This is a genomic window from Mesorhizobium monacense, assembly GCF_056781675.1.
Window position 1 is genome coordinate 339436 of sequence record NZ_CM165567.1, and the last position, 57671, is coordinate 397106.

Here is a 57671-nt window from a genome sequence, read left to right on the forward strand (position 1 = left end):
CCGACCGCGTCTATTTCACGCTGGAACGCCACGCGCGCTCGCGCGGCCTTGCCTGCGCGATGATCGAAATCCGCAACGACGAGATTTCCGGCGAGACCGGGCAGCGGAAATGGGCGGATATGCTCACCGGTATTTTTCTGGATCTGGAGCCCGAGGAGGCCAAGGGCTCCCGACAACGTGCAGTGGGAAAGTCAGTTCAATCGGCCAGCTAAGAACTCAAAAGGGGACAAAAATGTCAGCGCAAGACTATTCGGACGTCGACAAGACGGAGGACCTGAAGGTTCTCCACGGAATGGGCTATGCCCAGGAACTGTCGCGAAGCATGAGCCGCTTCTCGAATTTCGCCATCTCGTTTTCGATCATCTGCATCCTGTCGGGTGGCATCAACTCCTTCGCGCAGGCTACGTCGTCGATCGGCGGCGCGGGCGCCGGCATCGGCTGGATCGTCGGCTGCTGCGTCTCGGGATTTTTTGCCCTCGCCATGGCGCAGATCGCCTCGGCATTCCCGACTGCCGGCGGCCTCTATCACTGGGCATCGATCCTCGGCAACCGCTTCACCGGCTGGCTCACCGCCTGGCTCAACCTGCTTGGGCTGATCACGGTGCTTGGCGCGATCAACATCGGCACTGCCTTCTTCTTCGTCGGCACTTTCGGCGGAGCGTTCGGCATTACCGGCACGCCGGGCGAAATCGTCGGGTTCGTTGCCTTCATCACCGTGCTGCAGGCGCTGTTCAACCATTTCGGCATCAAGCTGACCGCCATGCTGACGGACGCATCCGGCTTCCTGATTCTCGGAGCCACGGCAGTCCTGATCGTGGCTTGCCTGGTGTTTGCGCCGGCGATCGACATCACGCGGCTGTGGACGTTCACCAACTATTCGGGTGACGCGGGTGGCGGTGTCTTCCCGCAAACCGACTCCATGACCTACCTCTTCCTGCTCTGCCTGCTGCTGCCGGTCTACACCATCACCGGCTATGACGCGTCGGCGCACACTTCGGAAGAAACGCTTAAGGCGGCGCATTCCGTGCCACGGGCGATCGTTTCGTCCGTGCTCTGGTCTTCGCTGATCGGCTGGGCAATGCTGTGCGCCATCGTTCTGGCGATCCCGGACCTGGCTGCCGGCGCCAAGCAGGGCTGGAGCGTGTTCTTCTCGACGATGGATGCAATCCTGCCGGGCTGGCTGAAGCAACTGCTCTACCTGGCAATCCTGATCTCGCAGTTCCTGTGCGGTCTGGCCACGGTGACTTCGGCCTCGCGTATGTTGTTTGCCTTTTCGCGCGACGGCGGCATGCCGGTCGGCTCGGCCGGGCTCGCCAAGGTCAGCCCGACCTGGCGCACGCCCGTCAACGCCATCTGGACTGCCGCGATCCTCGAGATCATCTATGTCTTTCTTGCCCAGTTCATCTCGGTCGGCGGCACCAACATCTACACCATCGTGGTCAATTCGACGCTGGTGTTCCTGTTCCTGTCGTTCACCATTCCGATCGTGCTTGGCATGCTGGCTTTCGGGACGGCGAAATGGCCGACTCCCGGGCCATGGAACCTCGGCGCCGGGCTGTTCAAGCTGTTTTGCATCCTGTCGGTTATCGGCATGGCGATCATCTTCTACATCGCCATCCAGCCGCCGAACGACAAGGTGCTCTACATCACGCTTGCCTTCATCTTGCTGACCGCCGTGCTTTGGTTCGGCTTCGAGAACCGCCGCTTCCAGGGCCCGCCGATCGGCGACCAGATTGCCAAGCGCCAGGCCGCGATCAAGGCAGCGGAACAGGCTGTCGGCGAGACCGGCCACTAACGTCGTCACCTCAACCATGGCCGGCATCGTGCCGGCCATGGTTTCGTTTATCCGTTTCAATCGACAAGCGCTGGAGTGCCACAAGAATGGCCGGAAATTTCTCGTTCGATCAGTTGAAGAAGGCGGTCTCCAGCGGCGAGATCGACACGGTGCTTGCCTGCATCGTCGATCTGCAGGGCCGGCTCGCGGGGAAACGTTTCCTGGCGCAATATTTCGTCGATTCCGCCCATGACGAGACGCATGGCTGCAACTATCTGCTGGCCGCCGACATCGATATGGAGCCGGTGCCCGGCTACAAGGCGGCAAGCTGGTCGAAGGGCTATGGCGATTTCGTCATGAAGCCCGACCTTGCGACGCTGCGGCGCATTCCGTGGCTGGAAAAGACCGCGCTGGTGATCTGCGACGTGCTCGACCACCACACCCATGACGACCTGCCGCATTCGCCACGCGCCATCCTGAGGAAGCAGGTCAAGCGGCTGAAGGAACGCGGCTATATCGGCTATTTCGCCTCCGAGCTCGAATTCTATCTGTTCAACGAGACCTACGATTCCGCCCGCAAGAAGCACTGGCAGGGCCTCGACACCGCATCGCCCTATATCGGCGATTACCAGATCGGCATCACCACCAAGGAAGAAGGCGTCATGCGCCGGCTCCGCAACGAGATGGATGCGGCTGGCATCCCGATCGAGAACTCCAAGGGCGAGTGGGGACCGGGTCAGGAAGAGATCAATGTGCGCTACGCCGAGGCGCTCGAGATGGCCGACCGCCACGTCATCCTGAAGAACGGCGCCAAGGAGATCGCCGAGTCCGAAGGCAAGGCGATTTCCTTCATGTCCAAGTACAATTACGGGCTCGCCGGCAATTCCAGCCACATCCACAATTCGCTGTGGAGCGCCGACGGCAAAACGCCGCTGTTCTTCGACAAGAAGGCCGATTGGACGCTGTCGACGCTCGGCCAGCAATGGGCGGCGGGCCAGCTCAAATACGCCAAGGAATTCACCTGGTTCCTAGCGCCCTACATCAATTCCTACAAGCGCTTCCAGGCCGGCACATTCGCGCCGACCAAGATCATGTGGAGCGAGGACAACCGCACTGCTGGCTTCCGCCTGTGCGGCGAGGGCACCAAGGGCATCCGCATGGAATGCCGCATCGGCGGCGCCGACCTCAACCCCTATCTCGCCTTCGCGGCACTTATCGCGGCCGGCCTTGCCGGCATCGACGAAAAGCTGGAGTTGCAGAAGCCGTTCGTCGGCGACGCCTATCAGGCGTCGCGCCTGCCGGAGATCCCCAAGACGCTGCGCGACGCGACCGAGACGCTGGCCAAGTCGAAGATGCTGAAGCAGGCGCTCGGCGAGGACGTGCTCGAACACTATGTCCATACCGCGAAGTGGGAGCAGTTCGAATACGACCGCCGGATTACGGATTGGGAACTGCACAGGGGGTTCGAGCGGTACTAAGGTAGCCGGGATCGCCGGCGCCGCTCCCCACCCTTACCCCCGTGAACAACGGGCGGACGCGTCAGCGCCGGAGCTTCTTCCTTCTCCCTGTCACTACGGGAGAAGGTGCCGGCAGGCGAATGAGGGGCACACCAAGCCATATGATTTCGATTGTTAGAACGTGCGAGGACTTAGAAAATGACCGAAACGGTCAAACTCAAATCACCCGTCGATGGCTCGATCTATGCCGAGCGTCCGATCGCCACGGACCAGGCCATCAACGCCGCGGTTGAACGCGCCAAGGCGGCGCAGGAAAAATGGGCTGAGACGCCGATCGTCGAGCGCGGCAAGTACATGCTTGCCATGCTGGAAGCGCTGGTCGCGATGAGCGACGAGATCGTGCCGGAGATCGCCTGGCAGATGGGACGCCCGGTTCGCTACGGCGGCGAGTTCGGCGGCGTCAAGGACCGCACCAACTACATGGTCGAGATCGCCGAAGCGGCGCTGAGGCCGGTTCTGGCTTCGAACCCGAAGGATGGGTTTCGCCGCTATGTGAAGAAGGTGCCGCTCGGCGTCGTCATGGTGATCGCGCCGTGGAACTATCCCTATCTTACCGCCGTCAACACCATCGTGCCGGCGCTGATGGCGGGCAGCGCGGTGATCCTCAAGCATGCGGCGCAGACGCTGCTGGTCGGCGAACGCTTCCAGCAGGCCTTCGACAGGGCCGGCCTGCCCAAGGGCCTGTTCCAGAACGTCGTGCTGAACCATGCCCAGACCGAGAAGCTGCTCGGCTCCGGCAAGATCGATCATGTCAACTTCACCGGCTCGGTCGGTGGCGGCCGCGCCATCGAGAAGGCCGCGGCCGGCACCTTCATGACGCTCGGCCTCGAGCTCGGCGGCAAGGACCCGGCCTATGTGCTGCCGGATGCCAGGATGGACCATGCGGTGGCCAACCTGGTCGACGGCGCCTTCTACAATTCCGGCCAGTGCTGCTGCGGTATCGAGCGCGTCTACGTGCACGAGAAGGTCTATGACGAATTCGTCGAAGGCTTCATCGCCGAGACGAAGAACTATGTCGTCGGCAATCCGCTCGAACAGGCGACGACGATGGGGCCGATGGCGCAGGCGCGTTTCGCCGACCTGATCCGCGAACAGAAGGCCGAGGCGCTGCGCAAGGGCGCCACCGCGCACATCAACATGAAGGTCGCCGACGACAGAGCCGGCTCGCCCTATCTGGCGCCGGAAGTGCTGACCGGGGTCGACCACCAGATGAGCGTCATGCGCGAGGAAAGTTTTGGTCCGATCGTCGGCATCATGAAGGTGCGCAACGACGAGGAGGCGATCGCGCTGATGAACGACAGCCCCTACGGGCTGACCGCATCGATCTGGACCGGTGACATCGAGCACGCGGTGGCGATCGGCGACCGCGTCGAGACCGGCACCGTGTTCATGAACCGCTGCGACTATCTCGATCCGGCGCTGGTCTGGACCGGCGTCAAGGACACCGGCAAGGGCGCAGCGCTGTCGGCCATCGGCTACGACAATCTGACGAGGCCGAAGTCCTATCACCTGCGCGAAGCCATCTGATTTTTCGAAAGACAAAAATGTCCAAGCTCATCTCCAAATGGAACTACCCCACCACCGTCCGCTTCGGCGCCGGGCGCATCAAGGAACTGCCAGATGTGCTCTCGGCCACCGGCATCAAGCGGCCGCTCTTCGTCACCGATCCGGGGCTGGCCAAGCTGCCGGTCGTCGCCTCGACGCTGAAGATCCTCGACAACGCCAAAGTGCCCTATGGCGTTTTTTCCGAGGTGAAGCCGAACCCGGTGGATTCGAACCTGACCGCCGGCATCGCCGTGTTCAAGAAGGGCAAGCATGACGGCGTCATCGCCTTCGGCGGCGGCTCGGCGCTCGATCTCGGCAAGCTGATCGCCTTCCAGGCCGGCCAGACGCGCCCGGTCTGGGATTTCGAGGATGTTGGCGACTGGTGGACCAGAGCCAATTCGGATGCGATCGCGCCGATCATCGCCGTGCCGACCACTGCCGGTACGGGTTCCGAAGTCGGCCGCGCCGGCGTCATCACCAATGAGGCGACGCACACCAAGAAGGTCATCTTCCATCCGAAACTTTTGCCGGCGATCGTCATTGCCGACCCGGAACTGTCGGTCGGCATGCCGGGCTTCATCACCGCCGGCACCGGCATGGATGCGCTGGCCCACTGCCTCGAGGCCTATTGCGCGCCGGGTTATCACCCGATGGCCGACGGCATCGCGGTGGAAGGCATAAGGCTGGTCTTCGAGAACCTGCCGAAGGCCTTTGCCAACGGCAAGGATCTCGTCGCCCGCGCCAACATGATGAGCGCCGCCGCGATGGGTGCGGCCGCCTTCCAGAAGGGGTTAGGGGCCATCCACTCGCTGTCGCATCCGATCGGCGCGCTTTATGACACTCATCACGGCATGACCAACGCCGTGTTCATGCCCTATGTGCTCGCCTTCAACCGTGACGCCATCGATGAGCGCATCGGCCGGCTCGCAGCCTATTGCGGCATCAAGGGCGGCTTCGATGGTTTCGCCAAGGCCATCATCAAGCTGCGCAAGGAGCTCAAGGTGCCGCATGCGCTGCCGGGCCTGATCAAGGGGCTCGACATGGACAAGAAGCGCAAGGGGCTGATCGCCGATATGGCGGTGGTCGATCCGACCGCCGGCGGCAACCCGGTCAAGCTGACCAAGAAGGCGGCGCTGGCGCTGCTCGAAAACGCCATCGCCGGCACGGTATGACGCGGATTTTCGTGCCGGAAGTGATCTGGAAAACGAGGGGAAAGGAAAGGGGAAAGGGCTGCAGGCAGGGCAGAAACTAGTTAGCCGGAAAAATAATCGCGGAGCGATTGCTACAGCCGGTCAAAAAGAGTTTACTTTTTCGCACTGCGGGGTGCCGGTTTCACAAAGCTTTCATCTAGCTGTCACACGAAAACGATACCGCATCGCAGGCGTCCAACGGCGTCAGTTCAACGGAGAGAACACATGTTCAAATTCACGGGGAAAGTGCTTTCCCTTTCGGCCGCGGCGCTTTTCGCGTCGACGGTGATTTCGTCCGCGGATTCGATGGACGATCTCGTCAAGGCCGCCAAGGCCGAGGGCCAGCTCACGACCATCGCGCTGCCGCATGACTGGTGCGGCTATGGCGCCGTCATCGACGGCTTCAAGGCGAAATATCCCGAAATCAAGATCAACGAACTCAACCCCGATGCCGGTTCCGGCGACGAGATCGAGGCGATCAAGGCGAACAAGGACAACAAGGGCCCGCAGGCGCCCGACGTGATCGACGTCGGCCTGTCCTTCGGCCCTTCGGCCAAGGCCGATGGCCTGATCCAGCCCTACAAGGTGTCGACCTGGGACTCGATCCCGGACAGCGCCAAGGATGCCGAAGGCTATTGGACCGGCGACTATTACGGCGTGCTCGCCTTCGAAGTGAACAAGGACCTGGTCAAGGAAGCTCCGGCCGACTGGGCCGATCTGCTGAAGCCGGAATTTGCCAACTCGGTGGCCCTCGCCGGTGATCCGCGCGCTTCGAACCAGGCCATCCAGGGCGTCTATGCCGCCGGCCTGTCGACGGGCGCCGCCGCTGGCGAAGCCGCCGGCACCGCCGGTCTCGACTTCTTCAAGAAGCTCAATGCCGCCGGCAATTTCGTGCCAGTTATCGGCAAGGCCGCAACGCTCGCCCAGGGCCAGACGCCGATCCTGATCACCTGGGACTACAACGCGCTTTCCGGCCGTGACACGCTGAAGGGCAACCCGCCGGTCGACGTCGTCGTGCCGAAGACCGGCGTCGTCGCCGGTGTCTACGTGCAGGCAATCAGCGCCTATGCGCCGCATCCGAATGCAGCCAAGCTCTGGATGGAATATCTCTATTCCGACGAAGGCCAGATCGGCTGGCTGAAGGGCTATTGCCACCCGATCCGCTTCAATGACCTTGCCAAGAACGGCAAGCTCCCGGCGGACGTGATGGCGAAGATGCCGCCGGCCGAGTCCTATGCGGCCGCAGTGTTCCCGACGCTCGATGAGCAGGGTAAGGCCAAGGAAGCCATCACCAAGAACTGGGATGCCGTGGTCGGCGCCAGCGTCAAGTAGGACTTGAAATCCACCGGGCGGTCGCGAGGCCGCCCGGCCTTTACTCGAAGACGGTAGCCGGCGCATGACCGATCTCTCGCTTTCCAATCAGACCATTGCGGGGAAGGCTGCGCCTCCCGCCGAAGCACGCAGCCTCAGGCTGCCGACGCAATGGCTCGGCGTGGCGCCGTTCTTCATCTTCGCCATCATGTTCCTGATCCTGCCCACGCTCTATCTGATGCTGGGCGCATTCCAGAACGATGCCGGCGAATTCACCTTCGAGAACATCGTGGCATTGGCGCAACCGTCCATCGTTGCCGCCTACTGGATCTCGATCAAGGTCAGCCTTGCCTCGGCGCTGATCGGTGCCTTCGCCGGTCTGGCGATCGCCATTGCCATCGTGCGCGGCGGCCTGCCGAACTGGATACGTTCGGCGACACTGACCTTTTCCGGCGTAGCGTCCAATTTCGCGGGCGTGCCGCTGGCCTTCGCCTTCCTCGCCACGCTCGGCCGCCTCGGCCTTGCGACAGTGATCCTGAATACCGTGTTCGGTCTCAACATCTACGCGCATGGCTTCAACATCCTGTCGTTCTGGGGCCTGACGCTGACCTATGTCTATTTCCAGATCCCGCTGATGGTGGTCATCATCACGCCGGCGATCGATGGGCTGAAGAAGGAATGGGGCGAGGCCGCCGCCACGCTCGGCGCGACCACCGCGCAATACTGGCGCATGGTGGTCATACCGGTGATCTGGCCGAGTTTTCTCGGCACCGTCATCCTGCTGTTCGCCAACGCCTTCGGCGCTATCGCCACCGCCTATGCACTGACCGGCTCGTCGCTCAACATCGTGCCGATACTGCTCTATGCGCAGATCCGCGGCGATGTGCTGCACAACGCCCATCTCGGCTATGCGATCGCCTTCGGCATGATCGTCATCACTGGCCTCGCCAACGTCTTCTACATCTGGTTCCGGACCCGTTCCGAGAGGTGGCTCAAATGAAGGGTGGCAGATTCTGGGCCTGGGTCGTCTTCATCCTCGGCGCGGCTTATTTCTTCATTCCGCTGATTGCGACCGTGGAATTCTCCATGCGCATGCGGCGCGGCGTTTATTCCTTCGATGCCTACCAGATCGTGCTGGGCGACGAGCGCTTCCAGGCGACCTTCATGTATTCGGTGATCGCCGCCATCTTCACCATCATTCTCGGCGTGCTGATCGTGGTGCCCGCCGCCTACTGGATCCGGCTGCGCCTGCCGCAGCTGAGACCAATCGTCGAGTTCATCACGCTGTTGCCGCTGGTCATTCCGGCCATTGTCATCGTCTTCGGCTACATCAGAATGTACGGCTCGAATTCGCCGCTGCCGTTCCTGGCCACCGATACCGGCACAAATGCCTTGCTGGTCATCGGCTATGCGACGCTGGCGCTGCCCTACATGTACCGTGCCGTCGACACCGGCCTTCGCACAATCGATGTGCGAACGCTGACCGAAGCGGCGCAGATCCTGGGCGCCGGCTGGGGGACGATCATCACCCGCGTCATCCTGCCCAATGTGCTGATCGCGGTGCTGTCCGGCGCTTTCCTGACCTTCGCCATCGTCATCGGCGAATTCACCATGGCCAGCCTGCTCAACCGTCCGGCCTTTGGCCCTTATCTGCAGAACATCGGCGCCAACCGTGCCTATGAGCCGGCGGCGCTCGCCATCATCGCTTTCGTCATCACCTGGGGCTGCATGTCCCTGATCCAGATCCTGTCGCGCTTCGCGCCGCGATCGGCGAACCGCCCGAACTGAAAGTCAAAGCCATGGCCGAGCCGTTCCTCTCCATCCAGCATGTACGAAAATCCTTCGGCGCCACCACCGTGGTGCAGGATTTCAATCTCGACGTGGAGCCTGGCGAGTTCGTCTCCTTCCTCGGCCCGTCGGGCTGCGGCAAGACGACGGTGCTGCGCATGGTCGCCGGCTTCGAGGAGCCTTCGGCCGGCAAGATCGTCGTCGCCGGCAAGGACATCACAAGGCTGAAGCCCAACCAGCGCAATGTCGGCATGGTGTTTCAGGCCTATGCGCTGTTCCCCAACCTGACGGTAGCGCAGAACATCGCCTTCGGGCTGAAGGTCGCCGGCATGCCGAAGGCCGACGCCGACAGGCGCGTCGCCGAGATGCTCGACATCATCAAGCTGCCGCAGATGGGCGATCGCTATCCTTACCAGCTCTCGGGCGGCCAGCAGCAGCGTATCGCCTTGGCGCGCGCGATTGCGCCGAAGCCGAAGCTGCTTCTGCTCGACGAGCCGCTGTCGGCGCTGGACGCCAAAGTGCGCGTGTCGCTGCGCGAGGAAATCCGCTCGATCCAGAAGAAGCTCGGCATCACCACCATCTTCGTCACCCACGACCAGGAAGAGGCGCTGTCGATCTCCGATCGCATCGCCGTCATGTATGGCGGCAAGGCCGAGCAGGTCGGCACGCCGTTCGAGATCTACAACAGGCCGGCAACCAAATTCGTGGCCAATTTCGTCGGCACGCTGAATGTGCTCGAAGGCACGGTCACCGACGCCGCTTCAGGTACGGTGCGTGTCAATTCGCAAGAGGTCGCCCTCAAGGGCAAGCTCAACGGTTCGAAGTCCGGCGATACGCTATCACTGGCGCTGCGGCCCGAGGCGATTTCGCTTGGACGTCAGCCCGGTCGCGACGCCAGCCTTTCGGGCGAGATCGCCGAGGTGCACTTCCTCGGTTCGGTCATCCGGGTTCGCGTCGGCATCGGCGGCAATACGGTCTCGCTGGACACATTCAACAGCCCGGCGACACCGCCGCCCGCGGTTGGCGAAAAGGCGGAGATTTCCTTCTCGTCGAGCGATATGCTGGTGCTGCACTGATCGCTGCGGCCCTCAGGCCGGCGGGATGAAAGGCTGCGAGATCGCCTGGAAGACGGGTAGGGCCTCCATCCGCGCGGCATGAGCCTGCAGTGCCGGAAAGTCGGCCAGCGGAACCAGGTCCGGATGGGCTTCGCCGAGAAAACGCAGCACGACGGCAACGGCGACATCGGCATGGCCGATACGGTCTGAGAACCAGTAGGCCCCGGGCCTCGCGGCGCGGTCCGCTTCCAATGCGGCAAGGACGCTCTCAATCTGCGTCCGGCAGCGGCCGACCCAAAGGTCGGAGACCTTCTCGTGCAAGCGTTTTTCGTAAAACAGGCTGACGCTCTTGTCGCCGAGCCCGGTGGCCAGGGCAGCGACCCTGAGCGCCTGATGGCGGGCGGGCTCGCTTGTCGGGAACATCCTTCGCTCGACCGCGACCAGGCTGTCGAGATAATCGAGCATCAAATGGCTTTCCGTCAGCACCTCGCCATCGTCCAGCACCAGCGTCGGCACACGCGTCAGTGGGTTGTAGGGCCGGATCTTGTCGACGTCGCCGAAGGCCGACCATGGCCGATGCTCGAAGGGCAGGCCATAGAGCGTCAGCGCGATGCCGACGCGGCGAACGAAAGGCGAGTCATACTGGCCGATGAGGATCATGGCCGTATCCATACCCCGGCGACCCGTCCGGCGCATAGGCCAGGCCGGCCAGGCCGGCTGGACAATCAACAGCATCTAGTCATCTTGTTACTGCCGACAAACTCTGGTTCGTGGCTACGGTAGGATATGGCGCTTTTCGAACTGACCCTGGTCCTGCTCCTGATCGCCGTCGCGCTGACTGCGGTGTCGCGGCGTCTGGAGATACCCTATCCATCCCTGCTGGCTCTGGCAGGCGCCGGGATTGCCTTCGTGCCCGGCGCGCCAACGATCGAGATCGACCCGGAACTGGCACTTGCCCTGTTCATCGCGCCGGTGCTGCTCGACGCGGCCTATGACACGTCGCTGCGCGATCTCAACCGCTACCGGCTGCCGCTCGTGGCTCTGGCGCTCGGCGCCGTCATCTTCACAACCGCAATCGTTGCTTTCGTCGGCTGGAAAATGGCAGGGCTGCCGATAGCCGCGGCGATAGCGCTCGGCGCCATCGTCGCACCGCCGGACGCGGTGGCGGCGAGCGCCGTGCTCGGGCAATTCAAGGTGCCGCACCGCATCACGGCCATCCTGCAGGGCGAGAGCCTGCTCAACGATGCCACCGCGCTGCTGATCTATCGGCTGGCGGTATCGGCGGCGCTCGGCTCGATCATGCTGAGCAACGCCATTCCGACGATCCTGCTGTCAACGATCGGCAGCCTTGTCGCGGGTTATCTGCTCGGCCGCTTCTCGCTGCTGACGCTCACCCGCATCGAGGATGCGGCGAGCAGCACGGTGGTGCAATTCGCCGGAACGTTCGGGGTCTGGATCCTGGCCGACAGGCTGGGCCTTTCGGCCATCATCACCATCGTCGTCTACGCCATGACCATCGCGCGCACCGCGCCGCGCCTGATGTCGGCGAGGAGGCGCGTCAGTACCTATTCGGTCTGGGAGTCGGCGGTCTTCGTGCTCAACGTGCTGGCCTTCGTGCTGATGGGCCTGCAGGCCCGGTCGATCGTCAGCCGGTTGGCCGGGGAAGGGCAGGGCCAAGCATTCGTCTTCGCCGCAGCGGTGCTGGCCGTCGTCATCGTGTCGCGCCTCGTCTGGGTAATGAGCTACGGTGTGATCATTAGATGGCTTGCCCGCTTCGGCAGTGCCGAGCGGCGAAGGGAAGCGCCAACTGTTCGCGGCGGCCTCCTCATCGGCTGGTGCGGCATGCGCGGGCTGGTGACGCTGGTGGCGGCGTTCGCCTTGCCGGCCGACTTTCCAGGCCGCGATCCAATCGTGCTCGCCGCCTTCGCGGTCGTTCTCGGCACGCTTGTGCTGCAAGGCATGACCCTGAAGCCGCTGCTGCGCCTGCTCAGCCTCGATCCGGACAGCACGGTCGATCGCGAGGTGGCGCAGGCGCGCGTCGCCATCATGCAGGCCGCATTGGACATATTGAGCGGCAAGACATCGAGCGCCGCGGCCGCGGTGCGAGAGCAATATGCCGCCCAGCGCGCTATCGCTGAAAATCCGGAGGATGCGCAGGCGGCGACCGAGTATGACCGGTTGCGCCTCTATGCCATCAAGAGCCAGCGCGACGCGCTGGAGGAACTGCGCCGCGACGGCACGATCGGCGACGAGGCCTATCACCGGCTGGAGGAGGAGATCGACTGGTCGGAACTGGCGGCGTCGCCGGCAGGGCGGTTCCAGCCGCTGACAACGTAGGTGGGGCAAGCAGAGCGCTGCACACATCTGGCCTAGCCCCGGCGTCGGTGCGGTCCATTGCAAGGCTTTCGCCGAACCGCTACTGCCATCACGAAACTGAGCCGGATAAGCAATGAAGCTCGTCAGCTACAACATCCAATACGGCTTCGGCGGCGACGGCCGCTATGATCTCGCACGTTGTGCCAAGGTGGTGGCAGGCGCCGACATCATCGCGTTGCAGGAGGTGGAGCGGCACTGGCTGCGGAGCAACGAGGACGACCAGCCGGAAATCCTGTCCCGGCTGCTGCCCGGCTATCATTGGGTCTATGGCCCGGCCTTCGACATGGATGCCAGCCAGGAACGCGACGGCCGCGTCGTCAGCCGCCGCCGGCAGTTCGGCACCATGGTGCTGTCGAAGCTGCCGATCGTCTGGTCACGCCTGCATGCGCTGCCGATGCGCCGCACGCTGCGGCCGCTCAACACCCGCAATGCGGCGCTCGAATGCATGATCCGCACCCCCGCCGGTCCGGTGCGGGTTCTGTCGCTGCATCTTGCCCACATCGCTGCCGAGGAGCGTCTGGAGCAGATCGACTATCTGCTGGCCGAACATCGCCGGGCGCCGTCCGATGGCGGCCCGTGGAGCGGCGCCGACGATGAGCCTGATCGCAACTGGAGCAATGGCGAGCGCGAGCCGGAAAACCCGCTGGCGGCGATCTGGCTGGGCGATTTCAACATGGAGCCCGGGAGCGCCGAATACCGGCGCATCGTCGGCAGCACGCCCTACCATCGCGGGGCAGCCTATCTCGACGGCTTCGTCGATGCCGCCGCTGTTGCCGCCGAGCCGGTGTCGGATTTCCATACCCATGTGAAGACGATCGACGGCAAGGTGGCAAAGCGCCGGCTGGACCATTGCTTCGTCGGCGGCATGTTTGCGGATCGCGTGCGCTCGGTCAGCGCTGATATCGGCGAGCTCGCCTCCGACCATTTTCCGCTGCGGGTCGACATCGACCTCGAGGCGCCACTCGCCACTGCTGTGGCCGGAGGCGGATGAGGCAGCGATGACCTTGTTCGTCTTCTTCGCGGTGCTTGCCGCCGCCGCCCTGCACGCGATCTGGAACGCGCTGGTCAAGGTGCATCTCGACCGCTTCCTGTCGATCACGCTGATGACGCTCGGCATGGGCGCGGCGGCATTGGTGGTGCTGCCTTTCGTCGAGGTGCCCAGGGCCGAAGTGTGGCCCTACATCATCGCCTCGGTGATCTTCCACATGGGCTACCGGACCTTCCTCATCGGCGCCTACAGGGCCGGCGATTTTGCCCAGACCTATCCGCTGGCACGCGGCGCCGCGCCGCTACTCGCCGCACTCGGCGGCATGGTGGTGGTCAAGGAGGTGCCGGCGCCGCTTGCCATCCTCGGCATCGTGCTGCTGTCGGCCGGCACGCTGGTGATGTCGTTTCGCGGCGGTGCGCATCTGGAGCGGCTCAATCTGCGCGCGGTGGGTTTTGCGCTCGGCACATCGATCTTCATCGCCAGCTACACGCTGTCGGACGGCAGTGGCGCACGGCTGGCCGCCACCGCACAGAGCTATGCCGCCTGGCTGTTCATCTGCGACGCTTTTGGAGCGTTGGTGCTGTGCCTCATCTTTCGTGGCCGCCGGGCGTTGCCGGTGCTGGCGCGCGACTGGAAGGCAGGACTTTTCACCGGCGTGCTCAGCGGTGCCGCCTACTGGATCGTCATGTGGGCGATGACCAAGGCGCCGATCGCCTCGGTGGCCTCGCTGCGCGAGACCTCGATCCTGTTTGCGATGCTGATCTCGGTCTTCGCGCTGGGCGAGAAGATGACGGGCTGGCGCGGCGCCGCCGCGCTCAGCATCGTCGCCGGTGTCGTCGCGCTCAGGCTTGGTTAGCCAAGCACCGTCATCACCTGCCCACGCCGCTCCGGGCTGAAGCGGATGACGACGATGATGCAGACCGCGACCGCGCCCGCGAAAAGCGCCAGCGCATAGCCGTAGCTGCCGCCGGGACCTTCCGCTAGCCCTGCCTGATAAGGGCCGCCATAGGACGCCGCGAGATTGCCGGCCTGGTAGATGAAGCCGGGCAAGGTCGCCCGCACGGCGCCGGGCGAAAGCTCGTTGAGGTGCACCGGGATGACGCCCCAGGCGCCCTGCACCGCGACCTGCATGACGAAGGCGCCGATGGCCAGCATGAAGGGCGTGGTGCTGTAGGCACACAGCGGAATCGACGGCAAGGCGATCAGGCATGCCAGGGTGATCGCGTTGACGCGGCCGATCTTCTCGGACAGCGCGCCGAACGCCAGGCCGCCGACGATGGCGCCGATATTGGCGACGATGGTGATCCAGCTCACCGTGTGCGGGTCGAAGCCGTGCTGCTTCTTCAGGAAGGTCGGGTAGAGATCCTGCGTGCCGTGGCTGAAGAAGTTGAAGAACATCATCAGCACCACCGCATAGAGGGCGACGCCCCAGTGCTTCTGCAGCGTTTCGAGAAGCCCCGGCCTGGCCTGCTGCCGAGCCTCGACGAAGGCCGGCGATTCCGGCACATGCGAGCGGATGAACAGGACGATCAGCGCCGGCACGAAGCTGAGCAGGAACATGGCCCGCCAGCCGATCGTATAGCCACCGACCGTCTGCTGATAGAGCAAGCCATAGACCACCGCTGCCAGCAGGTAGCCGGCCGGATAGCCGCACTGCAAAATCCCCGAGACCATGCCGCGCGCGCTGGGCGGAATGGACTCCATGGCGAGCGAACTGCCCAGCCCCCATTCACCGCCCATGGCGATGCCGAACAAGGCGCGCAACGCCAGGAATATGCCGAGATTGGGCGAGAAGGCGGCCAGTGCGCCGATCACCGAATAGCTGACGATGTTGAGCATAAGGATGGGCTTGCGGCCATATTTGTCGGCAAGCATGCCGAAGAAGAATGCGCCGATGAAGCGCGTCGCCAGTGTCAGGAACAGCGCCTTGGAAACCGCCGGCACGTCAGCGTGGAATTCAGTTGCAATATCCGTGAGCAGGAATGTCAGAAGGAAGAAATCAAAGGCGTCGAGCGTCCAGCCCAGAAATGACGCCAGCACGGTTTTCTTCTGCTGCGAATTAAGGGGCAAATTGTTCCTCCTTCCATCTTCACGGATGCGAGGAACTATCGGCCAGTTTGCGTAAGGCCGGTGGTCACTTTTTCGCGCGGCTCATGTGATCGAACGCCGCCTGGAATGACAGGAAGGCGCGACGAGACCCGCATTGGTGACCGGTGTCAGCCGTCGGCCGGTTTGGCACGCGGCCTGAGAATTGGTTCTAGATTTCCAGATCGAAGACCATCAGGCCATCCGTGCCGCGTTCGAGCGCCGCGACCAGCCGGGCGCCGGCGCGCTGATGCGACTCGTGCACCAGATAGGCGTCGCGGCAGGCGGCGTCACGGAAGTCGATGGTAAAGCCGTGCGAGAAGCCGCGTGCAAAAGGTTCGGGGCTGACATTGGCGCTGAATTTTACCACGTCCATGCCATCGATCGCCCAGCGCAGCGCTTCGAGATCGGCGTGGATCGCCGCGCGCTCGGCGTCGGCGACATCGCTGCGGAATTTGACGAAGACGCAGTGCCTGATCATTCTTTTATCCCTTCGACTACGCCGCGCGGTTTCCTGAGAAAACAGCCGGTGCCAGCGGCTCGCGGCCGAGGATCAGGTCGGCGCCTTTTTCGCCAACCATGATGGTCGGCGCATTGGTGTTGGAGGAGGGCACGCGTGGCATCACCGAGGCGTCGCAGACGCGCAAGCCGTCGATGCCGCGCAGCCTGAGGTCGGGTGTCACCACGGCCATGTCGTCATGGCCCATGCGGCAGGTGCCGACCGGATGATGATCGGTCTTGGACATGCGGCAGGCATAGTCGAACAGGTCGTCGTCGCTTTGCAGGGTAGGGCCGGGCAGCACCTCGCGCAGCACGTAAGGTTGAAGCGCCTTCTGGCGCATGATCTCGCGTGCCAGCCTCAGGCCTTTGATCGACATGTCGCGATCGTAGGGATCGGACCAGTAGTTCGGGTCGATCAGCGGGTGGTCGGCCGAATCGGCGCTCTTCAGCCGCACCGTGCCGCGCGAGCGCGGGCGCAGGAAGGCCGAGTTCAGCGTCACGCCGGGGTTCCTGAGCTTCTCGACGCCGGCCTCGATGCCGGAGCCGAGGCCGAGGTGGAACTGGATGTCGGGCGAGGCGGCGGTCGGGTCGGCGTACCAGAAGCCGCCGGTCTCGAACAGGCTGGAGGCCACCGGGCCTTTCTTCAGCAGCAAATATTGCAGGCCGGCCCACGCCGTGCGGTGCAGCTTGGCGTAGTTGTCGTAGGTGTGGTCGCCGGTGCATTCGGCGATGACGAACAGGTCGAGGTGGTCCTGCATGTTGGAGCCGACGCCAGGCAAATCATGCACCGGCGTCACGCCCACCGACTTCAGGTGATCGGCCGGGCCGATGCCCGACTGCATCAGAAGCTTGGGCGAGCCGATGGCACCGGAGGAGACGATCACCTCGCGGCCGGCGCGCAGGATTGTCTTTTCGCCGCCGGGCCTGTCGACGATCTCGACGCCGATGGCACGGCCCTTCTCGACGACGATGCGCGTCACCAGCACATCGGTCCTGACCGTCAGGTTCTTGCGGGCGCGGATCGGCTTCAGATAGGCGACCGAGGCGGATGAGCGCCGCGCATCCTTCTGGGTCAGCTGGTAGTAGCCGACGCCTTCCTGGCTGATGCCGTTGAAATCCGGATTGAAGGGGATGCCCATCTCCTGGCCGGCGCGGAAATAGGCCTCGCAGATCGGCAGCGGCGAAATCGGGTTGGACACGCCGAGCGGGCCCTGGTCGCCATGAAAGTCGTTGGCATAGCGCTGGTTGTTCTCGGCCCGCTTGAAATAGGGCAGCACATCGCGATAGCCCCAACCGGCAAGGCCTTCTTCCTTCTCCCAGGCGTCATAGTCGCGGGCGTTGCCGCGCGTGTAAATCTGGGCGTTGATGGAGGAGCCGCCGCCGACCACCTTGGCCTGCGTGTACCAGAAGACGCGGTCCTTCATGTTTCTCTGCGGCACGGTCGACCAGCCCCAGGAGGCGATGCCCTTGGTCATCTTGGCGAAGCCCGCCGGCATGTGGATCAGCGGATGCCAGTCCTTGCCACCTGCTTCCAGCAGCAGAACCGAATTCGCCGGATCCTCGCTCAGCCGGTTGGCCAGAACGCAACCGGCCGGGCCGGCGCCAACGATGATGTAGTCGGTCATGGTCTCATCCGTTCAGAGCCTCGGCACCGACAGCGCGCCGTCGACATTGATGATCGAGCCGGTGGAAAAGCTGAGCCTACCGCCGGCAAGTGCGGCCACCACGGCGCCGATGTCACCTGCCTCGCCCCAGCGTTTTGCCGGCACCAGCCCGCCGTCGATTAGCTTGTCGTATTTGGCGGCGACGCCTGCTGTCATGTCGGTACGGATGATGCCGGGCCGCAGCTCGAACACGCCGATGTTTTCGGCAGCGAGCCGCAGCGCCAGATTCTTCACCCACATCGAAAGCCCAGCTTTGGAGATGCAGTAGTCGGAACGTTCCGGCGAGGCCATCTCGGCGCTGACCGAGGTGATGGTGATGATCGATTTCGGATGGCCGCCAGGTGACGCCAGCATCGCCTTGGCAATGGCCTGGCTGAGGAAGACGGTGCCGCGCAGATTGATGCCGAGCGCGCGGTCGAAATTCTCCGACTTCAGCTCCAGCAGGTCGCCGCGTACCACGGCGCCGATACCGGCATTGTTGACCAGGCAGTCGATGCGGCCGAAGGCGCGCTTCGCAACATCGACGACCGTGGCGTGAGCAGAAAGGTCGGCGATGTCGCAGCGGACATAGGCGAACTTCGCGCCACGCGCGGCGATGTTGGCGGTAAGCCCTTCGTCGGCCTCTTCGGCGAGGTCGGCAACGAGGATGTCGAATCCGGCATCGGCAAGCGCTTCGGCGCAGGCCAGCCCAATGCCGCGCGCGCCGCCGGTGACGATGGCCGCCGGGCGGGTCATGCGGCGAGATCCGTCTTGCGGATATGGTCGGCGACGCGCAGTGCCTGGGCGGCGATCGACAGCGCGGGGTTAACCGCTGCCGAGTTGGGCAGGAAGCCGGCGTCGACGACGAACAGATTCCGGTGGTCGAAGGCGCGGCAGAACGGATCGAGCGGCGATGTCGTGGGGTCGTCCCCCATCTTCACGGTGCCGCATTGATGCGACGGGGTGCGCTTGTCGAAGGGACGAGACAGGATGATCGGATAGCCGCAGGCGCGGAAGTTTTCGCGCATCACCTTGGTCAGGCCTTCCAGCGACTGCATGTTGGAGCGCCGCCATTGCATGACGATGTCCTTGCCGTCGACCATGATGCGGCTTTCGGGATCGGGCAGATCCTCGCACATCAGGTACCAGTCGACGGCGTGGCCGGCCATGAAGTCCAGCGCGAATTTCGGCGCCAGTTTCACGTTCGCCCTGAGCATGTTGCCGTCGATCTTGCCGAGAAGCTGGACGTTGCCGAGCGGCTTGCCGCCCTTGCCGTCGGACAGATAGTAGTCGTTCAGCATCAGCGTCTTTTGGTAGACGGATGTATTCCGGCGGCGCGGATCGATCGCCAGCATCGCGCTCGAATTGTGGTTCATGAAGTTGCGGCCGACCTGGTCGGAAGAGTTCGCGAGACCCTTGCCGCCTCCCTTGCCATTGGGCGAGCGCAGCAGGATGACGGCGGAATTGACCGCGCCGGCCGACAGGATGACCAGCTTCGGCGAAACTTTCTTCAGCGTCCCGTTCTGGCGGAAGTGGACAGCGGCGATGGTTTTGCCATCAGCCGAGGCTTCAAGATATTCGACGTAAGCGCCGGTCTCGAGCCGGACGGTGGTGTCCGTCAGTGCCGCCGTCAGCGGGCCTGATTGCGCGTCGATCTTGCCCTGGCCGGTGTTGGGGAAAGCGTCCCAGCCCGTCTTGCCGTCCTTCAGCCAGGCGTCAATGTCGACACCGAGCGGCAGCGAGGCGGGATGCAGGCCGAGGTTCTTGAGTTCGGCGCGGGCGCGGGCGATCGGCGCCTCGTCGGGCACCGGCTTGAAGGCGTAAGGGATCGAGTGGAAGGGCTCGGTCGGATCCTCGCCCAGCGTGCCGCGCACGCGAAACAGCTGTTCGGCTTTCGAATACCAGGGCTCGAATTCCTCGTAGGAAAATGGCCAGGCGGGCGAGACGCCGCCGAAATGCTCCATGGCGGAAAAATCTTCCTTGCGGTAGCGGATCAGCACCGCGCCATAGAATTTCGAATTGCCGCCGACATAGTAGTAGTTGCCCGGATTGAAGGCAGCACCGCCGGCTTCGCGCCACATCTCCTTCGGCCGGTAGTGGCCGTCGACGAAGATGGCGCGGGTGTCGCGCGTCTCGGGCGTCGCCGGGAGCTTCTCGCCGCGCTCCAGCATCAGGATCGAAGCGCCGCTGCCGGCAAGGCCGGAGGCGATCGTGGCGCCGCCAATGCCGGAGCCGATGATGACGATATCCGGGTTTGCCATGGCCGTCAGAGAATGCGCTTCTCGGTCGCCGGATCGAAGAACACTGCCTTGGTCAGGTTGAAGGCGAGGGGCGTCACCGTGCCTGGCTGGATGTTGGCATCGGCGCGCAGCCGCGCCACCACGGCCTTGCCACCCAGATTGGTGACGGCGAAGGTATCGGAGCCGGCCGGCTCGATCACCTCGATATGGCAATCGGCGGTGGCGATGTTCGAGGCATTGCGCTCGGCGCCTTCCGGATCGGTCAGCGCTTCCGGGCGAACGCCGAAGATGATCGGCTTGTCCCGGAAAGCCGAGAGGCCCGCCGGCGCATTGGCCATCGATAGCGAGATCGGCTCGCGCCCGTCGCGTTGCAAGACCACTGACAAACCAGAGCCATTGCCGCCGATCGTCGCCGGGACCAGGTTCATGGCCGGCGAACCCATGAAGTCGGCGACGAAGATGTTGGTCGGGTTGTTGTAGATCTCGGCCGGGGTGCCGAACTGCTGCACCTCGCCGTCGCGCATCACGGCGATCTTGGTGGCCAGCGTCATCGCCTCGATCTGGTCGTGGGTGACGTAGACGATCGTCGTGCCGGTGGTGGCGTGCAGGCGCTTGATCTCGATGCGCATGTCGACGCGCAGCTTGGCGTCGAGGTTGGAGAGCGGCTCGTCGAACAGGAACAGTTTCGGGTCGCGCACCAGCGCCCGGCCCATGGCGACGCGCTGGCGCTGGCCGCCGGAAAGCTGGCTCGGCTTGCGCTGCAGGAGATGGCCGATCTGCAAGACCTTGCCCACCTTGTCGATCGCCTTCTGGCGTTCATCGGCCGGCACGCCGCGCATCTCCATGCCGAAGGAGATGTTCCCGGCCACCGTCATGTTCGGATAGAGCGCATAGCTCTGGAACACCATGGCGATGTCGCGCTTGGACGGGTGGAGATCGTTGATCGCCCGGCCGTCGACGCGGATCTCGCCCTCGGTAATGTTTTCCAGCCCGGCGATGGTGTTGAGCAGCGTGGACTTGCCGCAACCCGACGGTCCGACCAGCACCAGGAAGCCGCCCTTTTCGAGCTCGACATTGATGCCCTTCAGGATCTCGACCGTCCCGAAACGCTTCCTCAGCCCATCAATTTCCAGAAAAGCCATCAGATTATCCTTTGACCGCGCCGGCCATCAGCCCGCGCACGAAATAGCGGCCGGCGACGACGTAGACGAGAAGGGTGGGAAGGGCGGCGATCATCGCCGCCGCCATGTTGACATTGTATTCGACGACGCCGGTCGAGGTGTTGACGACGTTGTTCAGCGCCACCGTCATCGGCATGGCGTCACCGGTGCCGGCGTAAGCCGAGGCGAACAGGAAGTCGTTCCAGATGTTGGTGAACTGGTAGATGACGGTGACGACGAAGATCGGCATCGAGTTCGGCAGCATGATGCGCCGGAAGATCTGGAAGAAGGAGGCGCCGTCGACCTGCGCCGCCTTGATCAGTTCGGTCGGGAAGGCCTCGTAATAGTTGCGGAAGAACAGCGTGGTGAAACCGAGACCGTAGACGACGTGGACGAAGACGAGATTGACCGTCGGGTTGCCGAGCCCAAACGAGAACCCGGTCGAATTCTGCAACGTCACGCCGAAACGGCCGAGGCTGCCGAGGATCGTCGCCATCGGCAGCAGCACCGACTGGAACGGGATAAAGCAGGCAAACAGCATCAGCCCGAAGACCAGCGTGTGGCCGCGGAAGCGCCACTTGGTCAGCACGTAGCCGTTGAGGGCGCCGAGCAGAGTCGAGATCAGCACCGCCGGAACCACCATCTTGATGGAGTTCCAGAAGTAACCCTTGATGCCGGCACAGGTCAGGCCGACGCAGGTCTCGCCCCAGGCCTTGAACCACGGCTCAAGAGTTGGCGACTGCGGCAGCGCCAGCATGTTGCCGTTCTGGATCTCGTCCATGGTCTTGAACGAGGTCACCAGCATGACGAAAAGCGGCATCAGGTAGAACAGCGCGAACAGCGCCAGCAGCCCGTAGATGACGATGCGGTTGACGGTCCTGGCGCTGATGCCGGTGCTGGCCTCGCGGGCAGGTGAGGTGACGGCGCTCATCGCGGTCTCTCCCTGAGCTCGGAATAGAGATAGGGCACGATGATCGCGGTGATGGTCATCAGCATGATCACGGCGCTGGCCGAGCCGACCGCCATCTCGTTGCGCTTGAAGGTGAACTCATACATGAAATTCGACGGCAGCCAGGCCGAACCACCCGGCCCGCCGCTGGTCAGCGCCACCACCAGATCGTAGGACTTGATGGCGAGGTGCGCGAGCACGATGAAGGCCGACAGGAACACCGGCCGCAGAAGCGGAATGACGATGCGGCGATAGAGCTGGAAGGTGGTGGCGCCGTCGATCTGCGCCGCCTTCATGATCTCGCCGTCGATGCCGCGCAGGCCGGCCAGGAACATCGCCATGATGAAGCCGGAAGCCTGCCAGACGCCGGCGATGACCACCGTGTAGATGACGAAATCCTTGTTCTTGATCCAGTCGAAATGGAAGCTCGTCCAGCCCCACTGGTGCAGCGTCTGCTCGAGGCCGAGGCCGGGATCGAGGAACCATTTCCAGGCGACGCCGGTGACGATGAAGGACAGCGCCATTGGGTAAAGATAGATCGGCCGCAAGACGCCTTCGCCGCGTATCTTCTGGTCGAGCAGGATGGCCAGGAACAAGCCGAGCGCCAGGCAGATGAAGATGTAGAGAAAACCGAAAATGCCCATATTGGTGATCGAGGTGTACCAGCTCGATGGCGGGTCGCTCTCGAAGGTCCAGCGCCACAGCCGCTGATAGGCGCGCGGCCCGGTGATGGCGTAGGACGGGAAGGTCTTGGAGTTGGTGAAGGACAGATAGATAGTCCACAGGATGAAGCCGTAGACGAAGATGACAGTGGCGGCAAAGCTCGGCGCGAGCACGATCTTCGGCAGCGCGTCCTGCAGCCGCGAGCGGACGGAAGCGCTGGGGCGCGCATTGTGCTCCGGCGTCAGCTTGATCTTGGTTTCGGCAACCGTGCTCATTGGATCATCCAGTACCGGTTCGTGCGGAGGCTTGCCGGCGCCCGAATGCGCCGATCAAAGCAGCCTCAAACCCTGCGTCGGGGGATCTTCCCCGCTTGCGCGGGGAAGATCCTTTCAAGTGGCAAATGCCTTACTTGGCGTCGTCGATCGCCTTGACCAGCTCGGTCACGGCCTCGTCCGAGGTCTTGATCTGACCGTGGACAAACTTCGAAACGACGTCCTTGTAGGCATTGGCGACAGCCGGCGGTGCGCCATAGCCCTGGGCCAGCGAGCCGAACAGCGTGCCGCCGTCATTGGCAGCCTTCAGGTCGGCCATGCCCTTCTTGCCGCAAGCGTCGAAGTCGGTGTCAGGCACGTCGGTACGGGCCGGGACCGAACCCTTGACGACGTTGAAGGCCGACTGGAAGCTCTTCGACAGCGTGGCGGTGGCCAGCGCGACCTGGGCGGCCTTGCGGTCGTCCGGAACGTTGAACATGCCGAACATGTCGGAGTTGTAGATCACGCTGCCGTCGGTGCCCGGGAAGCGATAGCAGAGGAAGTCGGTGCCCGGAGTCTTTTTGGCAGCGTTGAACTCGCCCTTGGCCCAGTCGCCCATGACCTGAACCAGCGCATCGCCCTTTATGACCATGGCGGTGGCGAGGTTCCAGTCACGGCCCGAGAAGTTCGGGTCGACAAAGGTGACCAGCTTGGCGAGGTTGTCGAACGACTTCTTCATCGTGTCGGACTTCAGCGATTCTTCGTCGAGATCGTTGAAGGCCTTCTTGTAGAACTCAGGTCCGCCGGTCGACAGCACGACCGAGTCGAACATGGTGGCTTCCTGCCAGTTCTGGCCGCCGAGCGCGAGCGGGATGACGCCCGCCGCCTTGGCCTTGTCGAGCAATGCCACGAAGTCGTCGAAGGTCTTCGGCTCGGTGCCGCCGATCTTGTCCATCACCGCCTTGTTGATCCACAGCCAGTTGACCGAATGGACGTTGACCGGAGCCGCGACCCACTTGCCATCATAGACCGAGAATTTCTGCAGGGCGGCCGGAACCGACTTGTCCCAACCTTCCTTCTTCGCGGTCTCGGTGAGGTCGCCCATGACGCCGGCGGCAGCATAGTCGAGCACGGTGTAGCCGAGCATCTGCGAGGCGGTCGGGTAATTGCCGGCCGCGACCATCGCCTTCAGCGCGGTCATGGCAGCGTCGCCGCCACCACCGGCCACCGGCACGTCCTTCCAAGCAAAGCCTTCCTTGGACAGATCCTCCTTGAGGACGTTCAGAGCAGCCGCTTCGCCGCCCGACGTCCACCAATGCAGCATCTGCACTTCCTTGACGTCCTCGGCATGCGCCGAGAACACAAAGCTCGACGCAAGAGCCGTTCCGATAAGCAGTTTGCGCAACATGTACTTCCTCCCTTGTTGCATACACATAACCGGCGGATGTCCGCCGGGGTCTCCCAACTCAGCCGACCCACCATCCGGTGCGCTGGCCGCGATGAAACTGGATTGTCTTTTCCTCGGTATAGTCCTCGACGGCGCGTTTGCCGAGTTCGCGTCCGAGACCGGACTGCTTGTAGCCGCCGAAAGGCAGTTCGGGATAACCTTCCATGAACGTGTTCACCCAAACGGTCCCCGAACGCACATTCCGCGCCACCGACATGCAGGTGTCGATGCTGGCACTCCACACGCCTGCCGACAAACCATAGGGCGTGTTGTTGGCGATGTGCAACGCCTTTTCAATCGATTCAAAAGTCAGCACGGAAAGCACCGGGCCGAACACTTCTTCGCGCGCGATCGCCATGTCTTCGGTGACGCCGCGAATGATGGTCGGGTCGAGGTATTGGCCGGCATTGGACGCCAGCTGCTTGCCTCCGCTGTAGACGCTGCTGCCTTCGCCTGCTGCCGCCGTTACATAGCCGGCTACCTTGGTGAGATGGTCGGACGAGATCATCGCACCAACCTTGGTGCGGTCATCAAGCGGATCGCCGACGGTCACCTTGGCGGTGAGCGCTTTGACCGCCAAGAGGAAGTCATCGGCGATCGCCTCATGCACGATCAGCCGGCTGCCGGCGTTGCAGCATTCGCCGGCGTTGAAGAAGCCGCCGAACACCGCTGCGTCGGCGGCCGCCTCGAGGTCGGCATCCGGGAAGACGATCTGGCCGTTCTTGCCGCCAAGCTCCATCGACACTTTCTTCAGCGAGTTGGCCGCCGAGGCCATGGTCATCTTGCCGACGCGGGTGGAGCCGGTGAACGACACCATCTCGACCAGCGGATGGCTGACCATCGGCGCGCCGACATCGGCGCCGAGGCCGGCAAGGATGTTGACGACGCCATTTGGCAGGCCGGCCTGCATCAGGATATCGCCGAGCACGAAAGTCGAGGCCGAGGTCATCTCGCTCGGCTTGACCACCGCCGTGCAGCCGGCAGCGAGCGCGAAAGGCAGCTTCTGGCTGACGATGAGGAAGGGGAAATTCCACGGCGTGATGATCGAGACCACGCCGATTGGCTCACGCAGCACCACGCCCAGCATGGCATCGCCGAGATTGGCGTAGCTCTCGCCATGCAGCGTGCGGGCGAGCGAGGCGGCATAGCGCCAGATGTCGACGGCGCCACCGATCTCGCCGCGCGCCTGGGCGATCGGCTTGCCGGATTCCAGCGCGTCGAGCCGGGCGATGTTTTCCAGTTGGGCTTCGATCAGGTCGGCGGCCTTGAGCAGGATCGCGGCGCGCTCGGAAGCCTTCATACGCGGCCATGGGCCGGTCTCGAAAGCCTTGTGCGCGGCGATCACCGCCGCCTCGACCTCGGCCTCGCCGGCCTGCGCATAGTGCGAAACGGTGAAGCCATGGCCGGGGCTCTTGCGCTCAAGCGTGCGGCCGTCGCGAGCGTCGACATGCTTGCCGTCGATCAGCAGCCGATAGGCCTTCGGTGCTGCGGATGCCTCGGCGGGCATGGCGATGTTGAGGGGCGCGTTCATAGGATTCCACTCTTGTCTAGGATCGCGAAAAGGCTGGCTTCTGCTTGGTCTTGAAGGCGCCGACGCCGGCCTTGAGGTCGCCGGTCAGGGCGATGAAGCCGCTGGCCAGAGCCTCCGTTGCGGCAGCGCTTTCCTCGCCCTCGGCAACCGCGATCATCAGCTTGGCGGCTTCAGTCGCCAGCGGCCCGCGCTCGGCGATTTTTTGCGCCCAGGCCGTCGCTTCGGCGAACGCCTTGCCGGTCTCGACCACCCGGTCAACGATGCAGAGAGCCAGCGCCTCCGAGGCGACAAAAACCTCGCCGCCGAGCGCCATGCGGCGCACCGTCTGCGCACCGAAGCGGCGCACAGCGCGTTGCGTGCCGGACCAGCCGGGAACGACGCCGATCGAGGTTTCCGGAAAGCCCAATTTCACCTGTGTTTCGGCGACGCGGAAGTCGCAGGCCGCGGCCAGTTCCAAGCCGCCGCCCAGCGCGTGACCGGACAGCACGGCGATGGTCGGCTGCCTGAGCCGCGCCAGCCGGTCAAAGACGCGGTGACCATAGCGCACCCATTGCACCTGGAAATCGGCGGCGCTCATGGCAGCCCAAGCCTCGACATCGCCGCCGGCACAAAAGCCCTTGCCTTCGCCGCGCAACAGTACGACGCGGACGCCGTCGTCCATCTCCGCCTCGTCGAGCGCTGTTTCCAGAGCCCGCAGCATCGGGATGTCGAGCGCGTTGAATTTCTCAGGCCGGCGCAGCGTGACGATGCCAATCGCGCCGTCGGTTTCGAATGTAACGAGACGCTCAGCCATGCGCGCCTCCGAGCGAGGCACCGCCATTCAGCGACAGGCCGATCGGCCGATCCTGATAGAGCGCCTCCGGTGTCACCTTGAGGTCGTTGGCGACGCCGAGCGGGATCTCGGCCTGCGCCAGCACATCGCGTTCCAGATCGATGCCGGGCGCGAGCTCCGTCACCATCAACCCGTCCGGTGTCAGCTTCATCACGCAGCGCTCGGTGACATAGGTGATGTCCTGTCCCTGCGCGACCGCGCGCTTTCCCGAGAACGAGATGTGCTCGACCTCGCCGACCACCTTCTTGACCTTGCCCTCCTGGTCGATGCGGATGCCGCCATCGGCCAGCGAGAGTTTGGCCCCGGCATTGAAGAAGCCGGAGAAGACGATTTTTTTCGCGCGCGCGGTGATGTCCACAAAACCGCCGGCGCCGGCGGTGACATGCGGCCTTGCCGAGAGCTTCGACACGTTGACCGAGCCGTGGCGGTCGATCTGCAGGAAGGACAGCAGCGAGGCATCGAAGCCGCCCGCCTGGAAATAGATGAACTGGTGCGGTGAGGGCATGATCGCCTCGGCGTTGGAGGCGCAGCCGAACTTGAAGTCGAGCAGCGGCACACCGCCGACCGCGCCCTGTTCGATCACCCAGGTGACCTTGCCGTGCTGGCCTTCCTCGAGAAGGATGCGCGGCACATTGGCCGAGATGCCGAAGCCGATGTTGACGGCCATGCCGTCGCGCAACTCCATGGCGACGCGGCGCGCAATCACCTTCTGCACGTTCATCTCGGCATTGCGGAAGGTCGACAGCGGCCGGAAGATCTCGCCGGAGATCGCCGGGTCGTAAGGCGTCAGCGTCGTCTGCAACTGATCGGGCGCGACGACGATGTGGTCGACCAGCACACCGGGCACGCGCACGTCATGCGGCTTCAGCGTGCCGTTCTCGACGACGCGCTTGACCTGCGCGATGACGATGCCGCCATTGTTGCGGGCGGCCAGCGCCTGTTCGAGGCCGCCGAGATAGGCGCCCTCATGCTCGTAGGTGAGGTTGCCGCGTTCGTCGGCCGTGGTGGCGCGGATGATCGAGACCTGCGGGACGATCGAGCGGAAATAGAGCCATTCCTCGCCGTCGAACTGCTGCACCGAAACGATCGGCTCGCTGGCGGCGGCGTTCATGGCGCAGCCCTGGTGGCGCGGGTCGGCGAAGGTGTCGAGGCCGACCTTGGTCAGCACGCCCGGACGCTTGGCGGCGGCCTCGCGGTGCATGTCGAACAATATGCCTGACGGCACATTGTAGGCGGCGACTGAATTGTCGCCGATCATCTTCCAGATCTGCGGCGGCTCGGACGACGACGGTCCTGATGGATAGGAGCCGCAGAGCGTGCGCTTCAGCAGGCCGGGCTTGGCCAGATGGTCGATGCCCTTGATGCCGTACATGTCGCCGGCGGCGATCGGGTGCAGCGTGGTGATGTTCCTCGGATGCCCCTCTGCGTCGAAGCGCTCGCCAATGGCGGCAAGCACCGCGTCTGGGCAGCCGAGGCCGCTCGACGACGAGACGGAAACGACCATGCCGTCCTCGATCAGGCTGGCGGCCTGCGCGGCGGAAACGACCTTGCTCACGCGGCGCTCCCAAGTTTCGGGTCGATTGCGACCGCCTTGGCTGATTTCGCGGACTGAAGTGCTGCCTCGGCCGACGTCAGCGACCAGACGCCGTCTTCACCCGTCGCGGATGGCTGGCCCTCGCCACGGATGGCGGCATGGAACTGGCGCAGCGACCTCGTGTAGAGATCCTCGCGGTCGAAGCTCAATTCTTCCTCGCCCTTTGCGGTGCGCAGCAGCACCGACCCAACCGGCTTCTGCGTCATCACGTTGCTGGCGAAGAGCGAGCCTTCCGAACCATGCACCTCAAAGCCGGTGCCGGCGAATTTGGTCGTGAAGCCCTCATGCGATTGGGCAATGACGCCCGATTTGAAGCGCCAGATGCACATCGCGCCGTCCTCCAGCCCGCCACCGGCCATGCCAGCGCTCTGGGTGAAGGCCGAAATCTCGACCGGATCGTCGCTCAGCACGAAGCGAAGCGTGTCGGCGTCGTGCACGGTGATGTCGAGCACCACGCCGCCGCCCGCCTCGGGCTTGCTGATGCGCCAGCCCTGCAGGTTCTCGGGCAGGTAGACCGAGTGAAAAACGCGCGCGGCGACCGGCTTGCCGATGCGGCCGGCGGCGATCGCCTCGCGCATGGCGCGATGCGCGCCGGCATTGCGCAGATGGTGGTTGGTGCCGAGCACGACGCCGGCAGCCTTGGCGGCGGCGACCATCTTGCGCGCAGCGGCGCTGGTCAGCGCCAGCGGCTTCTCGCACAGCACATGCTTGCCCGCCTTGATGGCGGCCAGTGCCTGTTCGAGATGCAATTCGTTGGTGGTCGAGATGTAGACGGCATCGACACCGGAACCGAGCAGCGCATCCAGTGTCGAGACGGCGTGCGGAATGTTGTTTTCCCGGGCGTAAGAAGCGCCGCGCTCCTGGTTGGAGCTCATCACGGCAGCGATCTCGCCATCGGTCTGCGCGCGGATGGCGCCGATCATGAATTGCTTCGCGATCGTGCTGGCGCCGATCAGACCCCATCTGACGCTCATGCCGCGTCTCCCAGTCCTGTGCGGCGATCGGGACCGCAGCTGTCCCTGACCACCAGATTGACCGCGCCGATATGGTCCTCGGCGCGCGTGGTGCGCGACTGGATCATCTTCAGCATGACATGGGCGGCACGCTCGCCGAGGCCCGCCGAGTCCACTGCGACGCTGGTCAGCGCCGGCATGTAATGCTCGGCCTCGGCCACGTCGTCGAAGCCGACGACGGCAAAATCCGCGCCCGGCTCAAGCCCGCGCTTGCGCAGCGCCAGCATGGCGCCGAAGGCGACCGCGTCGTTGAAGCAGAGCGCCGCCGTCGGCGGCTCGGCCATCGCAAGGGCTGTCTCCATACAGGCGATGCCGCCCTTGCGGCTGGTCTCGCCTTCGAAGATCAGCCTGTCGCTCGTCGCAATGCCGAGCGTCTCGCAGGCCTCACGGAAACCGCCCAATCGTTCGTGATAGACCACCAGGTCGGAGGAGCCGCCGAAGAAGGCCAGCCGGCGATGGCCCTTGCCGATCAGATGGGCGGTGGCGAGCCAAGCGCCGCGATGATTGTCGGGCGCGATCACAGGGATGCGGCTTTCAGGCAAGCGGCGCATGGCGAAGACGACCGGCAGGCCTGCCGTCTCCAGGCGGCGGAAGGCGCCCGGCGTCGTGCCGCGGGCCGGCGACACGATCAGCCCGGCGACGCCCTGTTCCATCAGCGATTTCAGCACTTCCTCCTGGCGCACCGGGTTCTCCGCCGTGTTGGCGATGAAGGGCACGATGCCGGCCGACTGGAAGACACGCTCCATGCCGACCGCCAGTTCGGCGAAAAACGGATTGGTGAGATCGTTGATGACCATGCCGATGACATTGGAGTGGGCCTTGCGCAGATTGGCGGCGCCGCGGTTGTAGACATAGCCGACATCCTCGATCGCCTTGCGCACTTTGACCGCGGTTTCAGGCCGGATCAGCCCACTGCCCTGGAGCACGAGCGACACCGTCGATTTGGACACGCCCGCCTCGCGGGCAATGTCGAGTATCGTCGCCTTGGCCCGGCTGGCCATCCAGATGCGTCCTCCCGGTGTTTTTGGTTGAATTTATTGGAACGTTCTAATCACTGCCGAGAATGGGAGTCAATCTGGATTTTTCTCGAATGCAAAAAATTGATCGACCGCGCTGAAAAATCTTTCCTCACAAGGGTTCCTGTGTTGCGATGCAGCATCCGGTCGCTCTGGGTATGAGAATCATAAAGGTTCTTGATTTATTGGAACGTTCCATTTATAGGCGCGACAAAGGGAGAGTTTCATGGACATCACCTTGCCCGAAGAGGGCGGTCGCCACTCTGGCTATCGGCTGGTCGGCCAGCCGGTGCAGCCGGTGGCCGGCGCGCGGTTTTCGCGCATCGCCTATGCCGCCGCCCATGTCGTGGCAGATCCTCTGGCCATGACCGATCCGTGGTCGCGACCCGTTGTCGATTGGGACAAGACGATGGCGTTTCGTCATCATCTGTGGGTGCTCGGCTTCCGCATCGCCGAGGCGATGGACACCTCGCAGCGCGGCATGGGCTTCGACTGGGCAAGCGCGAAGGAATTGATCCGCCGTTCGATCGCCGAGGCGTGCACCGTCGAGGGCGCCGACCTCGCTTCCGGCGCCGGTACCGACCATCTGGCGCCATCCGCCGCCAGGAGCCTCGATGATGTCATCGCGGCCTATGAGGAACAGTTCGGTTTCATCGAAGGTGAGGGCGGCAAGGCGATCATGATGGCCAGCCGGGCGCTGGCGGCTGTCGCCAAGGGGCCCGACGACTATGCCCAGGTCTACGACCGCATTCTTGGCCAGGCCTCCGGCAAGGTCATCCTGCACTGGCTGGGCGACATGTTCGACCCGGCGCTCAAGGGGTATTGGGGCAGCAATGATTTCGAGATGGCGCTCGACACGGTCGTCGCCATTATCGAACGCCATGCAAACAAGGTCGAAGGGATAAAAATCTCTCTGCTCGATGCCGACAAGGAGGTGGCGCTCCGGAACCGGCTGCCCGAGGGCGTTGTCATGCTCACCGGCGACGATTTCAACTATCCCGAACTGATCGCCGGCGACGGCCAGAGACATTCGCACGCGCTGCTCGGCATTTTCGACGCTATCGCACCGGTCGCCAACGCGGCGCTGGCCAAACTGGCCGACGGCGATCGGGCTAGCTACGACGCGCTGATGGCGCCGACCGTGCCGCTGTCGCGAAAAATTTTCGAGGCGCCGACCGAATACTACAAGGCCGGCATCGTCTTCATGGCCTGGCTCAATGGCCACCAGGACCATTTCTCGATGATCGGCGGCATGCAGTCGGCGCGCGGCATCCTTCACTATGCCGGTGTCTTCCGGCTCGCCGATCAGGCCGGATTGCTGGCCGATCCGGAGCTTGCCGTCGCCAGGATGAAGCACCTCTGCGCCGTCGTCGGCGTCTGAGCGCGCCGGCTTCGTCTCTGCCTCGGGCCGATGTTCGGATTTGCCTTGCTTGGGCAAATCTGTATTCGGTATGGCCCATGGGAGGGACAGCAGGGCATGGCCGACAAAGTAGCTTTGATCACCGGCGTGACCGGCCAGGACGGCGCCTATCTGGCACAGTTGCTGCTGCAGAAGGGCTATGTTGTGCATGGCGTCAAACGCCGTTCTTCTTCCTTCAATACCGACCGCGTCGATGACATCTATGTCGATCCGCATGAGCGCGGCGCCCGTTTCTTTCTGCACTATGGCGATCTCACCGACTCGACCAACCTGATCCGCCTGGTGCAGGAGACGAAGCCGAGCGAAATCTACAACCTTGGCGCCCAGAGCCATGTCCAGGTGAGTTTCGAGACGCCGGAATATACCGGCAATGCCGATGCGCTCGGCACGCTCAGGCTGCTGGAGGCTATCCGCATCCTTGGCCTCGAAAAGTCGGTGCGTTTCTATCAGGCGTCGACATCGGAGCTATACGGCAAGGCTGCCGAGACCCCGCAAAGCGAGACCACGCCCTTCTATCCGCGCTCGCCCTATGCGGCGGCCAAGCTCTACGCCTACTGGATCACGGTCAACTACCGCGAGGCCTACGGCATGTTTGCCGCCAACGGCATCCTGTTCAACCATGAGAGTCCGACACGCGGAGAAACCTTCGTCACCCGCAAGATCACGCGCGCCGTCGCCGCGATCCATCGCGGGCTGCAGGACACGCTCTATCTCGGCAATATCGACGCCAGACGCGATTGGGGCCATGCGCGCGACTATGTCGAAGGCATGTGGCGCATCCTGCAGCATAGCGAGGCCGACGACTTCGTGCTGGCGACCGGCGAAACGCACTCCGTGCGAGAGTTCGCCGAACTGGCCTTCGCCGAGACCGGACGGACCATTCGCTGGCAAGGCCAAGGTGTCGATGAAGTCGGAGCGGATGCCGGTTCGGGCGCCGTTCTGGTGCGCATCGACCCGCGCTATTTCAGGCCGACGGAGGTCGAGACACTTGTCGGCGACGCATCCAAGGCGAGAGCCAAGCTTGGCTGGTCGCACACAATTGGCTTCAATGCGCTGGTTGCCGAAATGGTGCAGGCCGACCTGGTGCGTTCGGTCGACGACATCCGGCGCAACAGCCACCAGACATAGGATACAGCGATGACTTTCGAGCTTCGGGGAAAGCGGGTTTTTGTCGCCGGGCATCGCGGCATGGTCGGCTCGGCAATCGTGCGCCGGCTGGCAAGCGAGGATTGCGAAGTTTTGATCGTGCCGCGTGAGCAGCTCGATCTTCTCGACCAGGCCGGCGTGCGGCGCTGGATGGCCGATCACAGGCCGGACGCGGTGGTGATGGCCGCGGCCAAGGTCGGCGGCATCCTGGCCAATGACAGGTTTCCGGTCGATTTCCTGTACGAAAATCTCGTCGTGCAGACCAATGTCATTGAGGCTGCCTATCAGAACGGAGTGGAGAAGCTCCTGTTTCTCGGCTCGTCCTGCATCTATCCGAAGCACGCGCCGCAGCCGATCCCGGAAGAGGCATTGCTGACCGGCCCGCTCGAGCCGACCAATGAATGGTATGCAGTCGCCAAGATCGCCGGGCTGAAACTGTGCCAGGCCTACCGTCGCCAGTATGGTGTCAATTACATTTCGGCGATGCCGACCAATCTTTACGGTCCGGGCGATAATTTCGACCTCTCCAGCAGCCACGTCGTGCCGGCGTTGATGCGCAAGGCCTATGAAGCCAAGCGCAACGGCGGCAAGACCTTGGAGATCTGGGGATCAGGCACGCCGATGCGTGAGTTCCTGCATGTCGATGACGCCGCCAACGCCCTGGTCTGGCTGCTGAAGAATTATGCCGGAGACAGCCATGTCAATGTCGGTTCGGGAGAGGACATCAGCATTGCGGATCTGGCCCGCACCGTCGTATCCGTCGTCGGCGCAGAGGCGGCGATTGCATTCGACCCGACGAAGCCGGACGGCACGCCGCGCAAGCTGATGGATGTGTCGCGCCTGTTTGCCACGGGCTGGCGTCCGGCCTACTCGCTTCGCACTGGATTGGAACAGACCTATGCGTGGTTTCTCCAGCATGTTGAGAAAGGTGATGTCCGCCTCGGCGCGACCTGAACCTCGATCGACGCTGATTGCCGCGACGAGAGATGACGGTCTGGGTGGCCGTCTCCTGGCCATGGTCAATGCAAAGTCGCTGGCCGATGCGCTTGGCTACCGCTTCGGTTTCACCTGGAACGACAAGGCTATCGTGGACAAGACGTTCCACATTGTCGATGTGGTCGAGGCGATATTCTCTCGCGAGTTCATCGAGAGACATTGGCTGGGCAGAAAAATCAAGGCAGCCGATTTTGGCGTTCTCGACAACCGGGCATTCACGCGCTCCAGCCTGGATATCTCCACACGGCGGGGAAATTACCAGGGCTGGATCTGCAACGAGTTCAACGTCTGGAAATCCTTCCACGGCGAGGGGGCCGATCGTGTCCGGAGATCCGAAACGCTGCGGGCATTCGGGTTCTCCCAAAGCGTAAAACAGGCGATCGGCGCGGCCGACAAGAGCCCTTTTCCCGGTCCTGTGGTCGCTTTGCATCTTCGCAGCGGCGACATCGTCCGCGGCAAATTTCGCGTAAGGCTGGACTTTGGCGACAAGGTGATCCCTTCGACGCTTGCCAAGGCGATCGTGTCGAAACTCTCGTCGCAGGGTTTGACGACCCTTTTGATCGGGCAGGATCGCCCCACGCTCGAATATCTGAAATCGGAAACCGGAGCCTTGCTGACCGACGATTTTGGGGCCGATGAATTCACGGATCAAACCCTCAAGGCGTTTTTTGAAATGGCGCTCATGGCACGCTGCCAGCAGATCTATGCGGGCAGCAGCGTCTTTGCGACGATCGCTTCGGTGATGGGTGACGTCCCGTGCGACAAGCCGAAGACCTTGTTCAGCAAGCGACGGGCAGCCGACATCATCCTGGATGAGTTGAAGTCTCACCAGGCGGACTACCATCCGCTCGAAGCCGCCTTCGGCTATCAAGCGGCGTTTCTGTCTTTGGAAGACAAGGTCAGCCCTCGGCAAGCGAGGGAAATCCTGGAGAAGGCTCGCGAGCTTGATCCGGAGAACGACGTCTACGCGCTGAAGATCGCAGCCGCTTATTTTCGCGAAAGGGACTATTCCTCGGGTGAGGCAGTTCTGAAATCCGTGATGATCAGCCAGTTCCGCGGCTCTGCCGATATGCCGCTGCAAATGATGCGGATTCTGACCGGCTGGACGTGGCGAGGCCATGTCATGTCCAAGGATTTTGAACGGTTCTTCGCGGCCGCGAAGGCGGGTTATCCCCATGCCGCTGCATGCTCGGCGCATATTTTCCAGGACGCATTGAAGGATGCGGAATCTGCATCGAAAATGGCCGCCCTAGCGCTTGCGGCCGAACCAGGGAATGAGATCTTCAAGAAAATCGGGCGGCAATTAGGACCGCTCACGACAGGGAAATCCGGCGCGCTGTCGAAGCTGCGATCGCGGCTCTGGAAAGCCGGTCTGAGAATCTGACTGTTTGTTTTGCGCAATTCCGGACGGAAAGCCGCTACGCACTTTTCCTGGAATTGCTTGGGCCTTTCTCCACATCCAGAACGGAGCGATGCCGCCGGCTATATCGATGCACCAGTCCGCTCGTGCATCGGGAAGAGTTTCGCTGACTATTTTCAGTTCCTTTGAACCAACCCATCGCGGCACGCGACCAAGCGCTGCGTAACAACGTGGTTCATCAAGGAGAACGCCCATGTATATTCGATCAAGAAACGTCTTGCTTGCCGCCATTGCCGTCTCGGTGCTGGCGGGCTGTCAGACGACGGCGCCAAGAGATTGCGACAAGACAAAGCCTGGCGTCACCCACAATGCCAAATGCTGCGGCATCGGCGACGCGCCTTGCAAGGAAGGCAAGAACGGCGGCAAGCACGACAACAGACCCGATCCGCGACCGCAGTGAAGTAGGGGAATACGAGAGAAAGGGAATAGGACGAGCGGCGGCAATTGCCCTACGGCCCTATTGCCTTACTCCCCACCGGGACGGGCCTCAGGTGTGGCGAGATGCGATAGGGCTTGTCTGGATGGTGGGCGTGACAGGGATTGAACCTGTCGTACCCAGAACGCATAGTGAATTGATATTGCTGCAAGCCCTTGAAAAGCCTAGCGTTCGCATTAAGTCATATCAACTCCCATAAACTCGTATTGCCGTGTTGTGCAATACGAGTACAATACGACCCAGGCTAAAGGCGGAAGGACAGGCGTATAACAATGGCACGGCAACTGACCGAAGAATTCGCACGCAAGGCGCCCGCTCCCGAGAGCGGACAGACATTCATCTTCGACAACAAACTCGCCGGCTTCGCGCTGCGGATCTCGCCGCGGGTTCGCGCCTGGACGATGCAGCTCTATCGACAGGGCAAGTCGCAGCGGGTAACGCTCGGCCTCGTCGGAGAGCTGTCGCTCTCCGACGCCAGGACCAGGGCGATGGCGCTCAAGGCGAAGGGCCTGAAGGGCACACGCGGCCAGCCACAGACCGTTTCCGACCTGTGGGACAGGCTCGTCGCCGAAGACGAACACCGCCTGCGCGACCGCACAAAAACGTTGTACCGAGGCTATTGGGTCAACCATCTCGAGCCGGCGATCGGCGCCAAGAAATTGGCGAAAACCACGCCCGACGATGTGTCGAAAATGCTGGCGAAAATCCCGGGCAATGCGCACGCAAATCGGGTGCACGAAATATCAAAGCGTCTCTTTACCTACGGTAAAGAGCACAACTGGGTTTCTGAGAACCCGGCTGCGAACTGGAAACGGCGCCACGAAACGCCACGCGAATCCTATCTCGACGCCGCGTCGCTGACGGCGCTTTTCGACGCCTTGCCGGTCAACGAAGTCGGAGACGCATTGCGTTACGCGGCGTTCACCGGCGCCAGGATCGGCGAGGTACTGTCGATGCGCTGGTCCGACCTGCGCGACAACGGCACTGTGTGGTCGAAGCCGGCCAGCTCGACCAAGCAGAAGAAAGCCCACATCGTGCCGCTGTCGATCGAGGCGATGATAGTGGTGAAGCGGCAGGAGCGACGCGGTGAATTCGTCTTCAGCCGCGAGGACGGCACGGCGATCCGCAACGCGCGAAAGACCTGGTTGTGGGCATTGCGCCGCAGCGGGCTGACGGGCATCCGCATCCACGATCTCAGGCACAGCCTCGCCTCTGCGATGATCAATTCCGGCGCCTCGCTGGCTCTGGTCGGGGCGGCGCTCGGACATTCGACGCCGGCAACGACGCAAAGGTATGCGCACATTGCCAGGGGAGCGCTAAAGGACGCGCTCGACAAGGCCACCAATGTCGTTCCTATTCGCAAGAATGGGTAAAAACCGACATTGACTTAAACTCGTATGGTTTTGTAAGAAACAGTTCTGCTGGCCAGAGATGATGGGATTTGCCCCCATACCGACGCCGCCTTCACCCGAAAGGCCGCGTCATGAACCCACTCGCCACACCTCCAGAATTCCTCGACGACTGCGCCGACATGGCGGCGATCGCCAAGCGTTTCGGGATCTCGATGCCGAAACTGTATGATTGGATGGAGGAGGGGTTGCCGTCGATGAAGATCGGCCGCAGGCGGCTGATCCACGTCCCGACGGCTGACGCCTGGGTGAAATCCAAGCTGACCGGGCAGGCGGATCGGGGCACTGCCTGATGCCGTTCCTAACCGATCGTCTCATTGCCGAAATTGCGCCGCCATCCGATCGCCAAAGAGATCCTCGTCTGGGACGACAAGGTGATCGGCTTTTGCGTTCGTGTCCGGCATACAGGCCACAAAACCTGGGCCGTCACCTACCGCGATGCAGATCAACGCTCGCGCCGCATCAAGATCGGTCAGGTCGATATTGTCGACGCCGTCACCGCTCGAGCACGGGCTAAAGAATTGCTAGCCCAGGTGACATTGAGCAAAGCTGCCCAGCGAGCGACGAACCAAAAACCGAAATCAAAACAGCCTGTTATTGCACGGCACAATCCTACGCTTCCATCCGCCGCCACCTTGCAAGCTTACATCGACAACGACTTCACGATCGACCCTCGTCAGTTCGTACCAGGAGATCGCCACTACGTTTACGCAATCCGCATCAACAGCGTGCGCCGCTATATCGGCAAGGGGCAGAAAAACCGGGTTTTTCAACATGCCCCCGCCGCATTTGCCCGACTGAGCAAGCTGCATGACGGTACGGCACCACGGCAGGACCGCCGTTTGCTAGCTGCACTGACTGTTCCTGGAGCAGTAGCGAGTTACGAGATTCTTGGCTGGTTTGATGACGCAGAAAACGCCTTCACGTTCGAAGCACGCTGCATTGAACTGCTGGGAATCATCAACCGCAGCGGTCCACTTCTGAACATCATGGATGCTGAATTCAAACGTATTCTGCGAGCTAACGGTCACCAGGCCGGAAGCTAGCGGCCTGACCCCTATCATCCAGCAAGCAACGCAGGCGCTTAGCGCCAGCGCGTGCCCAGAACCTCACCCGAACCCCAGGAATCGCCAGATAGATCTTCGGCCGGTGATTGATCGGCGTCAGCAAGACCGGGGTTTTCTTTACCCCAGTCTTCGACCGCGGAATCGGGGGTCAGATCGGCCTCAGAACGGCTCGCTTTGCCGTCTGGCGGGCTCGCCAGGCGCGATTCGGGCTCTGGCTGGGCTGAGATAGCCTCGACGTCGATCGTCAATGGGCCTTCGCCGCCTGGATTCGTCAACTCGCCGAGATCCTTGACCGGCCGGCGCCGGTCGGGCATCGGCTCGTCCGAAGGGGGCGCGAGGCCCAGCAGAGCCCGCGCAGTGCCTTGTCGGCTATGGGTTGGCGCGCCAACCAAGGCGTCCAGGCGGCCGTGAAGCTGCTCGAGGCCGACAGCGATGTTGATTTCGACGTCAGGCCTGATGCTGCCACCCATTTTTGCCCGCAATTCGTGCGTTCTGACCAAGGCCCCGGACAGGCTGGCGAGGGCGGAATGCTGTTTGGTTACAGCGGCATCGTCGGCCGCGGTGTCGAGACGATCGCTGGTTTTCTTGACGTCCTGGGCGATCGCAGCCGGCGAAAAATAGGCCTGCGGATCGACATCGCCCCGCAACACAGCCTTGGCCAGATCGATCTTCTCACGCTGCATCCGCGCGGCATCGCTCATCTTGCGCGCCGCACGCTCGATCGATTTCACATGCTGGTTCCTGTGCCGGTAGAGCACGTCCTGGGTGATCTTCGCCATCTCGGCCGGGAAGGCTTTCGTCACCCAGCGGTAGACACCAGCCACCTTGTCGCCCTGGATCAGGCGCCGCTCAATCTCACTGCGCAGTTTGTGTGGCAAATCACAGATCTGGCAGCGTGCGCCGACCTTGGCGCCGGCCTTACCGGGGTGGAGGGGCGTCGGGATCTCGATCATGGCTCGGAGTGTAGCCGCGACAGGGGCGAGGTCAACGTCGCGGAAATTGATTGAGAAAAACGCACGGCCCTCGCAGCCGACCCATTGCAGCCGACCCATTTCCGGTTTCCAGACAGGCCGAAGTGATCTCCAGGTTTCCAGACTTTCGAGCAGGTCGAGTTGAACACCTGGTGGGTCGCGTCCCCCAACATGTTTCGTATTTTGTGCAACCAATCTGCGCACACCCGAACGACATCAAACCGGCCAATCTCCAATTACAACCTGCAAGGGAACAGACAATTAGCCAGGCCGGACAATCAAAAACAAAACCTCTCCTTTTCTGCCTGCACACCTGCGAGCCTGCATGAAGGGTCCGAACCGAGACGATCCCGGGGATGCCAAGCATGCAACAGTGTGCGCGGACAGCGCAAAGCTGTCCTCGCGCTCTTGCGAGGATGCTTGTATCCCGTTAGGGATCGGAAAAGATGATCTGCGCACCTTTTGCGAGGATAGTGCGCGGATCTTTAACCACGATCCTCGCAGCCTTTTCAGGTGCCTTCTGGTTGTGCTTTCGGGTACTTGTCACGGTCGATTTTGAGGCACTTCGTGGGTCGCCTGCTACTCCCTCGATGGTTGTGCTCGACCAGGATGCCGGTCTCCAGCCACGTCCTGATCGCCCCCTTGGCTGCGGGTTTGTCGAAGCCCAGCCCATCCATCACCACGTTGCCGGCCCAGCGTTTTTCCGAGCGCACGTCGTCGCAGTAGCGGTCGGCGGTCGGCTGTCCAGCGTCATTGACGACACCGGCATCGATGGTTTCGAGGACCTTGCGGATGTCGCCCGGGTCGACGCCGGCAAACACCCCTGGCGGCGTCCACGGCACCAGCACGCCGACGCCATCGCCAGCATCGCGCATGAAGGACGGTCCGTTGCTCAGCCCGACATTGCGGAACTCGAACCAGTCAACGTTGGCATCTATCGGCGCGAAGTTGGCCTTCGCCACGTCCAGCCTGAGCTTGCCGGCGCGCCCGGCGGCGTCCTTGATGCCCACCAGGCCTGCCTGCGCCTCCGTCATCGACGTCAATGTGAATACCGAACGCGCCGCATTGCCCAGCGCCGAGCCGCCGCGCGCCGCGTCGGCGTCGCCCGGCGTCGGCGTCCCCTTGCGGGTGTGGTGGCACAGCACGCATGCGGCGTTGTTGGCGCGCACCACCTCGCGCAGCAGCGACACGAAGCTCTTGATCGCGATATTGCTGTTTTCGCTTCCGCTCCACAGTTCGACCATCGGATCGAGGATGATGAGGTCGATCTCCTCTGTCGCCACCGTGCGCGCGAACGCGTCGAACATCTGCGTCGCCTTGACGGTGTCGGAACCATCTGCCTCAGCCAGCAGCGGCGCGCCGGGATAGACGAACCTGAACAGCTGCCCGGCAAGGTCCTGCGGCAGGATGCCGAACTGCTTGCATGCCGCGGTGAAGCGGCGGTCGGTCTCGTCACTGTCCTCTTCAGCGCTGAGGAATGCGATGCGCAGCCGGCCCGGAATGCTGAGGCGGCCGTAGTTATGCCCTTTCGCCCCGTTGACGGCCAGCGCAACGACGAAGCTGGATTTACCTGAGCCGCCGGGGCCGACGAGAACGGTGATGTGCCTGCGGATGGCGAAGCGGCCGACCACCCACGCACGCCTCGGGATGTCGGCCTCCGCCGGTGGCAGGTAGGGGACCAGCCGCAAACCGCCGCCATCCTTGCCGTTGCCGCTCCGCTTGCCGGCCTGGTCCCACTGGTCAGGCATCGCTGCCAACTCCTCTCAGCACGAGTTTGAGCATGCCTCGCCAATCGTTGACGTCGATGTCGAACAGCAGGGTGCGGTTTTCGCCGGCTCGGCCGAGGCTCTTGATCAATTCGACCGGGTCCGCAGTTGAGCTGACGTTCAGCAGCTTTGCCCAGTTGGCGAGGATGCCGAGGTCGCGGCGGATAACGGCGTCGAGGCTACCGTCGGTCGCCATGGCGATGCGGCACTCGTAGTCCTTGTATGGCCCATCGACGATGCCGATGACGAACGACACGCCCGATGTCTTGGCGCCCTCGAAGCTCTCGATGTCGCGCGGCAGCAACCTCCCGTGATAGCGTCCGGCCGGGATCACCCCGTGTTGGCGGCAGGCGCTGGCGAGCCAGTCGTCTCCTTCCGGCAAGGGAGGAACGGTCGGGCCTTCTGCAGTGCTGCCCGTCGTCCCGTCCACCGGCGCGGGACCAAGCCAGTCAGGCCAGGACCCGTTGCCCGCCGCAGGTCCGGCCGTGCCCGTCGTTCCGGGGCCGAGGCCCCAATGGAGTGGCGACCTGCCCTCGTCGCGATGCCGGCAGGTCCTGCAGTGCGGCGAGTGCCTGCTGAACGTTGCGCAGAACGGCCAGCCGAACTTCGTCTCCGCATGCTGCTGGCCGATGCCGTCCAGTTTCTCGGCGGTCTCCTCGATGGTGAAGCGTGGATCGCCCATCGACAGCCGCAAGGCGTTGCCCTCCGGGTCGCTGGAGAAGAACGCGCAGACGAGCAGGTCGCGCCAGAACGGCTCGGGATGGCCATTGCCGCCGGTCGCGAAAGCGTCCGCCAGCATCGGGCATTCGCGCGCCGCGAGCTCGAGGTCGACCGGCGGCGCCATGGCCACATTGGCGGTGAAGTTTGCGTTGATGCCCGCCTTGCCGTTCGCGGCTCCGGGCGCCCCTGCGGAATTGCCTCGTGCGACCTGGACGGTGGCGAGCAGGGCGAGGATGCTGTCTGCGCTGCTGCTGCGCTGCTCGGCGACATGGTCCAGCGTGACGGCGCGGACCTTGCCATCCTTGAAGTTTGCCGTGCCGGGCAGCCGCAGCACGCCGGTTGGGTTGACCGTGCACTGGCTGTCGAACTTGAGGTCGTGATGCAGAAGCAGCGCCGCGAACCGCTTGGCGGCATCCTTCCACTCGGCTGGCGACAAGCTGCGGTCAAGAACCCACCAGCAATGCAGGCCGCGCCGGAGACGACGATGATCGTCGGCTCGGGCAGTCCGGCGGCGCGGATCACCCGGGCGAGATCTGCCTTCGCCTCCTTGCGGCTCGCGTAGGCGCCTTGCTTGACGTCGAGGTCGACGCTCAGCGTGATCGAGCCGGCCATGTTCTGTGTCTTGCGGGACCCCTTGCGCTTGCCGTCCTTGACGTAGAACGGCCGCACGAAACTGTTGGTGGTGATGAAGACATGGTTGCCGCGCCCGGCTTGCTCCCTCGCATAGGTGAGCATCTCGGCGATGCCGCCGACCGTCACGCCGTCGACGATTGCCGGTGCGTCGGCATTGACGAACGGTTCCGCCCATTTCGGCCCGTTCGGATTCATGATTGCAAGGAAGAACAGCGCACCTTGTTCGTGCGTCAGCGCCGCGAGCGCGTGTCCCTGCGCCGCGTTTCTGGGATTGTCGATGCTGAACGGCTTGACACCTTCGACCACCGCCCCGCTGGCTGCCGTGATCTCGGCTTCGCTGTAGCCCTCGTCGAGGATTGCCTGCGCGACATCGTCGGTCCGCAGCTCGAGGCCGAGCATTTCGGTGATCCGCGGCAGGCTGGCGATGATCTTGGCCAGCGCCTCGAGGCGGTCCTTGCCTGCCCCGGCCATCTGGCGCAGCGACGCGCATATCGGCTGGACGACCAGCCTGTCGTGCTTGCCCCGATCGGCGGCTGGGTTTGAATTTTCGGGGTTTTGGCTATATATGGACAATTAAGTTGCTCCTGCCTGGGTCTTCGCGCTCCTGCGTGGCTCTTCGCATTTGCGATTTCCCCGGTTGTGCTGACCGGGAGTTTTGGCGTTAAAGACAGTCAGGCCCGCCCGCAAAAGGCGGGCCTTTTTCCTTGGCAATCGGTCAGGGTTCTATCGATCCCCAGTTGCTGGCATCGATGCCGAGATGACGCTGGTAGAATGTCGGCGTGCGCTTCCGCCTTTCCAGCGTCGCGAGAATCCATTCTCGCCCCGCCTCGGGCTCGATCAGCACGATCGAGCTGCCGGCGGTGCCCCACACCTTCGGACCTTTGCCCTTGGCGACGATCTGGCTGAGATAGGAATGTGAGATCGGCAGCCCGTGCAATCCGGCCTGGTACACAAGCTCGCTCATGTTCCACATCGCTGGCAACTCCGGGCTGCGTTCGCGAACGATCCACGCGACCCGCTGCGGCGATTTCCTGTCGGCCATTTCCACACACCTGTTGGTTAACTATCTAATATTGACAAAGACTATGCGCATTAGCATGGTCTGGCAACAGGCAGAGTTTCAATTAGCCCCGGGACATATGTATGTATTGTGTTACAAGATCAGGCCTGCCAACAGGTGGCGATGCGAACTTAACCATCTTTACTCCGGCTTGTCCCTGCCAAAACCAGAAATTCGTAACACAATTAGTTACGAGTATGGACAGACACTTTAACGTTGCGAAACCATGGTGCCGATCAACCCCCACCAGACAACGACAGAAAGTCACCACGATATCGCCAGTCCGGCGTGGGGCGCAGTTCGAGCCAGGATCTTCGCCTCGCGCCTCGCGCGCTGCGAACGCTGCGGGATTTTCGGCAGGCGCCTGGATCTGCATCACAAGCACTATCGCAATTTCGGCCAAACGAGGATCTCGAGATCCTGTGCCGCCAATGCCACCAGGCCGAACACGCAAAGCGACGCTCCGGGGCAGGGCGCATGGCTGCGATCGCCGCTGCCCAGCGCGGCAGCTGGCGCCGCTGAGGGGTCTCAAAACTTGGGCGGGTATATCGTCGGTTCTCGCGACTAGGCGCCCCGAATTGGTTGAGGCGAGCTATTCCGCCTGAGATTACGACACGATAATGCCAACCGTATTCCTCTTTGACGTCCTGCGCGTGGTCATTTAAATCACTAACCTGTCCAGCGGCTGCCCAATCCGGCGGCTATGCTTGATATCACCGCTATTTCATTCCACATCGGTCAGCATGAAGGTCGAGACACGTGAGCGACGTCGGACTTTGCTGTGGGGCTTGTCCGCATCGCTGATCCTGCATGCGCTCATCACCGCGTTCTTGGTCTACGGCCTGCCCAGGCCTCCCCAACAGCCGCAGGAGGAGCAAGCGGTAAATGTCGCACTCGTGCCTCCGCCTGATCAACCAAAACCGAAACTTGCTCCCGCGCCGTCTCCAAAGAATCCCGAGGCCAAAAAGCCGCCGGAACCGAAAGTAGAAAAACAGCCCGAGCGGAATGTTGAAAAGCCGCCTCCGCCGGAAAAGCCGTCGACAATCGAGGTCCTGAAGCCTGTTTTTCAGTTCGGCGACAAGGATACCGGCCCCAGGAAATCTCTGGATGGGGGCAGCGCTCAAGACAACTCGCCGTCGCCGGCCAAGGATAACGATTCGAAGCCACCTGTCGTGCCGAAGGATGCAGAGAACAAAGCTGCCGCGTCGCCAAACTCCGAGGAGCGGGCAAATTCAACCAAGGTCGGCGAGAAATCGGCAGCGAAGGACACCGAGCCCGCACAGGATGTTAGAAGGCCAAGCTCTACAGACGTGGCCGCTGCTATATCGCGGGCTTATTCGGGCCTGCCGGGCGTCCGCAGGCTCTACTCGCAAGGCGCTACCGGCGATGCGGTCGCCACGACCGCGACGGCCGGCGTGCCTCGCGATCAGCGGGCCGGCAAGCTGTGCGCCAGCGCACTGCAACAGGAACTGCTGGACGCCTCTTATTTTCCCGACCTGGTGCCACTTGTTCCGCTGAAGGTGGGCAATATCCTCGACGTCCCCAAGGCCGCTTTCCACACGGGAACAACATGGTATGGTTTAAGCTTCCGGTGCGAGATCGACACCAATGCGACGACGGTCTTGTCCTTCACCTTCCGCGTCGGACCTGCCATCCCGCCCAACGAATGGGCCCGCCTTGGACTACCTAGTCGTTACTAAAGCATTCCGGCGGAAACAGGGTCGTCTGCAATGCTCTAGTGGTGAAAATCTGACACTTGGTACCCGATGCGGAAGACGCCTTTCGACCCATTGCTGCCGCTCGACGACAGCGCCGGGCATGTCCCGTGATGGCCCCCGAGCGGACATTCATTCGCCGGGTTCGCGCTCGCCAATCTTGGCTGGTGATGCGCGGGCGGGAGGGCGCGCCGCCGCCGAGTAAGGAAACGTCCACTTGACGCTGCCGTCGCCCCAATCGCCTAGCTTAGCTATGATATGCTTCCACAAATAATAGCCATTGGGAGGCCCAGCGAAATGTCTACCGATCATCCAGCTTACCTGAACCGTGGCGAGGGACGCACCTACCAGATGGGACGCATTACCCTCACATTTAAAGCCAGCGAGGATGCGGGCTACAGCATCTGTGAGACCGTCGACGCGCCGGGCGGAACCGGAGCTTCTCTTCATCGGCATCCCACATATCAAGAGACGCACATCGTCATGGAGGGAGAATATGAGTTCCAAATTGGCGATCAGATCGTGCGGTTAGGACCGGGTGGCATGGCCTTTATGCCGAAAGGCGTCGTGCACGGGATCAGGAAGATCAGCGAGGGCATCAGCCGCCAATTGATCATAAGCTCCCCCGCCGGTGTGTTTGAGGCATTTGTGGCCGAAGTTGCGGCCGCACAAGTGGACACGGGCAATGCGGATCGTGCCGGATCGCTCGATTTTAGAGCAATATGTGCGAAGCATGGCATTGAGTTCATCGCCGAAAGCGTCCGGCAATGACCGCTAATGGCGCTTTCTTTACGTTCAGATCGACGGCGGCAACGTGAACTTTCCACCCTGAGCGGACTTACCACTCCGGTACCAAGCGTTAGATTTTGACCACTAGCTCCTCGTAGCCTGCAAATCGCTTAGCTTCGGATCTGATCGACCCTGCAGTCCTCCGGCGCCTTGTCGGTGCGCCAGCGGAGCAGCCGCGACCCGTGCCGGAACTGACCACCGCTGATGTGGTCGGCGCTGAGTTCCGCCACGAGCAAAGGCTTCAGCTTGACCATCTTCTGCGTCTTGCCGGTCCAGCGGCTTTTGCCGCCTGGCGATCGCCCGGTGAAGCCGGAGCCACCTTTCAGCGGCTCGAGCACCCTGGCGATCTCGGCCGCGTCGTCATAGACACGCGAATGGCCGACGAAACGCAGCAGGCCGTCGTCGCCGTAGAGGCCGAACAGCAGGCTGTCGATGGTTCCGGTCGCTTCGTCCTCGTAGTAGCCGGCAAGCACCGCGTCGACGGTGTGCCAGATCTTGAACTTGCGCATGGCGCGCTCGCCCGGCCGGTAAGCCTCGTCGAGGCGTTTCGCCACGATCCCGTCGAGCCCTGTGCCTTCGGCCAGCCACTTGCGCGCCGTCGGCTCTGACGTGGTCGCCCTGGACAGCTCGAGCACCGACGTGCGGCCGCCTTGACGAACGCCTTCAGCGCCGCTTTCCGCTGCGATAGAGGCTCGTCCGTGAGACGTCCAGTGTTGTCGGCCAGCAGGTCGAACACGATCAGCCGGGCAGGGAACCTGGACGACAGTTCAGCGACCCGGCTCGCTGCCGGATGCAGGCGCAGCTGCAGCGTCTCGAACGACTGGCCGGGGATGATCAGCTCGCCGTCCAGCACGAAGCGATCAGCCTTGAGACTGGCAAGGCCGGCGACAATCTCTGGGAAGAACCTATTGAGCGACTTTTGCCGCTTCGATTGCAGGTCGACTTTGTCGCCATCCCGGAAGGCGAGGCAGCGGAATCCGTCATATTTTGGTTCGTAAAGCCAGTCCTTGCCGCGTGGAAGCTCATCGACCGGCTCGGCCTCCATCGGCTTCGTGGTGAGCGGAATGATTTTTGAGCCTTTGATCATCCAGCTACGCTACCAATATCCGTGGTTGTTGTGCTTCCTGCAATTCTCGACCGTTGGCAAAAGTTGGAGATTGGCCAGAACGTGACGCCGGAGACGTATTTCCCACATAGAGGGACGATGTGATCGACATTGCACTCGACATCGGTTTCAAGCGTGCGGTCGACAGCCTCTTCGTATAGGGGGCCGCTTTCGACCCGTTGCGGAAGTACGCTTCCCTCGGCTGAACTCACGCCCATGACCCTCTGCTGCCCTTCAAGCCCCGTCCTGGAACGTCCGCTTGGGTGGCAAACAGGCTTTGGTTAGCATTGCTGGGCGGCCATACTGAGGCGGATCATTCGGTCCTGTGGTATGAGACCTGCGTCGCGCAACCGCTCCTTTTCGCTCTTCGGCGCAGCCGTGTGCGATCCTGCCTTGCCTCGAAAATGTGCCAAACCCTTGTGGTCAAAGCGTCTGCCCTCCATCTTCAGCGAGGCAGCGGGTTAAATGACTGAAAGGAGGTGATGGCGATGAAGTGTCCGATCGATGGATCCGAATTGGTAAAGAGCGAGCGTCAAGGCATAGAGATAGATTATTGCCCGAGATGCCGCGGCGTGTGGCTGGATCGCGGCGAGCTTGACAAGATCGTTAAGCGCTCCGGGAGCGAAGCCATGCCTTACGGCACGCCACAGCGCAATCAGCCTTCTCAGCAGCCCTACCAGAAGAAAAGGAAGTCTTTTCTGGGAGAAGTTTTCGATTTTGACTGAGCTCTGACGACGTGGCACAGGGCACCCGGTGTCGTGGCGCAAAGGACCGCTCAGGGTCCGTTCGAGCCATTGGTTGGGCGCCGACCAGACGACCGCTCATGGCGCTCCTTGCTCGTTCTTGGGCAGATGAGCCGAACGGCAACATTCCACACCCAAAGCAGCAGTTCGTTCGACGGCGGTCGAATTCACACCCATGACCCAGGGCAGACGTTCGCATTTTGACGGGGGAGGTCAGCAAAGGGTCGAAAAATGTCGTGCGAGAGGACTCTCGGAACGACTTGGCCGCGTCCAGGAGCAGTCACCTATCCCACCGACTTTTCTCCGGCAATCAGTTGCTCTGCGAGTGGCGCCAGCGTCGCCTTCAGGATCTTGCCGGTCGGGCTGGCCGGAATCCTGTCGAGAATGAATATATGTTGCGGTCGCTTGTAGGCCGCAAGCCGGTCGCGAGCATGATCGCGCAAGGTGGTGGCCTGGAGACGCGAACCAACCCTGGCTTCGACGAATGCGATTACCTCCTCGTTGCCGTCAGCCTTACGACCGATGACAGCGCATTGAATGACATCGGGATGGGCATTGAGTGCTGTTTCAACTTCGGCTGGATAGACGTTGAAGCCGGAGCGGATAATGAGTTCCTTGAGGCGACCAACGATGAAGAGGTAGCCATCCTTGTCCCGACGACCCAGGTCTCCGGTCCGAAACCAGCCATCGCCAACCACGGCTGCGCGGGTTGCCAGATCGTCCCGATAGTAGCCTTGCATGAGATTTGGGCCCCTGATCCAGCTCTCTCCGATCTGGCCGTCGGGAACGTCCATGCCATCGGCCCCTACAAAGCGAACGTCGACGCCCGGTAGCGGCAGACCGATCGAGTCGTCTTCGCGCGGCGAATCGACACGCGTGATCGCCACGTTGGACGAACACTCCGTCAAGCCATAGCCATTGTTGAGCGGCAAGCCGAAGTACCGCTCGATAGAGCGCTTCCAATCGATGTCAAGGGGCGAACCGCCAGCGGAAATGTAGCGGAGGCGCGATGCACGCAACCGCCGACCAGTACTATCGAGATGCTCAAGCAGCTTTGCATACATCGCGGGCACGCCCTGCAGGACGGTGATCCCGGACTGAAGCGAATCTGCAAGCCGGGCGGCATCGAATCGCGGAACCAGCGTGATTCGCGCGCCGGCGTTGATAGTACAGAGGAGGATGGAAGCCAGGCCAAATGCATGTGCGATCGGCACAAGTTGAATGACGTGATCGCTGCGGCCAATTCGGCGCAGGCGGCCCAAGACGGAGGCCGTGAAGAGCAGGTTTCGATGGGTCAGCATCACGCCCTTGGGATTGCCCGTGGTGCCCGATGTGTAGATCATGGCGGCAACCTGGAATGCGCCGGATGATTTGACCGGCTCGGGTGTGGCCGGGAGTCCGGCAACGATGCGGACCGCGCCGGCGATGGTCATCAAACTTATCCCGGCATGGTAGCGGTCGGCATGGGCAGCCGCTTCCTGTGAGACCATATGAGTAAACACAATTGCTCGCGGCTGCGAATGCTGGCAGATGCGATCAATCTCGATGGGCGCCAGGCGCGCATTGACCAGGACAGCCCAGGCGTCCAGTCGGCCGGCAGCAAAGAGAGCCGCGACCGTCACCGCCGAATTCTCGTTCACGATCAGAATACGGTCGCCGCCACGGACACCGGCGTCCGCCAGTGCAGCGGCCATCTCCGAGACACCGTCACGCAGCGCTGTATAATTCAGCGTCTGGCCACTATGATCGATCAGAGCAGGTGCATCGGGCGTCTCTACAGCCCAGAGATCGACAAGATGATGGATACGCTCCGGCAACTCCGTCAGGTCGATCGCACCCTCATCCATCTAATCCACTCGCTGCCGGTTGGCGACAATGAATACCGGGTCGGTTGTCGTCGTCGTCAGACTAGGCTCAACTCCCGTACAACTCCCCAATTCTCCACTCGCAAGCAGGCTTCGGTCGACAGCGCACTGGTCAGCAGCCGACATCAACGATGCTGAAATCATAGCGCCGGTGTTGCAACAACTTCGGAATGAGCGGCAATCCGCGCAGCAACCAGCTCCTGGAGACGCCACAGGTTTCGGTCGTGGACACCTAGGTTCTCTAGTTGTTTGACCGTGTTCATAAGATACTCTGCGCCCGAACCCCAATGACCGACCGCCCTCGAGAGAATCGCCGCTGTTTCCTCCATTGAAAAATTTCCGCTGTAATAGGGACTGGATCGTACGACTGAAAAAACAATGGCCCGGCGCTGTTGGCTACCTGATTGCACTGTAACCCAGCGTGGCCGATTGGTCGGGTGCTCCTTCGATGTTGTTTCGCGCCGCAGCAGTTGATCAAACCGAGCTCGTGCCGTCTTCGCCGCTAGACGCTGGACCACGGCACGGCACGAACCGCCACGGTCAAGCGCCATCATCAGACCCGGATTCTCAGGTGTGCCTCGCCAGCGTGAGATGCGAATGCAAAACTTTCGATGCCACCCATTCAGCAGTGCAATCTCTTGACCGTCGATCTCGCATTCGGGTCTCCACATCAGCGAACCATATGCAAAGATCCACAAGTCGTCGTGAGGTGGGTGGTCTTTCAGTATCTCGTCCGCTAGGCGCTCATAGTCCTCCTCTTCCATTGGCACAAAGCCGGGGTTAGGGCCCGTATCGGGAATTGACCGATGGACCAGAGCAACCAATTCAGGCGTCAGTTTCATACGGCGATTGACAGCCATCCTGGCCAGCCCCTCTTGCGGATGAACTTTTCGTCTAAAGGTTAGTGTACCACAGCTTGCTCGCCTCGACATGTGGGGCGCCTCCGACGCCATCCGCCGTTCATTTTCCCAACGGGGTCCCGTGGCTGATCCTGGGGCGCGAAACAGCGCATTCGTTCTCGAGAGTCGAACGACTGCTCTTGGCGCTACTTGCTGGTTCTCATCTGCGAGACGAAAGGCAACATTCGACCCCGTTGCGGACGCTCGTTCGCAGAAGGCGTACGGTGAAGTTTGACCCGAAGCCGACGTACGTCTTCGACGGCGCGAACGGCAGCTTTGCGCCGCATCTCGGTCATTAAAGTTAGCTGTGCCACTGCCTTAAAGCGGACATTACCGACCACCGCGCTGGAGGTCGCGGGTGCGCCATTCGCGGACGTTTTGTCCGGATTCGGACGAATGGCCGCTGTGTGCCTCAGAAGCGGACCTTCTAACGGCGCTCAATCGATGGACCCCACTCGGGTCATGAGCGCTCGTTGAGACGGTGGGCGAGAGCCACGGGACTCTCAAAGATGCCTATCCTCGCCAGCCCGCAGCAACGGCACTGACTCGTTGCAGTGTCTACGGGAGGGTGGTCGGCTCAGATATCTTGATTCTGTGGCAGCATCACCAGGTCACGGATGGTGACGTTCGGCGGCCGCGTGAGAACCCACAAACAAGCTTCGGCGACATCCTCGGACCGGAGACCCTCGCGCAACCCTGCGCGCCGATCGACCTCTGCAGGATCGGTCACGCCCCACAATTCGTTGAGAACGGTGCCGGGCGCCACCGCCCCGATACGAATGTTGTGCGGTGCGACCTGGCGGCGAACCGTGTGAACGAAAGTCTGCACGGCATGCTTGGACGCGCTGTAGACGGGCTCCCCCCGGAGGGCCTGATGGCCGGCGATGGAGCTGGTCACGATGATGTCGCCCGACCCTTGCGCAATCATACCAGGCAATACCGCTCGCACGCTGCGAAATACGCTGCTCACGTTGACGGCGAGAAGGTTGTCCCAGGCGCTGGGATCGCCTTCTGCGGCTTCTCCGGGAATATAGACGCCCGCATTGGCCATCAGCACATCGACACGACCGAAATGGGCGAGCGTTTCGGCGACCATCCGCTCGACCTCCACTGGCTGGGCAAGATCAATCGACAGGATGAGCGGCGCCGGTCCGATTTCACCAGCGAGCTTTTCTAGCTTGTCGGTCGAACGGGCGGCGAGGGCAAGTCTGGCGCCCTCCGCAGCAAACAGCCGCGCAATCGCTCGCCCGATGCCTGAGCTTGCTCCGGTCACGATGGCAACCTTACCGCGGATCGACTGATTCACGATCATACCCCTCGGTTGGACAACCTTGGATTTTGTCGCATGTGCCAGCTTGTCACGCCATCTAATCATGCTAACATTTAAGTGTCCACGTTGGGCCGCCTTCATGGGAGTGAACGGCCTTGGCCTTTGCGAGCCCTGCCGCTTTGACGCACGTCCGACGCGGCTTGTCGAAAGCGGCGATGGTCTATGAGGACCTTCGCGCCGCCATCGTCGGGCTTACGCTCGAACCCGGCGCCCGCATCGACAAGAACGAAGTCTGCGCTAGGCTGCGCGTGTCGCGCCAGCCGGTGGCCGAAGCTGTGTTGCGTCTGGTCGAGGAGCGCCTGGTCGAGGTCGAGCCGCAGAAAGGGACGTTCGTTGCCCGCATCCGGCTCTCCGACATCGCCGAAGCGGCCTTCGTTCGCCGGGCCCTGGAAGTCGCCACCGTTTACAACATCGCTTCACAAATCGACGAAGCGACACTGGATCGTCTTGACCGCAATCTCGGCTATCAGGCGGCCGCTTTGAGTACGCAAGACTGGGACGAGTTCTATGCGCTCGACGTGCGCTTCCACACCATGTTGTTCGATCGATTGGCCATGCGCCGCATCGCCGAAGCGGTCGAATCTACCCGCGCTCAGGTCGAGCGTACGCGGCGGCTGATGTTGCCAGCGCCCGGCCGCACTCCAGACACCTATCGCGAGCACCGCGCCATAGTGGCTGCGCTGAAGACTCGAGATTCACATAAATCAGCCGCCGCGATGGCCCGTCATCTCGACGCGGTCATGGTGGAGCTGAAGAAATTCGCGGCTCGGCACCCCAATTTGTTCGAGCCGTGAATAAGGCGCCTGGTCAGGCGCGATCGGCGAACCGGTTTCTCGGTGCGCCTTGTAGGGAGGAAGTGCCTTCTTGGGACATTGGACCGGATCACACAAAAGGAGGAACCAAATGGGACGTATTGGAAAGATTGTGAGCCCCCTCGTGGTGGGCGCCATAGGCGTTGCAGGCGTCTTGGCGATGAGCGCTCAATCGGCGGTCGCCGGCGAGTATGACGGGGTCACCATACGAATCCTGACGCGGCCGGGCCCCGTCATCGCCAAGCGCCTTGACGATCACGGCAAGGAGTTCACTAAGGTGACCGGCGCCACCGTTACAGTGACCGAGGTGCCGTTCGCCGAAATATTCCAGAAGACGCTGACCGACTGGGCGACCGGGACCAACTCGATTGACGTTGCCGTTCTCGCGGCGAGCTGGGTGCCGGAATTGGTCGACGGCGGTTTGATCGAGGACCTGTCGCCCTACATCGCCAAGGACGACAAGATTGATGTCGCGGACATTGCGCCGTTCTTCCGCGAATACAACCAGAAGGTCGCCGGCAAGACCTACACCATCACTATCGACGGCGACTTCCAGATGGCCTACTACCGCAAGGACATCCTCGACAAAATGGGCCTCAAGCCGCCGCGCACCTGGGACGAGTATCTTGCGGTTGCGAAGGCGACCAACGGTCAGGATCTGAACGGCGACGGCCAGCCGGATTTCGGCTCGTGCATGTTCAAGAAGCGCAACGCCCAGTCCTACTTCGCCGTTATGTCGTTCGCAGCCGCTTATGTGCAGACGCAGGGGACCGGTGAAGGTATGTTCTTCGATCCGGATACGATGAAGCCGTTGGTCAACAACGAGGCCTGGGCTGAAGCCTTCCGCATCTACAAGGCGACGGGCGAATACGGGCCGCCCGACGAAGCTAATCATGATGTCGGCGACACCCGTGCACTTCTCCAGGCCGGTCGTTGCGCGCAGGTGATCGACTGGGGCGATGTCGGCCCGCTGTCTATCGATCCCGCCGGCGCCGCGATCAAGAACAAGATGGGCTCGATCATCATGCCTGGCACCACCAAGGTGCTGGATCGCGCCACGGGCAAGCTCGTTGCCTGTGATGCCCAACGCTGCCCGCACGCCATTGACGGTATCAACTACTCGCCGTTCGCAGCTTTCGGCGGCTGGTCCGGCGTGATCAACGCTAAGGCGGACGACAAGGTCAAGCAGGCGGCCTATGACTTTCTATCCTATTGCAACCAAGCCGCTCAATCGAACATCGACGTCACCATGGGTTGGACCGGCTACAATCCTTACCGCATCTCGCAACTCGAAAACCTCGCCCCTTGGATTGAGGCCGGGTTCACCGAGGAATCGGCGAACAACTATCTCGGCGCGATCAAAGCCAGCTTGAACAACCCGAATATGGCGTCGGATCTGAAGATTCCCGGAACGGCCGAGTATGAGGGTGTTGTCCTGGATCGGGAACTGGCGCGCTTCATCGCTGGTGAAATCACCGCGGAACAGGCAGTGGCCAACGTCGAAGCTGGCTGGGAGGAAATCACCGAGCAGTTCGGCCGGGACAAGCAGAAGGGCATGTACAAGGCCTCGCTCGGCATTACCAAATGAACAGTGGCTCGGAAGTGACCTCAAATATCGAGGCGTCGACACGTGGTCGGTCGGGGCGTTCCGTCCCGGCCGACCGGTCCAGGGTGACAGAGACGCGAATCCGCCTGAGTGAATGGCTGGACCGCCATTCGGGTCGGCTCTTCATCGCACCTGCAGTCTTCGCGATTTTGCTCTTTTCGGTCTTTCCGACGATTGCTTCCTTGATACTGGCTTTCTCTAGAATGCGTCTTGGTGGTGGCTCGTACACAGTAACCTTTGTCGGCCTGCAGAATTTCAGGAAGCAGCTCTTCGGCAGCGACCAGTTTCATTTCCTCGGCACCTTCACGACTATGAGGCCCCTTGGTTGGGCGGTGACAAGCATCGTCGCGGCCCTTCTCCTATGGTGGCTGTATCGTTACGCTTCGACCGGCTTCAAGATCATCGGTTTTATCGGCCGCCTGATCTCGGCGAGTCTTGCCTTCGCACTTGCGCTTCTTTTTTCGGCGACGCTTCTCAGCGGCAATCCGTTCGGCACATTGGGCGTTACGATTTTCTACGTCTTGGTCGGCTGCACCGTGCAGTTCCTGATCGGTCTCGGCCTTGCGCTGCTCTGCGCCCAGCCTATCAAGGGCCGGACCTTTTTTCGGGTCGTCTTCTTCCTGCCATTGATGATTACGCCAATCAGCATCGGCTATACCTTCCGCATGCTGGCGGATACTACGAAGGGGCCCTTCGCGCCGGCGTGGCAATGGGTCGGACTTGGCAATTTCGCTTGGGCCAGCGACGCTTGGACGGCCCGCCTGTTCATCGTTGTCGGCGATTCGTGGCAGTGGATACCGTTTATTTTCGTCATCCTTCTCGCCGCCCTGGAAAGCGTGTCGCGGGATCTGGTCGAGGCCGGCCAGGTAGACGGCGCCAGCGGTTGGCAGATCTTTCGCGAAATCGCGTGGCCGCAGATCGCCCCCGTCGCGGCGACTGTCATGCTGATCCGCGTCATAGAGGCGTTCAAACTCGTCGACCTGCCCAACATCATGACCGCCGGCGGTCCGGGGATCGCAACCGAGTCGATGACGCTCCATTCCTTCTTCGCCTGGCGTGCACTTAACCTCGGCGATTCCGCGGCGATAGCTTATCTCCTGCTGTTCGTGACGGTTGTGATTTGTGTCTCCTTCTTCAACTACGTCGTCCTTAAGCGGCTCAGGCCAATATGACAGCACAAGGCTCACGGGCTTCCGCAAGGAGGTCATTTGCGTCGCGATGGTTCGAACCAAGGACTATCAGACATATGGCTCCCGCCACGGCCATCATCGTCTACGCTTTGCTGATCCTCTGGGCGGCCTTCGTGTTGTTCCCGCTCTATTGGGTTGCGATCACGTCGATCAAACTGCCCATCGACGTGAATGGCGGACCGGTCTATCTGCCGTGGATCGACTTCACACCTAGCGCCCATGCTTGGCGCGAGCTTTTCATCAACGATTTCGAGGATACGTCCAAGGCGTATCTGAACTCGATCATCATCGCGCTATGCGCCACCGCGCTTTGCGTGACAATCGGTTCGATGGCTGCCTATGGGCTCAGTCGCCTTCACTACAAACCGAAGTTCGGGGTGATAGCGATCTTCGTGCTGTGTATGGCGGCGGCTGCAATCGTCGTTGGGCGGTGGGGAGTCGACTGGCGGCTGTCGTTTACCGTCGCGGTAACACTCTTCTATTTCCTGGCGCGGGCGCTCGGACGGCATTTCAAGGGCACGCTGGGAAATGGCGACATATTGTTCTGGATGATATCGCAGCGCATTCTCCCACCAATCGTCAGCATCGTTCCCATTTACCTGATGTTCCAGCAGGTACGCCTGCTCGACACGCATCTGGCCCAGATACTCACCTATTCGGTCGTAAACCTGCCGATCGTCGTCTGGCTGATGCACGATTTTCTTCTGACCATTCCGACCGACCTCGACGAGAGTGCCCAGCTTGACGGCGCCACCCGCATCAGAACCTTCTTCGAAATCATCATGCCGCTGGCCGCGCCTGGCCTCGCCGCAACCACGCTGCTTGTCCTCATCCTTTGCTGGAACGAATATTTGATTTCGTTGGTTCTCTCGACCACGAACGCCCAGACGATGCCCATCCTTGTGGCGGCCATGAACGCCGGCGAGAAAGGCGTGTTGTGGTGGACTATGGCCGTGGTGATTGTGGTCATGATCATTCCGGTCATGCTGATGGCGCTGGTCCTGCAACGCTTCATTTCCAAGGGCATTCTGCTGGGTTCGATAAAGGGATGAGCGCGGTGAAAGAGCGTGGCGGCACAGCAATTCAGGCGCAGCGTCTGTCGCTGCGCGGGCTTGGTAAGTCGTTTGGCGCCATCAAAGTGGTCAGCGACCTCTGCATCGATGTAGCGCCCGGTGAGTTCCTGGTGCTTCTCGGGCCATCCGGCTGTGGCAAGACCACGGGGCTGCGCATTATCGCCGGGCTTGAAACCGCCGACACGGGGCAAGTCGTGCTTGGTGACACCGACGTAACCAACATCCTGCCGAAGTATCGTGACGTCGCTATGGTATTCCAATCCTACGCGCTTTATCCGCATAAGACGGTCGCCGAGAACATAGACTTTCCGTTGAAGGTGCGCGGCTTCCCGCAACAGGAACGCAAGATCGCCGTACGCGAAGCCGCGGCTCAGGTCCACATGGAAGGCTTCCTCGACCGATATCCTCGCCAACTGTCCGGCGGACAGCGGCAGCGTGTCGCCCTGGCGCGCGCGATCGTGCGGCGACCATCGGTGTTTCTCATGGACGAACCACTGTCCAACCTCGACGCGAAGCTGCGAGGATTCATGCGCGCCGAGCTGAAGCGTATGCAGCACGATCTTGGCGTGACGACGATCTACGTTACCCATGATCAGGTCGAGGCGATGACTCTTGCGCATCGAATCGCCATCATGGAGCAGGGCGTACTGCAACAGATTGGCACGCCGCGGGAGGTTTATGACCACCCGGCGAACCTGTTCGTCGCCGGGTTCATAGGCTCGCCGCCGATGAACTTCTTGCACGGGCGGATTGAGAACGACCGCTTTGAGACCTATGGGGTTAATCTGCCGGTTGCTGCAGTAAACGCTCCTGCTGTCGCGGCTGCCGTGATGGGGTTTCGGCCGGAAGATGCCTGCATTGTCGAACCGGGCAGTGGACTATTTGACGCCACTGTTTATGCCGCCGAGCCCACCGGCGATGTGACCCTGGTTACGCTCCTGGTCGGCAAGGAAAGCGTCTCGGTCAAGATGCCGAAGAACTACTACGTCGATTTCGACAGCAACGTGGCGGTTCGGTTCCCCCTAGAGCGG

General features: G+C 62.3%; 52 protein-coding genes and 1 pseudogene (2 of these 53 only partly in view). 29 read left to right on the plus strand and 24 right to left on the minus strand.

Translation table 11 applies throughout. The features are described from left to right. The 9 genes from AC1RUK_RS01595 to AC1RUK_RS01635 form a co-directional block, all read left to right on the plus strand. On the plus strand, positions 1-212 hold the 3' portion of the coding sequence (locus AC1RUK_RS01595; RefSeq protein ID WP_481837045.1) for an N-formylglutamate amidohydrolase. 607 nt of this gene lie to the left of the window's left edge; 212 of the gene's 819 nt are visible here — the last part of the coding sequence; its start codon lies off the left edge, out of view; its stop codon occupies positions 210-212. A gap of 20 nt (positions 213-232) precedes the next feature. After that, positions 233-1795 carry an amino acid permease gene (locus AC1RUK_RS01600; protein ID WP_481837044.1) on the plus strand — a complete coding sequence of 521 codons (1563 nt, stop codon included), beginning with the start codon at positions 233-235 and terminating at the stop codon, positions 1793-1795. Between the two features lie 86 nt (positions 1796-1881). Continuing rightward, entirely contained in the window at positions 1882-3252 is a 1371-nt protein-coding gene (locus tag AC1RUK_RS01605; RefSeq protein ID WP_006206238.1) for a glutamine synthetase family protein, read from the plus strand. 177 nt (positions 3253-3429) lie between these two features. Next, positions 3430-4818, plus strand: coding sequence for an aldehyde dehydrogenase family protein (locus AC1RUK_RS01610; protein ID WP_481837043.1), 1389 nt, complete (start codon positions 3430-3432; stop codon positions 4816-4818). A 17-nt stretch (positions 4819-4835) separates the two neighbouring features. Beyond that, positions 4836-6008 carry an iron-containing alcohol dehydrogenase gene (locus tag AC1RUK_RS01615; protein WP_481837042.1) on the plus strand — a complete coding sequence of 391 codons (1173 nt, stop codon included), beginning with the start codon at positions 4836-4838 and terminating at the stop codon, positions 6006-6008. Positions 6009-6251: 243 nt separating this feature from the next. After that, positions 6252-7358 (plus strand): ABC transporter substrate-binding protein, encoded by a 1107-nt coding sequence (locus AC1RUK_RS01620; RefSeq protein ID WP_481837041.1) that lies wholly within the window; start codon positions 6252-6254, stop codon positions 7356-7358. A gap of 64 nt (positions 7359-7422) precedes the next feature. Beyond that, positions 7423-8337, plus strand: a complete 915-nt coding sequence (locus tag AC1RUK_RS01625; protein WP_436173401.1) for an ABC transporter permease — start codon at positions 7423-7425, stop codon at positions 8335-8337. Next, complete coding sequence (locus AC1RUK_RS01630; RefSeq protein ID WP_436173400.1) at positions 8334-9125, plus strand: ABC transporter permease; 792 nt, start codon at positions 8334-8336, stop codon at positions 9123-9125. The genes AC1RUK_RS01625 and AC1RUK_RS01630 overlap by 4 nt, the downstream gene beginning before the upstream one ends. 11 nt (positions 9126-9136) lie before the next feature. Continuing rightward, on the plus strand, positions 9137-10201 hold the full coding sequence (locus tag AC1RUK_RS01635) for an ABC transporter ATP-binding protein (RefSeq protein ID WP_436173399.1): 1065 nt from the start codon (positions 9137-9139) through the stop codon (positions 10199-10201). A 12-nt stretch (positions 10202-10213) separates the two neighbouring features. Here AC1RUK_RS01635 and AC1RUK_RS01640 read toward each other — a convergent pair whose 3' ends face one another. Further along, complete coding sequence (locus tag AC1RUK_RS01640) at positions 10214-10840, minus strand: glutathione S-transferase family protein (RefSeq protein ID WP_481837040.1); 627 nt, start codon at positions 10838-10840, stop codon at positions 10214-10216. A gap of 126 nt (positions 10841-10966) precedes the next feature. Here AC1RUK_RS01640 and AC1RUK_RS01645 point away from each other — a divergent pair, with 126 nt between their 5' ends. The 3 genes from AC1RUK_RS01645 to AC1RUK_RS01655 all read left to right on the plus strand — a co-directional run bounded on the left by AC1RUK_RS01645 (position 10967) and on the right by AC1RUK_RS01655 (position 14400). Then, positions 10967-12517 (plus strand): cation:proton antiporter, encoded by a 1551-nt coding sequence (locus AC1RUK_RS01645; RefSeq protein WP_481837039.1) that lies wholly within the window; start codon positions 10967-10969, stop codon positions 12515-12517. 112 nt (positions 12518-12629) lie between these two features. Next, positions 12630-13547 carry an endonuclease/exonuclease/phosphatase family protein gene (locus AC1RUK_RS01650; RefSeq protein WP_481837038.1) on the plus strand — a complete coding sequence of 306 codons (918 nt, stop codon included), beginning with the start codon at positions 12630-12632 and terminating at the stop codon, positions 13545-13547. A 7-nt stretch (positions 13548-13554) separates the two neighbouring features. Next, a complete protein-coding gene (locus AC1RUK_RS01655) occupies positions 13555-14400 on the plus strand; it encodes an EamA family transporter (RefSeq protein ID WP_481837037.1) in 846 nt (281 codons plus the stop codon). On the opposite strand, the gene AC1RUK_RS01660 is transcribed toward AC1RUK_RS01655, so the two are convergent. From AC1RUK_RS01660 to AC1RUK_RS01725, 14 genes are all read right to left on the minus strand, one after another. After that, positions 14397-15614, minus strand: a complete 1218-nt coding sequence (locus AC1RUK_RS01660; RefSeq protein WP_481837036.1) for an MFS transporter — start codon at positions 15612-15614, stop codon at positions 14397-14399. The two genes, AC1RUK_RS01655 and AC1RUK_RS01660, sit on opposite strands and share 4 nt — an antisense overlap. Before the next feature lie 187 nt (positions 15615-15801). Then, entirely contained in the window at positions 15802-16110 is a 309-nt protein-coding gene (locus AC1RUK_RS01665) for a Dabb family protein (protein ID WP_481837035.1), read from the minus strand. 16 nt (positions 16111-16126) lie between these two features. Beyond that, the gene (locus tag AC1RUK_RS01670; RefSeq protein ID WP_481837034.1) at positions 16127-17755 is read right to left on the minus strand and encodes a GMC family oxidoreductase; all 1629 of its coding nucleotides are present in this window, start codon (positions 17753-17755) and stop codon (positions 16127-16129) included. Between the two features lie 12 nt (positions 17756-17767). Beyond that, complete coding sequence (locus AC1RUK_RS01675; protein WP_481837033.1) at positions 17768-18529, minus strand: 3-ketoacyl-ACP reductase; 762 nt, start codon at positions 18527-18529, stop codon at positions 17768-17770. Beyond that, positions 18526-20034: a GMC oxidoreductase gene (locus AC1RUK_RS01680; protein WP_481837032.1), complete on the minus strand. Its 1509-nt coding sequence runs from the start codon at positions 20032-20034 to the stop codon at positions 18526-18528. The genes AC1RUK_RS01675 and AC1RUK_RS01680 overlap by 4 nt, the downstream gene beginning before the upstream one ends. Before the next feature lie 5 nt (positions 20035-20039). Continuing rightward, on the minus strand, positions 20040-21155 hold the full coding sequence (locus AC1RUK_RS01685) for an ABC transporter ATP-binding protein (RefSeq protein WP_481837031.1): 1116 nt from the start codon (positions 21153-21155) through the stop codon (positions 20040-20042). A gap of 4 nt (positions 21156-21159) precedes the next feature. Then, on the minus strand, positions 21160-22104 hold the full coding sequence (locus tag AC1RUK_RS01690; protein WP_006199492.1) for a carbohydrate ABC transporter permease: 945 nt from the start codon (positions 22102-22104) through the stop codon (positions 21160-21162). Further along, complete coding sequence (locus AC1RUK_RS01695; protein WP_006199491.1) at positions 22101-23060, minus strand: carbohydrate ABC transporter permease; 960 nt, start codon at positions 23058-23060, stop codon at positions 22101-22103. The genes AC1RUK_RS01690 and AC1RUK_RS01695 overlap by 4 nt, the downstream gene beginning before the upstream one ends. A 130-nt stretch (positions 23061-23190) precedes the next feature. Further along, positions 23191-24444 (minus strand): ABC transporter substrate-binding protein, encoded by a 1254-nt coding sequence (locus AC1RUK_RS01700; RefSeq protein ID WP_436173387.1) that lies wholly within the window; start codon positions 24442-24444, stop codon positions 23191-23193. A 58-nt stretch (positions 24445-24502) separates the two neighbouring features. Then, entirely contained in the window at positions 24503-26014 is a 1512-nt protein-coding gene (locus AC1RUK_RS01705) for an aldehyde dehydrogenase family protein (protein ID WP_481837030.1), read from the minus strand. Positions 26015-26030: 16 nt separating this feature from the next. Then, complete coding sequence (locus AC1RUK_RS01710) at positions 26031-26807, minus strand: enoyl-CoA hydratase/isomerase family protein (protein ID WP_481837029.1); 777 nt, start codon at positions 26805-26807, stop codon at positions 26031-26033. Beyond that, positions 26800-28401 (minus strand): acyl CoA:acetate/3-ketoacid CoA transferase, encoded by a 1602-nt coding sequence (locus tag AC1RUK_RS01715; RefSeq protein ID WP_481840171.1) that lies wholly within the window; start codon positions 28399-28401, stop codon positions 26800-26802. The genes AC1RUK_RS01710 and AC1RUK_RS01715 overlap by 8 nt, the downstream gene beginning before the upstream one ends. Next, positions 28398-29414: a Gfo/Idh/MocA family protein gene (locus tag AC1RUK_RS01720; RefSeq protein ID WP_481837028.1), complete on the minus strand. Its 1017-nt coding sequence runs from the start codon at positions 29412-29414 to the stop codon at positions 28398-28400. The genes AC1RUK_RS01715 and AC1RUK_RS01720 overlap by 4 nt, the downstream gene beginning before the upstream one ends. Further along, a complete protein-coding gene (locus tag AC1RUK_RS01725) occupies positions 29411-30454 on the minus strand; it encodes a LacI family DNA-binding transcriptional regulator (protein WP_481837027.1) in 1044 nt (347 codons plus the stop codon). The genes AC1RUK_RS01720 and AC1RUK_RS01725 overlap by 4 nt, the downstream gene beginning before the upstream one ends. A 241-nt stretch (positions 30455-30695) precedes the next feature. On the opposite strand from AC1RUK_RS01725, the gene AC1RUK_RS01730 reads away from it, so the two are divergent. The 8 genes from AC1RUK_RS01730 to AC1RUK_RS01765 all read left to right on the plus strand — a co-directional run bounded on the left by AC1RUK_RS01730 (position 30696) and on the right by AC1RUK_RS01765 (position 38342). Continuing rightward, positions 30696-31850 (plus strand): dihydrodipicolinate synthase family protein, encoded by a 1155-nt coding sequence (locus AC1RUK_RS01730; RefSeq protein WP_481837026.1) that lies wholly within the window; start codon positions 30696-30698, stop codon positions 31848-31850. Between the two features lie 96 nt (positions 31851-31946). Further along, positions 31947-33017 carry a GDP-mannose 4,6-dehydratase gene (gene gmd, locus AC1RUK_RS01735; RefSeq protein WP_481837025.1) on the plus strand — a complete coding sequence of 357 codons (1071 nt, stop codon included), beginning with the start codon at positions 31947-31949 and terminating at the stop codon, positions 33015-33017. Between the two features lie 9 nt (positions 33018-33026). Continuing rightward, positions 33027-33989: a GDP-L-fucose synthase gene (gene fcl, locus AC1RUK_RS01740; protein WP_481837024.1), complete on the plus strand. Its 963-nt coding sequence runs from the start codon at positions 33027-33029 to the stop codon at positions 33987-33989. Next, positions 33934-35415, plus strand: a complete 1482-nt coding sequence (locus AC1RUK_RS01745) for an O-fucosyltransferase family protein (RefSeq protein ID WP_481837023.1) — start codon at positions 33934-33936, stop codon at positions 35413-35415. Before fcl ends, AC1RUK_RS01745 begins: the two co-directional genes overlap by 56 nt. A 229-nt stretch (positions 35416-35644) precedes the next feature. Next, positions 35645-35851 (plus strand): hypothetical protein, encoded by a 207-nt coding sequence (locus tag AC1RUK_RS01750; protein ID WP_481837022.1) that lies wholly within the window; start codon positions 35645-35647, stop codon positions 35849-35851. A 308-nt stretch (positions 35852-36159) separates the two neighbouring features. After that, positions 36160-37260 carry a tyrosine-type recombinase/integrase gene (locus tag AC1RUK_RS01755; protein ID WP_481837021.1) on the plus strand — a complete coding sequence of 367 codons (1101 nt, stop codon included), beginning with the start codon at positions 36160-36162 and terminating at the stop codon, positions 37258-37260. Positions 37261-37370: 110 nt separating this feature from the next. Then, positions 37371-37589 (plus strand): MerR family transcriptional regulator, encoded by a 219-nt coding sequence (locus AC1RUK_RS01760; RefSeq protein WP_481837020.1) that lies wholly within the window; start codon positions 37371-37373, stop codon positions 37587-37589. Between the two features lie 24 nt (positions 37590-37613). Then, positions 37614-38342 (plus strand): integrase arm-type DNA-binding domain-containing protein, encoded by a 729-nt coding sequence (locus AC1RUK_RS01765; RefSeq protein WP_481837019.1) that lies wholly within the window; start codon positions 37614-37616, stop codon positions 38340-38342. A 38-nt stretch (positions 38343-38380) separates the two neighbouring features. Here the strand turns inward: AC1RUK_RS01765 and AC1RUK_RS01770 are convergent, their stop codons facing one another. The 3 genes from AC1RUK_RS01770 to AC1RUK_RS01780 all read right to left on the minus strand — a co-directional run bounded on the left by AC1RUK_RS01770 (position 38381) and on the right by AC1RUK_RS01780 (position 42256). Further along, positions 38381-39415: a hypothetical protein gene (locus tag AC1RUK_RS01770; RefSeq protein WP_481837018.1), complete on the minus strand. Its 1035-nt coding sequence runs from the start codon at positions 39413-39415 to the stop codon at positions 38381-38383. A gap of 428 nt (positions 39416-39843) precedes the next feature. Further along, positions 39844-41022 carry an AAA family ATPase gene (locus AC1RUK_RS01775; RefSeq protein WP_481837017.1) on the minus strand — a complete coding sequence of 393 codons (1179 nt, stop codon included), beginning with the start codon at positions 41020-41022 and terminating at the stop codon, positions 39844-39846. 52 nt (positions 41023-41074) lie between these two features. Continuing rightward, complete coding sequence (locus AC1RUK_RS01780) at positions 41075-42256, minus strand: hypothetical protein (RefSeq protein WP_481837016.1); 1182 nt, start codon at positions 42254-42256, stop codon at positions 41075-41077. 131 nt (positions 42257-42387) lie between these two features. On the opposite strand from AC1RUK_RS01780, the gene AC1RUK_RS01785 reads away from it, so the two are divergent. Beyond that, entirely contained in the window at positions 42388-42996 is a 609-nt protein-coding gene (locus AC1RUK_RS01785) for a hypothetical protein (RefSeq protein WP_481837015.1), read from the plus strand. A gap of 172 nt (positions 42997-43168) precedes the next feature. Here AC1RUK_RS01785 and AC1RUK_RS01790 read toward each other — a convergent pair whose 3' ends face one another. Next, positions 43169-43495, minus strand: a complete 327-nt coding sequence (locus AC1RUK_RS01790) for a hypothetical protein (protein WP_481837014.1) — start codon at positions 43493-43495, stop codon at positions 43169-43171. A 761-nt stretch (positions 43496-44256) separates the two neighbouring features. Here AC1RUK_RS01790 and AC1RUK_RS01795 point away from each other — a divergent pair. Both AC1RUK_RS01795 and AC1RUK_RS01800 read left to right on the plus strand, forming a co-directional pair. After that, a complete protein-coding gene (locus tag AC1RUK_RS01795) occupies positions 44257-45213 on the plus strand; it encodes a DUF930 domain-containing protein (protein WP_481840172.1) in 957 nt (318 codons plus the stop codon). A gap of 312 nt (positions 45214-45525) precedes the next feature. After that, the gene (locus AC1RUK_RS01800) at positions 45526-45999 is read left to right on the plus strand and encodes a cupin domain-containing protein (protein ID WP_481837012.1); all 474 of its coding nucleotides are present in this window, start codon (positions 45526-45528) and stop codon (positions 45997-45999) included. 128 nt (positions 46000-46127) lie between these two features. Here the strand turns inward: AC1RUK_RS01800 and AC1RUK_RS01805 are convergent, their stop codons facing one another. Together AC1RUK_RS01805 and AC1RUK_RS01810 are read right to left on the minus strand one after the other, a co-directional pair. Beyond that, positions 46128-46652 carry an ATP dependent DNA ligase gene (locus AC1RUK_RS01805; RefSeq protein ID WP_481839624.1) on the minus strand — a complete coding sequence of 175 codons (525 nt, stop codon included), beginning with the start codon at positions 46650-46652 and terminating at the stop codon, positions 46128-46130. A 59-nt stretch (positions 46653-46711) separates the two neighbouring features. Continuing rightward, a pseudogene (locus AC1RUK_RS01810) lies at positions 46712-47104 on the minus strand (ATP-dependent DNA ligase); the annotation flags it as partial. A gap of 506 nt (positions 47105-47610) precedes the next feature. Between AC1RUK_RS01810 and AC1RUK_RS01815 the strand changes: the two are divergent. Continuing rightward, the gene (locus AC1RUK_RS01815) at positions 47611-47847 is read left to right on the plus strand and encodes a TFIIB-type zinc ribbon-containing protein (protein ID WP_436175559.1); all 237 of its coding nucleotides are present in this window, start codon (positions 47611-47613) and stop codon (positions 47845-47847) included. A gap of 302 nt (positions 47848-48149) precedes the next feature. Here the strand turns inward: AC1RUK_RS01815 and AC1RUK_RS01820 are convergent, their stop codons facing one another. From AC1RUK_RS01820 to AC1RUK_RS01830, 3 genes are all read right to left on the minus strand, one after another. Continuing rightward, positions 48150-49712: a class I adenylate-forming enzyme family protein gene (locus AC1RUK_RS01820; RefSeq protein WP_481837011.1), complete on the minus strand. Its 1563-nt coding sequence runs from the start codon at positions 49710-49712 to the stop codon at positions 48150-48152. A gap of 158 nt (positions 49713-49870) precedes the next feature. After that, positions 49871-50590, minus strand: coding sequence for a gamma-glutamylcyclotransferase (locus tag AC1RUK_RS01825; protein WP_481837010.1), 720 nt, complete (start codon positions 50588-50590; stop codon positions 49871-49873). A 616-nt stretch (positions 50591-51206) separates the two neighbouring features. After that, positions 51207-51941 carry an SDR family oxidoreductase gene (locus AC1RUK_RS01830; RefSeq protein WP_366511189.1) on the minus strand — a complete coding sequence of 245 codons (735 nt, stop codon included), beginning with the start codon at positions 51939-51941 and terminating at the stop codon, positions 51207-51209. 173 nt (positions 51942-52114) lie between these two features. On the opposite strand from AC1RUK_RS01830, the gene AC1RUK_RS01835 reads away from it, so the two are divergent. The 5 genes from AC1RUK_RS01835 to AC1RUK_RS01855 form a co-directional block, all read left to right on the plus strand. After that, positions 52115-52753 (plus strand): GntR family transcriptional regulator, encoded by a 639-nt coding sequence (locus AC1RUK_RS01835; RefSeq protein WP_481837009.1) that lies wholly within the window; start codon positions 52115-52117, stop codon positions 52751-52753. A 70-nt stretch (positions 52754-52823) separates the two neighbouring features. After that, positions 52824-54359 (plus strand): ABC transporter substrate-binding protein, encoded by a 1536-nt coding sequence (locus AC1RUK_RS01840; protein WP_436172873.1) that lies wholly within the window; start codon positions 52824-52826, stop codon positions 54357-54359. Next, positions 54356-55549 carry a carbohydrate ABC transporter permease gene (locus AC1RUK_RS01845; protein ID WP_436172874.1) on the plus strand — a complete coding sequence of 398 codons (1194 nt, stop codon included), beginning with the start codon at positions 54356-54358 and terminating at the stop codon, positions 55547-55549. Before AC1RUK_RS01840 ends, AC1RUK_RS01845 begins: the two co-directional genes overlap by 4 nt. Before the next feature lie 74 nt (positions 55550-55623). Further along, entirely contained in the window at positions 55624-56619 is a 996-nt protein-coding gene (locus AC1RUK_RS01850; protein WP_292450299.1) for a carbohydrate ABC transporter permease, read from the plus strand. Further along, positions 56616-57671 carry the 5' portion of an ABC transporter ATP-binding protein gene (locus AC1RUK_RS01855; RefSeq protein ID WP_481837008.1) on the plus strand. 63 nt of this gene lie beyond the right edge of the window, so only the first 1056 of its 1119 coding nucleotides appear in the window; the start codon lies at positions 56616-56618; its stop codon lies beyond the right edge, outside the window. Before AC1RUK_RS01850 ends, AC1RUK_RS01855 begins: the two co-directional genes overlap by 4 nt.

Coding starts and splice junctions, on each gene's coding strand:
- AC1RUK_RS01600 (WP_481837044.1), top strand. CDS start 233: ATGTCAGCGCAAGACTATTCGGACGTCGACAAGACGGAGGACCTGAAG.
- AC1RUK_RS01605 (WP_006206238.1), top strand. CDS start 1,882: ATGGCCGGAAATTTCTCGTTCGATCAGTTGAAGAAGGCGGTCTCCAGC.
- AC1RUK_RS01610 (WP_481837043.1), top strand. CDS start 3,430: ATGACCGAAACGGTCAAACTCAAATCACCCGTCGATGGCTCGATCTAT.
- AC1RUK_RS01615 (WP_481837042.1), top strand. CDS start 4,836: ATGTCCAAGCTCATCTCCAAATGGAACTACCCCACCACCGTCCGCTTC.
- AC1RUK_RS01620 (WP_481837041.1), top strand. CDS start 6,252: ATGTTCAAATTCACGGGGAAAGTGCTTTCCCTTTCGGCCGCGGCGCTT.
- AC1RUK_RS01625 (WP_436173401.1), top strand. CDS start 7,423: ATGACCGATCTCTCGCTTTCCAATCAGACCATTGCGGGGAAGGCTGCG.
- AC1RUK_RS01630 (WP_436173400.1), top strand. CDS start 8,334: ATGAAGGGTGGCAGATTCTGGGCCTGGGTCGTCTTCATCCTCGGCGCG.
- AC1RUK_RS01635 (WP_436173399.1), top strand. CDS start 9,137: ATGGCCGAGCCGTTCCTCTCCATCCAGCATGTACGAAAATCCTTCGGC.
- AC1RUK_RS01640 (WP_481837040.1), bottom strand. CDS start 10,840: ATGATCCTCATCGGCCAGTATGACTCGCCTTTCGTTCGCCGCGTCGGC.
- AC1RUK_RS01645 (WP_481837039.1), top strand. CDS start 10,967: ATGGCGCTTTTCGAACTGACCCTGGTCCTGCTCCTGATCGCCGTCGCG.
- AC1RUK_RS01650 (WP_481837038.1), top strand. CDS start 12,630: ATGAAGCTCGTCAGCTACAACATCCAATACGGCTTCGGCGGCGACGGC.
- AC1RUK_RS01655 (WP_481837037.1), top strand. CDS start 13,555: ATGACCTTGTTCGTCTTCTTCGCGGTGCTTGCCGCCGCCGCCCTGCAC.
- AC1RUK_RS01665 (WP_481837035.1), bottom strand. CDS start 16,110: ATGATCAGGCACTGCGTCTTCGTCAAATTCCGCAGCGATGTCGCCGAC.
- AC1RUK_RS01670 (WP_481837034.1), bottom strand. CDS start 17,755: ATGACCGACTACATCATCGTTGGCGCCGGCCCGGCCGGTTGCGTTCTG.
- AC1RUK_RS01675 (WP_481837033.1), bottom strand. CDS start 18,529: ATGACCCGCCCGGCGGCCATCGTCACCGGCGGCGCGCGCGGCATTGGG.
- AC1RUK_RS01680 (WP_481837032.1), bottom strand. CDS start 20,034: ATGGCAAACCCGGATATCGTCATCATCGGCTCCGGCATTGGCGGCGCC.
- AC1RUK_RS01685 (WP_481837031.1), bottom strand. CDS start 21,155: ATGGCTTTTCTGGAAATTGATGGGCTGAGGAAGCGTTTCGGGACGGTC.
- AC1RUK_RS01690 (WP_006199492.1), bottom strand. CDS start 22,104: ATGAGCGCCGTCACCTCACCTGCCCGCGAGGCCAGCACCGGCATCAGC.
- AC1RUK_RS01695 (WP_006199491.1), bottom strand. CDS start 23,060: ATGAGCACGGTTGCCGAAACCAAGATCAAGCTGACGCCGGAGCACAAT.
- AC1RUK_RS01700 (WP_436173387.1), bottom strand. CDS start 24,444: ATGTTGCGCAAACTGCTTATCGGAACGGCTCTTGCGTCGAGCTTTGTG.
- AC1RUK_RS01705 (WP_481837030.1), bottom strand. CDS start 26,014: ATGAACGCGCCCCTCAACATCGCCATGCCCGCCGAGGCATCCGCAGCA.
- AC1RUK_RS01710 (WP_481837029.1), bottom strand. CDS start 26,807: ATGGCTGAGCGTCTCGTTACATTCGAAACCGACGGCGCGATTGGCATC.
- AC1RUK_RS01720 (WP_481837028.1), bottom strand. CDS start 29,414: ATGAGCGTCAGATGGGGTCTGATCGGCGCCAGCACGATCGCGAAGCAA.
- AC1RUK_RS01725 (WP_481837027.1), bottom strand. CDS start 30,454: ATGGCCAGCCGGGCCAAGGCGACGATACTCGACATTGCCCGCGAGGCG.
- AC1RUK_RS01730 (WP_481837026.1), top strand. CDS start 30,696: ATGGACATCACCTTGCCCGAAGAGGGCGGTCGCCACTCTGGCTATCGG.
- gmd (WP_481837025.1), top strand. CDS start 31,947: ATGGCCGACAAAGTAGCTTTGATCACCGGCGTGACCGGCCAGGACGGC.
- fcl (WP_481837024.1), top strand. CDS start 33,027: ATGACTTTCGAGCTTCGGGGAAAGCGGGTTTTTGTCGCCGGGCATCGC.
- AC1RUK_RS01745 (WP_481837023.1), top strand. CDS start 33,934: ATGCGTGGTTTCTCCAGCATGTTGAGAAAGGTGATGTCCGCCTCGGCG.
- AC1RUK_RS01750 (WP_481837022.1), top strand. CDS start 35,645: ATGTATATTCGATCAAGAAACGTCTTGCTTGCCGCCATTGCCGTCTCG.
- AC1RUK_RS01755 (WP_481837021.1), top strand. CDS start 36,160: ATGGCACGGCAACTGACCGAAGAATTCGCACGCAAGGCGCCCGCTCCC.
- AC1RUK_RS01760 (WP_481837020.1), top strand. CDS start 37,371: ATGAACCCACTCGCCACACCTCCAGAATTCCTCGACGACTGCGCCGAC.
- AC1RUK_RS01770 (WP_481837018.1), bottom strand. CDS start 39,415: ATGGGTCGGCTGCAATGGGTCGGCTGCGAGGGCCGTGCGTTTTTCTCA.
- AC1RUK_RS01790 (WP_481837014.1), bottom strand. CDS start 43,495: ATGGCCGACAGGAAATCGCCGCAGCGGGTCGCGTGGATCGTTCGCGAA.
- AC1RUK_RS01795 (WP_481840172.1), top strand. CDS start 44,257: ATGAAGGTCGAGACACGTGAGCGACGTCGGACTTTGCTGTGGGGCTTG.
- AC1RUK_RS01800 (WP_481837012.1), top strand. CDS start 45,526: ATGTCTACCGATCATCCAGCTTACCTGAACCGTGGCGAGGGACGCACC.
- AC1RUK_RS01815 (WP_436175559.1), top strand. CDS start 47,611: ATGAAGTGTCCGATCGATGGATCCGAATTGGTAAAGAGCGAGCGTCAA.
- AC1RUK_RS01820 (WP_481837011.1), bottom strand. CDS start 49,712: ATGGATGAGGGTGCGATCGACCTGACGGAGTTGCCGGAGCGTATCCAT.
- AC1RUK_RS01825 (WP_481837010.1), bottom strand. CDS start 50,590: ATGGCTGTCAATCGCCGTATGAAACTGACGCCTGAATTGGTTGCTCTG.
- AC1RUK_RS01830 (WP_366511189.1), bottom strand. CDS start 51,941: ATGATCGTGAATCAGTCGATCCGCGGTAAGGTTGCCATCGTGACCGGA.
- AC1RUK_RS01835 (WP_481837009.1), top strand. CDS start 52,115: ATGGTCTATGAGGACCTTCGCGCCGCCATCGTCGGGCTTACGCTCGAA.
- AC1RUK_RS01845 (WP_436172874.1), top strand. CDS start 54,356: ATGAACAGTGGCTCGGAAGTGACCTCAAATATCGAGGCGTCGACACGT.
- AC1RUK_RS01850 (WP_292450299.1), top strand. CDS start 55,624: ATGGCTCCCGCCACGGCCATCATCGTCTACGCTTTGCTGATCCTCTGG.